We start from the raw sequence: 57,671 nt of genomic DNA, 5'->3' as shown, positions 1-57,671 counted from the left end.
GTCCGGCCATCATCGGGCCGCGTCCCGGGCCGGGAGCGGCCGTGGGTCCCGAGCCGGGTCCGGGGCGGGTCATGCCGGTTCTCCGATCGACAGCTGCGAGTTCGCGATCTCCGCGTACGTCTCACACGAGGTCAGCAGTTCGTCGTGACGACCGAGCCCGACGACGTGACCGCGATCCAGGACAACGATCTGATCGGCGTCGACGATCGTCGAGATACGTTGGGCGACAATGATCACCGCAGCATCCGCGGTGGCCGGACGCAGTGCCGCACGCAGTTTCGCGTCGGTGGTGAGGTCGAGTGCGGAGAACGAGTCGTCGAACAGGTACACCGCCGGCCGGCGGATGAGGGCCCGCGCGATCGCCAACCGCTGCCGCTGCCCGCCGGATACGGTGGTGCCGCCCTGCGCGATCGCGGTGTCGAGCCCGTCGGGCATGGCCGCGACGAACTCCTCGGCCTGCGCGATCCGCAACGCCGCCCAGATCTCCTCCTCGGTCGCGTCGGGTTTGCCGTGCCGCACGTTGGAGGCGACCGTCCCGGAGAAGAGGTACGGCCGCTGCGGCACGAAACCGATGACCGACCGCAACTCGTCGGGGTCGAGGTCGCGGACGTCGGTGCCGCCGACGCGGACCGCGCCGTCGGTGACGTCGATGAGCCGGGGCACGAGTGCCATCAGGGTGGTCTTGCCCGAGCCGGTGGACCCGACGATGGCGGTGGTGGTGCCGGCGGACACGGCGAAACCGATGTCGCTCAACACGTTCTCGTCGGCACCCGGGTAGCGGAACTCGGCGCCGACGAACTCCACCGACGACGGCGCCGCCGCGAAACCGGTCGCCTCGGCGGGTGGGCGGACCGATGTCTCGGTGTCGAGGACCTCGCAGATGCGTTCGGCGCAGACGGCCGCGCGCGGCGCCATCATCGCCAGGAACGACGCCATCATCACCGACATCATGATCTGCATGGCGTAGCTCATCATCGCGGTCAGGGCGCCGATCTCGGTGCCGCCGTCGACGACGGCGTGCCCGCCGAACCAGATGATCGCCACGATCGTCACATTGGTGATCACCATGACCACCGGGAACATCAACGCCATCATCCGGCCGACCCGCAGGGTGGCGTCGCTGAGCGAGTCATTGGCCACGCCGAAGCGCTGCGTCTCATACCGTTCCCGGACGAAGGCGCGGACCACGCGGATACCGGTGATCTGTTCCCGCAGTACGCGATTGACGGTGTCCAGACGTTCCTGCATGGCGCGGAACCCGGGGATCATCCGCGCGATGATCAGCGCCATCGTGACACCCAGGATCGGCACCGCGATGAGCAGCACCCACGAGAGGCCCGGCGCCACATAGACACCCATCACGATGCCGCCGATGCACATGATCGGGGCCATCACCAGGATGGCGGTGCTCATCACGATCAGCAGTTGCACCTGCTGGACGTCGTTGGTGGTGCGGGTGATCAGCGACGGTGCGCCGAAGGTGCCGATCTCGCGTGCGGAGAACGTGTTGACGCGGTGCAGCAGGTCGTGGCGGATGTCGCGACCGGCGCCGAGGGCGGCGCGGGCACCGTAGTACTGGGCGATGAGCGTGCAGATGATCTGCGCGAACGCGACGGCCAGCATCACCCCGCCGATGCGCAGGATGTAGTCGGTGTCGCCGCGTGAGACACCGTTGTCGATGATGTCGGCGTTGAGGGTCGGCAGGAACAGCATCGCTGCGGTCGCGATGAGTTGCAGCACGATCACCGCGACGATGTTGACCGGGTACCGCGCCAGGTATGTCCGGATCAGTCGCGTCAGCATGGGCAGGTCACCTCACGACGCTAGCAACAGGCCCACCATCTCGGCGAATGGTTTGCCGGGCACTCGTCAGAGCACTCGTCAGAGGCCGCTCAGAGCAACCCGAGTTCACGCGCCGACTTGGTGAGCTGATCGCGGTGTTCGGGGGCGGCGATGGCGATCAGGGCCGCGGCGCGCTGCCGCAGTGACCGGCCGCGCAACTCCGCGATCCCGTACTCGGTGACCACGTTGTCGATGGTGTTCTTGTGGGTGGTCACCACGCTGCCGGGACTCAACTGCGCCGAGATCCGGCTCTTACCCTTCGACGTGGTGGCCCGGGTGACGAGGAATCCCTGTCCGCCCTCGGAGTACTGCGCGCCGCGGGCGAAGTCCACCTGACCGCCCGACCCCGACCAGTAGCGGCCGCCGATCGTCTCGCTGGCCGCCTGCCCCATCAGATCCACCTCGGTGGTCGCGTTGATGGAGACCACATTGGGTTCGTCGCCGATGAGCCGCGGATCGTTGGTCTGATCCACCGGCAGCAGCGCGATGCCGGGGTTGTGGTCGATCCAGTCGTAGAGCTCCCGGGTGCCGAGACAGAAGGTGGCCACATGCTTGGCCCGGTGGTGTCGCTTGCGGGCTCCGGTGACCGCGCCGGACTGCACCAGACGCATCACGCCGTCGGTCAGCACCTCGGTGTGAATGCCCAGATCGCGGTGGCCCGACAACAGCTCGGCGATCTTCTCGGGCACGTTGCCGATACCGAACTGCATGCACGCGCCGTCCGGGATCCGGTCCACGATGTTCTCGGCGATGGCATGATCGCGCGGGTCGTCGCCGGCCGAATGTGCCTCGAAGAGAGGGCGATCCACCGCCGTCCACCCCACGATCTGGCTGATGTGGATGTGGTTCTCGCCGTAGGTGTGCGGCATCTGCTCGTTGGCCTCGAGGAAGAACGGCATCTCACCGATCAGCGCCGCGCAGTACTCGGCGTTGGTGCCCAACGAGAAGTAGCCGTGCTCGTCGGGCATGCTCGCGCTGGTGATCACCAGCTTGGGGCCGGTGAGCGCGCGCATCAGTGTCGGGGTTTCGGAGAAGTGGCTGGCCACCAGGTCGCAGGTGCCGTTCCAGAACGCCTGCCGGGTGGCCGGCGCCAGAAAGTAGTCGACGTGGCGCAGTCGATCGCCGAACTCGCCGCGGATGTAGGCGCGTTCCTCGATCGCACTCATCCGGTGCACCCGGACCCCGGTGAGTTGCTCGTTCCCCGCCTCGATCGCATCGAGCAGGGCGGTCGGTTCGGCCGCGTAGAGCGGGGCGATGAGGTTGGCGCCCGGCGGGATGTGTTCGAGAACCCGCTCGGGCTCCACCGGCATGGCCACGGCTGAGGTGGGGGACATGCGTCGAGTGTGACTCAGGCGTTCGTGAGTGCGACGGCGGCCTCGCCGGTGTAGGTGAGGTAGGTGAACGACTCCTGGAAGTACAGGTTGACGGTGTCGGCGTCGTGCGAGTCGTATCCGATGGACACGTCCTGGCCGATCGTCAGCTCGAAGTCGCCGCCCCGGGTGGACACCACGAAGGCGCCGGAAATGGCCGGGGCCCAGACGATTTCGCCGTCGATTAGCCGTTTGATGTGCTGGCTGATCGGGTAGCCGTGATTGGAGGTCTCGTTGATCAGGTTGTAGACGTCGGCCGACACCGCGATCGAGTAGGGGCCGTCGATCGACGCGAGCTTCAGTGTGGAGAGTGCCTGGCTGAACGCCTCCGGGTAGTCCCGCACATCCTCGGGCAGTGCGATCGGGGTGGCGGTGGCCGACCGGATGCCGCTGATCCCGGCGGCGTCGTACCCCTCGAAGATGGCGCGGTCCTCGGCGAGGGCGAGCTGCCGGGCCGCCTCGACCACCGGATCCCAATCGGAATCCTCGGCACCGCGGTCGACGTCGTCGATGGCCTCGCGGGTCACCGTGAACGGCACCTTGAGTTCCACCAGCGGCTGCACGTGGCGCTGGAACGCCAGGATGCCGTCGGCGGGCGAATCGATCTTGGAGCGGTGGCCGCGCGTCACCGACGACGCCTCGAGTCCCAGGGGGCCCTTCACGTCGACGATTCGCCGTCCGGCGATGTTGCGCTTGAACGACCGCGTCGCCTCCTCTTCGATGGCCGCCCACGCCGAATCGGAGATGGGGGCGAGTTCGCGATGCAGGTTGTTCATGGTGACTCTCCTGGTTGTCGGATCGGGATGTGGTGGATGTGCCGGTTCAGCGCAACGTGATTCAGCGCAGGGAGCCGATGCCGAGCGAACCGTCGGCTGGGCGGGAGGCGCTCGGCGGGGTGGGTTCAGGGGTTCCGGCGGTGTCGGCGGGGTGGTCGTCCTCGTCGGCGGTCTCGGCCAGTGGCGCGGCGGGCAGGTCGTCGAGGAAATCGGTTGTCGGAGTGAAGAATTGCGATCCGGTGACCGCGGTGGTGAAGTCCAGCAGGCGGTCGTAGTTGCCCGGCGGATCACCGATGAACATCTTGCGCAGCATCTCCTCGGTCACGTCGGGGCCCGCGGAGTAGGCGATGTAGTAGGTGCCCGCCTCGCCCGCACCCGACACGTCCCCGTACGGCATGTTGTCGCGGACGATGTCGATCTCCTCGCCGTCGGCGTTCTCCACGACGTTGAGCGCGATGTGCGAGTTGCTCGGCTTGACGTCGTCCGACATCTCGATGTTGTCCGACTTGGTGCGGCCGATCGCGTCTTCCTGATCGGCCACCGAAAGCGCATTCCACGCGGCGAAGTCGGTGACATACCGCTGGATGGCCACATAACTGCCGCCGGCGAAACCGGGGTCCTCGTCGCCGACGGTGATCGCGTCGATCGCGGCCTGCCCGACGGGATTCTCTGTACCGTCGACGAATCCGATGAGATCGCGCAGATCGAAGTACCGGAAGCCGTGCACCTCGTCGACGACTGTCACCGCGTCACCGAGCGCCGTCATCGCCAGCCGGCCCAACTCGTAACACAGGTCCATCTGATCGGCCTTGATGTGCAGCAGCAGGTCCGCGGGTGTCGCCGGTGCGGTGTGCACCTCGCCCTCGTAGACGACGAAGGGGCGCAGTGAGCGTGGCCGCGGGCCGGCGAAGAGTCGGTCCCACGCGTCGGACCCGATCGAGACGATCCCGGCGAGTGCCTGTTCGGGCGCCCGCGACGACACCGAGTTGATCCGCGAGCCGAGTTCGCCGAGGAAATCCCGGACCGTGCTCTCGCCGCCCTCGTTGATCGTCATGACGAGGAACAAGGCTTGTTTGGTCTTGCGGGTCAGGATCGTCTGCGGCACAGGCACGTAATTCAGCCTATCGGAGTGGTACGGGTCGCGTGGTCACTCAGGGCACCCTGTGAAAGTTGAGGCCAGGCAATCCTTTTCGGGGCGTACATCGGTGGTTCATCCCCGGGCCACCGCGCGTCCGGCGGCCCGGCCGGAGAAGATGCAGCCACCGAGGAAGGTTCCCTCCAGTGCGTTGTAGCCGTGCACCCCGCCGCCACCGAAACCGGCGACCTCACCGGCCGCATAGAGGCCCTCGAAGACGGTGCCGTCCGGGCGCATCACCGCCGAATCGAGATTGGTCTCCAGTCCGCCGAGGGTCTTGCGGGTGAGGATGTTCAGGCGCACCGCGATCAGCGGGCCGTGATCCGGGTCGAGCAACTTGTGCGGCTTGGCCACGCGGGCGACCTTGTCACCGAGATATTGACGGGCGTTGGTGATGGCCATCAGCTGTGCGTCCTTGGAGAACTTGTTGTCGACGTCGGCGTCGCGGGCGGAGATGATGCGCTCGATCTTCTGCAGATCGAGATCCGGACCGCGTGTGATCGTGTTCATCTTCGCGACCAGCGCGGCGAGGTTGTCGGCCACCACGAAGTCCTCGCCGTGCTCGACGAACGCCGCCACCGGAGCGGGTGCGCCCCTGGCGAGGCGGCTCTTGGCGGCGAACTTCAGGTCCTTGTTGGTCAGATCCGGATTCTGCTCCGATCCCGAGAGCATGAACTCCTTCTCGATGATCGACTGCGTGAGGATGAACCAGGAGTAGTCGTATCCGGTCGACAGGATGGCCTTCATCGTCGAATTGGTGTCGAAACCGGGGAAGTTGGGCGGCGCCAGGCGATCACCGTTGGCGTCGAGCCACAACGACGAGGGGCCGGGGATGATGCGGATCGCGTGATCGGGCCAGATCGGGTCCCAGTTGATGATGCCCTCGGTGTAATGCCACATGCGATCGCGGTTGACCAGGCTGGCACCGGCCGACTCGCTGATCGCCAGCATCCGGCCGTCGACGTGCGCGGGCACCCCCGAGATCATGAACCGCGGGGCCGGACCGAGCCGCTCGACGGGCCAGTTCTCGCGGATCAGGTCGTGGTTGTGGCCGATGCCGCCGGAGGTGACGATGACGGCGTCGCCGCGCACCTCGAAATCGCCGATCACCTCGCGGCTCGACGCCTTCCCGCGTTCGAGGTCGGTCGGCTCCAGGACGGCCCCGCGCACGCCGACCGCCACGCCGTCGTCGACGACGATCTCGTCGACGCGGTGCCGGAAACGGAATTCGACGAGCCCACGACGTTCGGCCTGGAGCACCGGTTCGGCAAAGATGCGGACGACCTCCGGGCCGGTACCCCAGGTGAGGTGGAAACGCGGTACGGAATTGCCGTGACCGTCGGCAAAGCCACCGCCTCGCTCGGCCCAGCCCACCACCGGTGCCCGCAGTCCGAGGTCGTGTAGGTACTGGCGCTTCTCGGTGGCCGCGAACTCCACGTAGGCGCGCGCCCACTGCCGCGGCCAGTAGTCCTCGTCGTCGCGGTCGAAACCGGCCGATCCCATCCAGTCCTGCAGCGCCAACTCCGCCGAGTCGTGGACACCGAGGCGTCGTTGTTCCGGGGTGTCGACCAGGAACAACCCGCCCAGTGACCAAAACGCCTGGCCACCGAGGTTGTTGCGGTTCTCCTGATCGATGAGGATCACCCGGCGCCCGGCCTGGGTGAGTTCATAGGTGGCGACGAGTCCGGCCAATCCGGCCCCCACGACGACTGCATCGGCCTGCTGCTCGGTCACTGGATCTCCTTTGGAAGGGTCGATCATGACCTTATCGGGGTGCCCGGAACCGGTGTGACCAAGTCGACGCGAAACCGTGATAGCTGCAGGTGACGCCGGTCACCCGGGTGCGGCAGGATCGGAGAAAGCACGCGGAGTTCACTTTCCTGCCTTTGCCGCTGTGTTATCGAGCCGTTACTATCGGCCGCGACGGGGTTCGTCCCGGGCGGCACGCCGCCGTACCCCCGCACCATGCCCATATGAACGCGCCCGCTCGGGTCACGATCGTAAGGAAAATCGAATCTCATGCTGACTCGCGCCCGTAAGCGCCTGGTGGCCGCAATGGTGGCGGTCGCCGCCATCGGCGGTGTCACCACGGTCGCCGCGCCGGCCGCACACGCAGCCAACGGCTGCAGTGTCGAGCGGGTGTACTCCCCGGCCATGCACCGCAGTGTGCCGGTGTGCATCGTCTCTGCCGGCGGTAGCAACAAGCCCACCCTGTACCTGCTCGACGGTCTGCGCGCCCCGAACAACAACAGCGGCTGGCTGATCAACACCAACGTCGCCAGCTGGATGGCCGGCAAGGGCACCAACGTCGCCATCCCGTTCGGCGGCGGCGGCAGCTTCTACACCGACTGGCAGTCCCCGGACCCCAAGCTGGGCGTCAACAAGTGGGAGACCTTCCTCACCCGTGAGCTGCCCGCCTACATGGCCAAGAACCACGGCAGTGACAACCGTCGCAACGGCATCGCCGGCCTGTCGATGTCGGGCACCTCGGCGCTGAACCTCGCGTCGCGGCACCCCGGCTTCTACGACGCGGTCGCGTCCTACTCGGGCTACCCGACCGTCACGATGCCCGGCTTCACCCAGGGCATCCAGGCCTCGGTCGCCGACATGGGCGGCAACCCGAACAACATGTGGGGCATCTACCCGGCCGGTGAATGGTTCCAGAACGATCCGTTCCTGTCGGCGGGCAACCTGTCCGGCAAGCACGTCTACGTCTCCGCCGGAACCGGCATGGGCAGCAAGTACGACTCGTCCATCACCCCGGGCAGCGCCAACTTCAACCCGGTGCACTTCGCCCAGATGGTGCCGCTCGAGGTCGCCGCGTCGACCAGCAGCCAGCTCTACATCGCCCGGCTGCGCACCCTGCCGATCCACCTGACCACCCGGATCACCCCGGATGGCGACCACTGGTGGACCTACTGGGACGACACCTTCAAGCAGTCCTGGGCCACCACGTTCGCTCCCGCGTTCTTCTGATCCGCGGATAGGAACCTGGGACCCAAACCAGTTCAACCACAAGGGCCGGTGATCATCACGATCACCGGCCCTTGTTGTTGTGTGTGGTTGTCGTGTGTGGGTTGGTTCCGCTTTCGGTGGGTACCGGCGTCACCTCTGTCGGTGAGGCTGGAGCGCTCGCAACGGCTCCCAGCGGATCGTGCGGGGGTCTCGACTCGGCTCGTCGCTAGCGCTCCTCACCGGCTTGACCGGCGGAAGTGGGGTCGGCTTGAGCGGCGGCGGCCGGGTCTGCACCCAAGCCCGGTGGTCGAGCCGACGCGAGCCCCCCAGGGCGAGCGGCGTGTCGAGACCTCTGTCGGTGAGGCTGGAGCGCTCGCAATGGCTCCCAGCGGATCGTGCGGGGGGTCTCGACTCGGCTCGTCGCTAGCGCTCCTCACCGGCTCGACCGCCGGGGGAGTCCCCGTCCACCGGCCGGAAGTCCTCGTCACCGTCGATCTTGGGGGCCGGGCCCTCCACGCGCGGGATCCGTTGCGTCGGACTGTCCCACAGGTAGGCATTGGCCTCGTCCTCGTCGGACCATTCGTCCACCGGCGAGGCCGGGCTGCGGTGCCGCGCCCGCTGTGAGGCGATGACGGCGGTCGGCGCCGCCGCTGCTGCCGCGGCATGCGATCCGTGCGGCCGGTCGACGACCGTGGGTTCCTCGGAGCCGGTGTACTCGGGGGCATCCGCGGTGGTGTCGGGTCGCTCGACGATCTCGGTGTCGGAGTCGGTGTTCTCCAGGTCATCATCGAGGTCGTCGCCACCATCGCGGCGGCGCGCCCGCCGACCACGCAGGAACAGCAACACCGCGGCGAGCAGCAGTACGGCACCGACGATGCCGAGGATCAGCGGCAGCCAGAAACCGCCCAGCCGGATCTCGTCCTTGTAGCCGGAGGCCTTGCCGGCCTGTTCGGAGACCGTCGCATCGGTGAACTCGAACGTGGTCTTCAGCGCGTCGAGCCGGAACTCGCGGACCGCGGCCGGCGTCGACTCGTCATCCTGGTACGGCGAACGGAAGTACTGGTGCTGGTCTTCGCGGCCGTCGACGATCGTGCCGGTCTGCGGCTCCACCCACAGATCCCGGGTCACCGTGGCATAGCGGTGCATGGAGACCTGCTGCGTCGGGCGGACCCCGCGTCCGCTGATGCCCCACCACCGGGCGGGCATCGTCAGCATCGTGCCCAGGGCCGCCTCGTTCTGCGGGTTGGGCAGTGAGGACAGATCCTTCTCGGGGACCTTCGTCTGGAAGTGGTAGGTCTCGACGCCGTCGATGGTCTCCACCCCGACGAACGTGGCCTCGGTGTCCTGCCTGCTGTTCAGGTCGTAGTACAGGTAGGAGCGCTTCTTGGTGTTGAACGGGAACTTGTACTGGAAGCCCTGCCGGTTGGTCAGCTGCACCGACACATCCTTGGGGTCGACGCCTTCCGGTGCCGCCTCGACCTGCACGGAGCTCACGGTTCCGTTGGGTACCGAGGTCTTACGGTTCACCGAGACCTTGTCGATGCTGGCCGTCAGCAGGCCGTCGTCGCATTCGAGTTCACCACCGGACACCGGGGCCGGTGGCACGCTCTCGTCGCCGTTCGCGTCACGGGTGCGGTCGATGCGCACGGTCTGGGCGGCCTGAACGGTGGCCTGACGGCGGTCCGACGGGTCGACGATGACCGACCGGCGTTGCTGGGTGAGGTGCGCCTGCAGGGTCCGCGCCCGCGACTCGTTGACCGAACAACGGTCGAAGATCACCGCGGGGAAGCGGTCACCGGGGGAGCCGTCGGCGCTCACCGAGGTGGCGTTGGTGGTGATGTCGAGGTCGAGCGGGACGACCTTCAGTTGCGGCACCAACCACAGCGGAACGGCGATCGCCGCCGTGATGCAGGCCACGCCGAGGAATGCCAGCACGGCCGGCAACACTCGCTTCATCAATCGACTCCCTGGGTCGGCGCCGTCGAGCGGGATCGGGATTCGCTCGGGTTTCGTGTCACCACCCTAATGGCGCAGGCCGGTGGACCCACCCAGGACGGGTCAGCGAGTGTGCGCGCGGTCGGCGCGCCGGTCCCGTTCGGCCTCCTTCATGATCCCGGCCATGTACCCGTAGATCTCGCGGTCGCTCATCGCCTTCCACCGCGGTGCGAGCAGCTTCATGTACTTCTCCACATACAGCAGTTGCTTGCCGACGAGGACCAGTTCGCGAGGCAGCCGCGCGTCGTGGGCCCGGGCGATCGCGGCGAGTTGCCGGCCCAGATCGGTGTAACTCATCGCCCCCAGATCGGTCCCCGACAGGGGTGCGGCGACCTTCTCGATGTCGACGCCGCCCTGGGCGGTGGACCCGGGATTGCGGACCGCGCCGAGCAGGAAGATCGCACGCCCCGCGGATTCGTAGTCACCCCTGACGATGAGATCGACGACGAGCTGACGCAGGATGCGGCGGGTCCGCGGGGTGAACCGGCCGACGATGCCGAAATCGAGCAGCACGAGGCGGCCCGCGTCGTCGACGAGCACATTGCCGGCGTGCAGGTCGCCGTGGAACAACCCGCCGTGAAAGGCCGATTCCAGCAGGGACAGCAGCAGGGTGCGGCACAGTGCGACGCCGTCGTGACCGGCCTCGCGGACCGCTTTCGCGTCGTCGATCCGGATCGCGTAGATGCGCTCCATGGTGAGCACCCGGGCCGTGGTGAACTCGTCGTGGACGTGGGGGACGCGGACCCGATCGCCGAACGGTCCCGGTTTCAGGCACTCGTACCACTCCCGCATGGTGGTGGCCTCGTTGCGGAAGTCCAGCTCGGCGGCGAGGCCGTCGGCGAAGTCCTCGACGACGTGGCGGGCGCTGAGCATGCGTCCGTACTCGGAGAGTTCGGCCAGGCCGGCGAGCCGGTCGAGGATCGCCACGTCGGGGGCGAGGCGATCGCCGATCCCGGGCCGCTGGATCTTCACCACGACCTCGGTGCCGTCGGCCAGGGTGGCGGTGTGGACCTGGGCGATCGACGCCGACGCGATAGGCACGGGATCGAAGGTGGCGAAGACCTCCTCCGGCGCGCGGCCGAACTCCTCGACGAAGAGGCGACGGATGTCGTCGGGGTCGGCAGGGGGGACGCGGTCCAGAAGTGACTCGAACTCGGTTGCCAGGGTCTCGGTGAAGACGCCGGGGCTCGATGCGATGAGCTGGCCCAGCTTCACATAGGTGGGCCCGAGATGTTCGAACGTCGTCCGCACCTCGTGTGCGGCGCGGGCGGCGTTGGGTGGGCGCAGGTGCAGTGCATCGACGGCGGTGCCGACGGCGAAGCGGATGACGCCCGCGGCCCCGTGCGCCGCCGTGGTTCCGAATCGGTAGGCCTCGGTCAGTGGTGACACCGGTCGAAGGCCGGTGACGTCCGGGCTGGTGATCTGAGAAGTGTTCATATCGGTGAGGTGCCGCCGTCGTCATCGGGGGGTATCCCGCGTGGGCCGCGGGCTTGAGCGGTCACCGCGGGCCAGTGTACCGAGAGACCCCGGTCACCTCGGGGACGCGTAGAGTGCGTGGCAGAGGTTTTCGACTGGGAATCGAAAACGCCCCCGGATGGTTGAGTCCGGCAGACGCCCGACGATCGGGCACCCGAGAAAGGCGAGTCCGATGGCCGCTGCACTTGCGCCCGTGCCCGCGCACGCCGACCTGGTGATCGTCGGCGCCGGCATCGCGGGGATCACCGCCGCACTGACCGCGCACGCCGCCGGACTGCGGGTGACGATGCTGCACAAGGGGCAGGCATGGAACCCCGATCGCGCCGAACAGGCGACCTCGACCTTCTACGCCCAGGGCGGGATCGCCGTGGTGATGCCCACCAACCCCGACGATTCGGTGGACCTCCACGTTGCCGACACCATCGCCGCGGGGGCGGGCCTCGGTGATCCGGCGGCGACCCGACCCATCGTCGATGCCGGCTGGGCCGCGGTGACCGAACTGATGGCGTGGGGCACCCGATTCGACCGCGACCCGCGTGGCGCCCTGGCCCGCACCCGCGAGGGCGGGCACAGCGTGCGCCGCATCCTGCACGCCGGCGGTGACGCCACCGGGGCCGCGATCCAACGCGCGCTCGGTGCCGCGCTCACCGGCGCGGCACATGACGGCACGATCGAGATCATCGACGATGCCGTCGTCACGCGGGTGCTCACCGACGGCGAGGGGCGGGTCTCCGGTGTCACCTATCTGCGGCACGGGGCATCACACGCGGTGGCGGCCCCGACGGTGCTGCTCGCCACCGGCGGCGCCGGCCACCTGTATCCGGCGACGACCAATCCGGCCGGCGCGACCGGCGACGGGGTCGCGCTGGCGTTGCGGGCGGGTGCGCACGTCGCCGACCTCGAGTTCATCCAGTTCCACCCGACGATGCTCTACACCCCCGGCGAACGTGGCCGTCGAACGCTGATCACCGAGGCCATCCGTGGCGAGGGCGGTCGGCTCGTCGACGTCGACGGCCGGTCGGTCACCGCGGGCGTGCATCCGCAGGGCGACCTCGCGCCGCGTGACGTCGTCGCGAACGCCGCGATCGCCGCGATCGATCGGACCGGACACCCCTGCGTCTACCTCGACATCAGCGGGATCGCCGACGTCGAGCGCCGATTCCCGACGGTGACCGCGGGGGTCGCGGCGGCCGGGTTGTCGGTGCGTTCGGGTCGCATCCCGGTGGTCCCGGGTGCGCATTACCAGTGCGGCGGCGTGGTCACCGACATCCACACCCGCACCGCGGTCCCCGGACTGCTCGCCGCCGGTGAGGTGGCCCGCACCGGCCTGCACGGCGCCAACCGTCTCGCGTCGAACAGCCTGCTCGAGGGCGTCGTGATGGGCATCCGCGCCGCCGGGGTGGCGACGACGGCACGCGGGGAGCGCCGATCGCCGACCGTCGACGCCGCTGCCGCGCCCGACAGCGCCGTCATGAGCGCACCGGTGCTCGATCGCGCCGTGCTGCAGGATGCGATGGGTCGGCATGTGGCGCTCCAACGCGACGCGTCTGGGCTCACCGAGGTCGCCACGCTGCTCGCGGGCGCCCGTCCGGTGCCGCTCGACTCCGTGCGGGCGGCCGAGGACGCCGCGTTGACGATGACCGCGCGGGCCGTGGTCGCCGCTGCCGCCGCCCGCACCGAATCGCGCGGCTGCCACGTGCGGTCGGATCATCCAGGGGCCGCGGCCACCGCGCGATCGCGAGTCTTCGGGCTCGTCGGCGATCAGGTGACCGAGGTGGGCGTGCTGACATCGAGCCCCGCTGAGATGAGCCCCGCTGAGATGAGCCCCGGGGAGGCTGTCCCCCTTTCGGGGTAGCCGCATCGAGGGACCTTTCGTACACTGACCCGCGGGGGTTGTGTGTGACGCTGTCATGGGCGGGAACTCCATCGTTGGACTGCGCGGCACGGCCGGGCGAATGGAGGCTCGATGGACAGCGAAGGTTGCTGGTCGACGGTGGTGAGCTCGACCGCGGAACGGCGCGCGTTGGGACTCCCCGATTCGGCGGGCTGGATGTTGCAGTGCCGCTTGGGGATCGGGCACCGAGGCAACCACGCCACCGATGGTGGCCAGTACCCGCGAGCCGACCGCCGGTACTGGCTGGAGTGGAATGACTTCGATCCGCACGCGCAATCGCTCATCGAACGCAATCCGTGCCCGGTGACCTCCCCGGAGAACGTGCCGTGCCTCTACTTCCACGGCCATCCCGGACCCCACGGATTCGCCCGGTCCAACGGGCACGCCCCCACGGCGCTGACGGGGATCGCGGCCGCCGGGGCCCACGGTCCGTCCGGCGGGCATCACCATGCGTCGCCCGGCTTCCCGCCGCCGCCTGCCGAGCCGGTGCACAGTGGTCCGTCCACCGGTGACCTGCCGGTCATGGCCGCCGGGCACAGTGGTGCACACCGGATGCCCGATCACCTGGTGACCGACCCGGCCGAGATGCCCGAGCCGATGGTGTCTGAGCCGATGGTTTCTGGGCCGATGGGCCCATCGGAGGTCGACGGCCCGGGGTTCTACCGCGGCGGCCGCCGATCCACCGACTCCGCCCCACCCGACGGTCTGCCGCCCTATCAGGGACGTCGTCACGGATTCGACGAGGATACGGTCGAGGCGAGCGCCGGTGCGGCATCGCCGTTCGGTGCGCCCGACGTCCCGAGCACCGACATCCCGAACGCCGGCGTCCCGAGCACCGACATCCCGGGCGCCGAGACTCCGGGCGCCGACTCGGCCAGCCCATCGCTGGATGCCGTCAGTGACGCGCTGAGCGATGTCGCCGCCGCGCTGTCCCGCCTGGCCGACGCGCTGCGCCGGGACTGAACCACGCCCGCTCGATCCTCAGTCGATCCGGCAGGGCTGCCCACTGTCGCATGACCTACCCTAGGGGGGTACCGTTTCGGGTCCGCGTGAGGTATACCTGTAGGGGGTATAGAACGGAGTCGTCATGGATCACGCCGAACACGGCTACATCGAGCGCAAGGACGATTACCTGCGTCGCCTGCGCCGGATCGAAGGCCAGGCGCGCGGATTGCAGCGGATGGTCGAGGAAGAGCAGTACTGCATCGACATCCTCACGCAGGTCTCGGCGATGACAAAGGCCCTGCAGGCGGTCAGTCTCGGCCTGCTCGAAGAGCACATGAACCACTGTGTGCTGCAGGCCGCACACGAGGGCGACGACCAGGGCAAGGCCAAGATCGACGAGGCCGTCCAGGCGATCAGCCGACTCGTCCGGTCCTGACACATCCACGTCCCGACACACTTTCACCACTCGACCAAGGAGAGTTCGATGACGAATGAGACCTACACCGTGACCGGTATGACCTGCGGACACTGCGCGGCATCGGTGCGCGAGGAACTCGAGGAGATCGCCGGCGTCACCGGCGTCGAGGTGACGGTCGACTCCGGAACCGTCGAGGTGACCAGCGAGGCGCCGCTCGATCGTGCCGACGTCGAGCGGGCCGTCACCGAGGCCGGCTACCAACTGGTGTGAACGGCTGGGCCGCGAACACGGCCGCGCGCATCACCGCCTTCGCGGTGGCGCTCGCGGTGGTCTTCTCCATCGCCTTCGCGGTGGGACACGCCTGGGCACCCACCGCCGGCGCCGATCACCACACCGACATGCAGCACTGAAGAGAACACGGATCAGCACGGAGGTCACTGATGGCCGCGATCGAACGGGAGCGCGTCGACTTCGACATCTCGGGTATGACGTGTGCGTCGTGTGCCAACCGCATCGAGCGCAAGCTCAACAAGCTCGACGGCGTGCAGGCCAGCGTGAACTTCGCGACCGAACGCGCACACGTCGACCATCCGGCCGATATCGCGTCCGACGAGCTGATCGACGTCATCCGGGCGGCGGGTTACGACGCCGCGCCGGTGATGGATCGGCCGGCCACCGATGAGCCGGATTCGTCCCGGGACTCCCACGACTCCCGAGATGCCGAGTTCGCCGCGCTGCGTTCGCGGGTGATCATCTGTGCGGCACTGTCGATTCCGGTGGTGACACTCGCGATGGTGCCGGCCTGGCAATTCACCTACTGGCAGTGGCTGTCGCTGACCTTGGCCGCGCCGGTCGTCGTCTGGGGTGCGTGGCCCTTTCACCGGGCCGCGTGGCGCAACCTGCGTCACGGCACCACCACGATGGACACGCTGGTGTCGATGGGCACCCTCGCCGCATTTGGATGGTCGCTCTACGCCCTGTTCTTCGGCACCGCGGGCGAGCCGGGGATGACGCACGGCTTCGATCTCATCCCGCAACGCTCCGATGGGGCGTCGAACATCTATCTCGAGGCCGCCGCCGGTGTCACCACTTTCCTGCTACTCGGGCGATACCTGGAGAACCGCGCCAAGCGCACCGCCGGTGACGCCCTGCGGGCCCTGATGGAGTTGGGGGCGAAGGACGCCGTGGTGCTCCGCGACGGCGTCGAGACGCGGGTTCCGATCGAACAGCTCGCCGTCGGTGACGAGTTCGTCGTGCGCCCCGGGGAGAAGATCGCCACCGATGGTGTTGTGGTCGAAGGGGTGTCGGCGGTCGATGCCTCGATGGTGACCGGCGAGTCGGTGCCGGTGGAGGTGGCGCCTGGCGACGAGGTGACCGGCGCCACCCTCAACGCCGGTGGGCGACTTCGGGTGCGTGCCACACGCGTCGGTGCCGACACCGCGCTGGCGCAGATCACCACCATGGTCGCCGACGCGCAGGCCGGCAAGGCGGCGGCGCAACGGCTGGCCGATCGTATCTCCGCCTGGTTCGTCCCCGTCGTCATCACCATTGCCGTTGCCGCCCTGGGATTCTGGATGGGATCGGCGATCGCCACCGGAACGTCGATCACCTTTGCCGTCACAGCGGCGGTCTCGGTGCTCATCATCGCCTGTCCCTGTGCGCTCGGCCTGGCCACGCCGACCGCGCTGATGGTGGGCACCGGCCGGGGCGCTCAACTGGGCATCCTGCTGAAGGGCCCGGAGGTGCTGGAGAACACCCGCCGCGTCGACACCATCGTCCTGGACAAGACCGGCACGGTCACCACCGGCGTGATGCGATTCGACTCGATCGCGGTATCCGACGGCGCCGACGCCGACCACCTCCTGGCGGTCGCCGCGGCCGTGGAAGCCGCATCGGAACATCCGATCGCCGCAGCCATCGTCGATGCTGCGCACGAGCTTTCGGTGAACGGCCGACCGGTCGACGCGGTCGTCGATTTCGTCGCCGTCAAGGGTGCCGGCGTCACCGGCATCGTCGGTGACGAGAAGGTGCGGGTGTGCAGCCCACGTGAATTCGGTGCCGCACTACCGGCGCCGCTGGCCGCCGCCGTCGACTCGGCCCACGAGCGCGGCTCGACCGCGGTGATCGTCACGATCGACGGCGGCGGTGAGTCCGGACTCGGCGTGATCGTGGTCGCAGATGAAGTGAAAGCGACCTCCGCGCAAGCCATCTCGGAGTTGACGGCGATGGGTCTCACCCCCATCCTGTTGACCGGCGACAATCCGGGGGCGGCCCGACATGTGGCCGCGCAGGTCGGTATCGATGAGGTGCACGCCGAGGTTCGCCCCGAGGAGAAGGTCTCGGTCATCGGAGAGCTTCAGCGGCAAGGACATTCGGTCGCCATGGCCGGTGACGGGATCAACGATGCCGCCGCGCTTGCCCGGGCCGACCTCGGGCTCTCGATGGGCACGGGTACCGACGTGGCGATCGCCGCCGCCGACCTCACCATCGTCGACGGTGATCTGCGCAAGGTCGTCGACGCCATCCGGCTGTCGCGTCGGACCCTTCGCATGATCCACGAAAATCTCTTCTGGGCCTTCGGCTACAACGTGGCCGCCATCCCGGTCGCCGCGGCCGGGTTGCTGAATCCGATGATCGCCGGCGCGGCGATGGCGTTCTCGTCGGTGTTCGTCGTCGCCAACAGCCTGCGGTTGCGGGGGTTTCGTTCGGCGGTGAGGTGACTCAGTCGCGCGCCGCCGCGTGCCGTCCGGCGCGTCGGCCGAAGTACGACCCCTCGCCGAGCTGCGTACCGCTGGCGTATCCCTTGCTGTCCTGCGCGATGTTCGCCGCGCACGCGCCCGCCGCGTACAGGCCGGCGATCGGTGCGCCGTCGGCGTCGAGCACCTCACCGTCGACCGACGTCGCCATGCCGCCCATGGTGAACCCGGCGTACATGGCCTTGCCCAGACTCATGTCGAAGACCGCCCACGGTCCCTTGTCCTGTGCGGCAAGGAATTCCGGTGACTTGTGGAAGTCGGGGTCCTCGCCGCGTGCGGCGTGGGTGTTGTAACGCTCGAGGGTGGCGGCGAGCTTCCCGGTCGGGATGCCGAGCGCCGCCTCCATCTCCTCGACGGTCTCGTAGCCGTCGAGCAGTGGTACCAGCGGCATCCGCGGCCGCTTCATGTGTGCCTCGTCGACGATGAGGTAGGCCGTCGAATCCGGTTGTTCCAGAACGAAAGCCGATGTCCGGGAGTGATAGGAGTCCTCGGCGACGAAGCGGTCGCCGTTCTTGTTCACCGCGATACCGGTGAGCAGGATCGACGGCGGGTACACCGGTGCGGTGCAGAAGGCCTGATCCATGTGTTTGAGCACCGCACCGGCGGAGACACCCATGCGCAGGCCGAGGCCGTCGTCGTAGGTGTTGCCCAACACGAAGGGCTTCTCGGCCAGCCACGGCACGTTCTCCGCGACCATCTCGGAGTTCATCACGAACCCACCCGCCGCGAGGACGACGTTGCGCGCCCGGATGAACCCGTCTTCTCCGTCGAGGCCGCGCCAGCGTACGCCGGCCACCTGCCCGTCGGCGTCGACGACCAGGGCGCGCGCCCCGACCTCGTAGCGCACCTCGACGCCGAGTTCGGCGAGGCGCTTGACCAGCAACTCCACCACCATCGCCGCGCCGCCGGTGTCGCCGGGGACCGGTACCTTGTGTCCGCGCGGAGCGGGCTTGGCGATCGTGTTGAACGGCCACACCTTCTCGTTGCCGGTGTACATCAGGCCCTGCGTCTCGGGCTGGACGACCGCCTTCTCCGGGTAATAGCTGCGTTCGAAGGTGAAGCCGAGATCCTCGAGCCAGGTGAAATGGTCGACGCTGTCGACGCAGTACGCGTGGATCTTGTCCGGCTCCGGATCCCGGGAGACCGCGGTGATGTATTTCTCCATCTCCTCGGCCGAGTCCTCATGCCCGGTGGCCTGCTGGACCGCGGTGCCGCCGCCGAGATAGAAGTGCCCACCGGCCAGCGCCGTCGTCCCGCCGGCCTGCGCGGCCCGTTCCAGCACGAGGACCCGCGCCCCATGTGCCGCGGCCTCGGCGGCGGCACACCCGCCGGCGATGCCGAGACCGATCACCACCACGTCGACGTCGTCGCTGAACTCGTCGATCGACCCCACCGCGATGGTGTCGGGGATCGCTGTGTCACCTGCCATGCGCACCAGGTTAACCCACAAACTAGAACACGTTCTAGTGCTTCCGGGATTTGCGTACCCCGCCGGCCGTCACGGGATCGGCAGGTTGCTCGGCACCTGTATCCAGCTCGGATGCGCCTGGTCGAGCACGATGTGCTCGGGGCGCAGGCCGCTGTCGTAGCTGATCGGTCCGAAGCTCACCGCCCGCGGCGCATTGAGCGCGTAGATGCTGACGCGCAGACGATGTCCCGGCGCGAGTCGCGCGTCGGTACCCAACTCGCCGATGTCGAGATCCTGGACCGACCCGGGTGTCACCAGGTCACGCTGGAAGGCGTCGAGCGCATATACCGGGTCGACGACGTCGCCGTTCGGCGCGAACTGCGAGGCGCCGCGATCGAGCTGATTGCGGATCGACACCGTCATCGACCCGGTGCTGATCACCCGGGAGGCGCCGTCGGGGGCGACATCGCTGACGGTCGCGACGTAGAAGCCGTCCGTCGCATCGACCTTGGTCCGTACGTGCACGCTCAACGGTCCGTTGATCGACGTCGCCTGCCGCACCGGCGCCGAGGTGAAGGTGAGTGCGCCACGTTCGGCGATCCGATTGTCGTTGCTGCAGAAGTCGAATGAGCTCAGGAATCCGATCTGGTCACGATTGGTGTCCGCCGAGCACAGCGTGGTGATCCCCGGTGCGACGGTCCAGGTCGCGGCGGGCGTGGTGTTCGCGGGTGTCAGCGACCCGTCCCGCAGGGACGTCGGGGAGGTGCCGCTGCCGACCGCGGAGAGATACAGCCGCCGATGTTGCTGACCCGCCCGGGGCATGGTGTCCGACTGTATCCATCCGCCGCCGAGTTGATGACTGGTGGCCGGCGAGTACCGGTCGATCCCGTTGTCGATGCCCTTGAGCCACTTGTCGAACCAGGCGCGCTGGAAGATCGCCATCGACGGCGGCTGACCGGGTCGGCCGAGCATGTCCCAGCCGTTGGTGACGTGCTGCCCGGTACTCATCACGAGCTTCTTCTGATCGGCCGGCACTCCGCTGAGTTGTTGCAGCGCACGCCATTCCATATTGGTGAACAGGTCGTTCCACCCGCCGGTCACGAACGTCGGGATGGTGATGTTGGCGGCGTCGGTGGTCAGTGCCCGGCGGTAGGCGGAGTTGAGTTCGACGATCTCGCGGGTACGCCCGGACAGTGCGCTGGTGGTCGGGGCGGTGAGTCCCTCGAGGAACTCCTTGGCGAAGACCGCGGGATTGTTCAGACGATCACGCAACCACACCGGGTCGAATTGCCCCCGCAACAGGCCCGGTACGTCGGGGATTGTCTTGGTGGCGTTGACGGCGAACAGCCACAGCGCGAGAAAGCCTGCGCCGTAACCCGATCCGGGCGCGACCACGTCGGCGACGATGTCGGTCATCGGGGCGGCCGGGAAGATCGCCTTGAGTCCGGCCGGCCGCTTCGCCGCGGCCTGCATCTGATTGATCGCCGAGTACGAGTAGCCGGTCATACCCAGCGTGCCGTTCGAATACGATTGCCGGCGAGCCCAATCGAGCACCTCGACGGTGTCCTGCTGCTCGCGGGGTCCGAAGACGTCCCAGACGCCCTGTGAGGTGCCGGTGCCGCGGACGTCGACGACGACCTGGGTGTATCCGGCCCGGATCAACTGCGGATCCACGGCGAACACGCTGGGCAACCCGCCCTTGGCGACCTTCAACAGGCGTTCGGTGCCCGAAATCGGCGTACCCGACAGGTTCAGGCCCGCCAGCAGATCGAAGGCGGGCTCCGACAGCCCCGGAACGTTGCTCGCCGCGGCCGCGATCATGCTGATCAGCTTGTTGTACGGCGTCATGTTCACGATGACGGGATTCTTGTCGCGGGTGGCCTGGCCGTTCGCGCCCGCCGGGCGATAGATGTCGGCGCGCAGCACCGTGCCGTCCGACATCCGGATCGGCACGCTCGCGGTGACGGCGACGCCCGCGTACGGCTGGGTGGCCGAGTCGTGGGTGCGCGTCCACTGGAGGGGATTGAGGCCGAGCGGAGCCGCATCGGCGGCCGGCAGCACCCCCAGGACCTGCACCGTCGCGAGAAGGACCAGTATCAGCGAACCTCGACGCCAGGACATTTCCGTTCCCCCCGATCTGACGACGGTGACCCCGCCGCCGGTGTGATCTATGCCAGACCGTGATCACGCTGTGATATGCGGTACATGTGTACTACCGGCGGGTAACCACTGTCAATGCCTGCGCGCACGGCGGCCCGCATCGACCGTCCGACCGACCTGACATGCGCCGGGACGCACGCCGCGGCCGGTATTCGAGGTATCAAGGAGTGTGGCCAGTCCAACCCCCACCGATCTCGACGACGACGCGAATGCGCCGGCACCCACCCACCCGGGACTGACCCCGCCGCTGGGTGCGCTCTCCGGCGTCATCGCCGTCGCCGCGGCGCTCGGCGTCGGCGAACTCGTCGCCGCCCTCGTCTCGCCGGACTCCTCCCCGTACTTCGCGGTCGGCTCCTGGGTCGTCGACCACACGCCGCAGGCCGTGCGCGAATGGGCGATCACCACCTTCGGCACCTCCGACAAACTCGTGTTGTTCGTCGTGATGGGGGCGGTCATCGCGATCATCGCCGCCGGCTGCGGCGCCGCCGAACGTCGACGCCCGCCGATCGGTTCGGTGATCATCATCGTCTTCGCGGTTCTCGGAGCCGTCGCGGCGCTCGGTCGGGCCGGGGCCACCGGCTCGTACATGCTGCCGTCGATTCTCGGTGGCGCCGTCGGGGTGGTGGTGCTCCGCGTGCTGATCGGAATGCTCGACAGTGATTCCGACGCAACAGATTCCGGCACGGCGGATTCCGTTGCAGCGGAGCCTGATTCGGCTCGGCGCGCGCCGGTGTCGCGGCGTTTCCTGCTGACCGCCGGGGGCATCGCGGCCGCCGCCGTCGCCGTCGGAGCACTCGGCCGCACCATGCTCGCGGGCGCATCGCGCACCATCGCCGACCGCAAGGCGATTCTGCTCCCCACACCGGCCGACCCGGCCCCGCCGGTGCCGCCCGACGCCGATCTCGGGGTGCCGGGCGCCAACCGTTTCGTCACCGACAACGTCGACTTCTACCGCATCGACACCGCGCTGCAGGTGCCCCATCTGACCACGGCCGACTGGCAATTGCGGGTGCACGGGATGGTCGACGAGGAGATCACCCTGTCCTGGGACGAGTTGCTGGCGATGCCGATGACCGAACGGCTGGTCACCCTGACCTGTGTGTCCAACGAGGTGGGCGGCGACCTGATCGGCAATGCACGCTGGCTCGGCGTCCGGATGACCGACATCCTCGACCGCGTCGGGGTCCAACCGGGCTCGAACATGTTGCTGTCCACCAGTTCCGACGGCTGGACCTGCGGAACCCCGGTGTCGGCGATCACCGACAACCGGGATGCGTTGCTGGCCATCGGCATGAACGGTGAGCCGCTGCCGGTCGAGCACGGTTTCCCGGTGCGACAGGTGATCCCCGGTCTCTACGGTTACGTTTCGGCCACCAAGTGGGTGGTGGACTGGGAGTTCACCACATTCTCGAGGGCACAGGCATATTGGACGACGCGCGGGTGGTCGGCCACCGGTCCGATCAAGATCGCCTCCCGCATCGACCGCCCGTCCGCGGCGGAGGTGTCGCCCGGCGACGTCGTCATCGCCGGGACGGCGTGGGCGCAGCATGTGGGCATCGCGCAGGTCCAGGTCCGCGTCGACGACGGTCCCTGGCAGGAGGCGACCCTCGCCGCCGACTACAGCGACGACACGTGGCGGCTCTGGAAGTACACCTGGCCGGCAACGTCGGGAACCCACCAGATCTCCTGCCGCGCGATCGGCAAAGACGGCAAGGTGCAGACCTCGGAGAACGCCGACCCGATTCCCGACGGCGCCACCGGCCTGGACAGCCGCACCTACACGGTCACCTGATCGTCTCTCGCTTGCCGCTGCGTCGTCGTACACTGTGTGCCGGTCGGGTTGGCGCAGAGGAGATTGGCGCAGAGGAGATTTGGTGGGGTTTCGACGTCTGGTGGTCCTGATTGCCGTTGCCACCACCATGTTCTGGGCCCCGAACGTGGATCCCGGTGTGGCACGGGCGCTCCAGATCGGACCGATCGTCTTTCCCGACGTCAACCCGCCCGCGACCATCGATCAGGCCCGCCCCACGGTGATCGCGACGCCGTCCTGGGCGCCGGCACTGTCGGCCGGCGACGCGGTGGTCCTGATCCCGGGAACCACCGACTACGACGGAACCGATCAGACCGAACGGACCCTGGGCATCGGACTGTTCGGCGGGGTTGTCGGCACCGGCAACGACGTCCGCGTCGATGAGACCCAGACCCCGGCCATCTCGGTCGTCTCCTATCCGGCGGCCTTCGGGATCGATCCGTGGGGCATCCCGATCTACCTCGCGGGCAGCGACACCTTCACCCATTCGGTGCAGGTCGGCACGGTCAACGGTGTCGCCGCGGCCGAGGCGGTCCACGCGGACAATCCGGACGCGACCATTGTCATCAACGGCTACTCGCAGAGCGCCCCGATCGCCATGAACGTCGCATATCTGTTGCATCGCAAGAACATCGAGGGTTCTGGCAGCATCCCCGACGATCAGATCGTCGTCATCGTCGGCGCCGATTCCCGCTTCCCGCACACCGGGGTCGAGAACATCGTGCCCAGCTTCCTGCCCGGGATGTACACCAACGGTGACCGCGATGTGGACGCCACCGGTGACATCTTGGTCTACTCCTACTGCGTGCGTGGCGACGCGACCTGCGGAGTCGGCAACCCATTGGTCAACCCGATCTCTACGTTCTTCTACCTGATTCCGGGGTTCTACGTCCACGCCTTCCTCGAGTACCGCATCAACGAGTACTCGATCGCCCGCGAGTGGGAGGACGGCAACACCCATTACATCGTCTACGACGGCGGCAACCCCTGGGGAATGATGTTGCGGGACCTGGGCATTGCCGTGCCCACCGAATTCGACGATGTTCTCGGCGCGCTCATTCCGGTGCCGATGCCGGGCCAGCAGTCGACCCTCGCGGATCTTCGGCTGCCGTTGCCGGACGACGTCCGGCAACGCCTGTCGGCCTACAACGTCCCGACGCCGCGTGAGCTGCAACAACTCGTCGCCGATCGGCTCGGCATCGACGTTCCCGTCCACGACCCGGACACCTGCGACATCAGCCCGTCGGCCTGCCGGGCGGACTACGCGCCGAATCCGCAAGCAACCGCGGACGCGGTCGGCATCATCGAGAGTGGTCCGCCCACCACATCATCGACCGCCACGGTCGCCACAACCGAAGTGGCGCAGAGCGATTCCGCCGCATCCCGGATCGCCGCCACCGCATCGGCTCCGGCCACCGGCGCCATCACCGCACCGACCACCGTCGCCGCACCGACCACCGCTGCCGCGCCGACCACTGCCGCCGCGCCGACCACTGCCGCCGCGCCGACTACTGCCGCCGCACCGACCACCGCCCCGGACGCGGACGACCCGGTTCCGGATTCCGGCACGCAGGTGGCGAGCGCGACCGCGGCCGGTTAGCATCGCACCGCCGGGACACTCCACCCGGAAGGCCCGCGCACCACGTGTCGCGGACGGCATCTCATCGGTAGGGGAGTCCGAGTGCGTCGACTGACCATGACTGCGGTCACCGCCTGCGCGGCCGCCCTGGTTCTGACATCGGCACCCGACACGGGCGCGGCCGCCGCGGCCCCACTCGGAGCCGGGTTGTTTCCGACGTCCTGGTACGAGGCGCCCGTCATCCGGGAGCGGCCGTCCTGGTTGCCCGCCGACCTGAGTCGGGATGCGACGGTCATCCTGGTACCCGGAACCTCCGACTTCACCGAGGTCACCGGCGACGACATCGTCGGCGGGAGCTCCGCGGTCGGTGGCGATCAGTACGAACGCACGGTGAGCATCGGGTTCTACGACCCGAACGATCCGCAGGTCCGCTTCGTCGACTACCCGCAGGCCTTCGGCTTCGTCGTCGGCGATACCACGCTCAACCTGGTCGGCACCGGCACCTACAACGACTCCGTGGATGCGGGCACCGTCGCCGGTCTCGCCGCCGCCGAAGCCGCCTGGGCGGCGCAGGGGAAGACCGGGACGATCATCCTCAACGGTTACTCGCAGAGCGTGCCCGTCGCGATGAACGTCGCCTACCTCCTGCATCAGAAGTCACTCGCCGGCGACCCGGACGCCATCCCCGACGCCGACGTCGTCGTCATCAACGGCGCCGACACCCGATTCCCCAACACCGGCATCGAAAGCGTTTTCCCGAGCATCATCGACGGCGTCTACACCAACGGTCCCCGCGACGAGTCGGCCACCGGGGACATCCGGGTGATCTCCTATTGCGTTCGCGGGGATGCGGTGTGCGGCTTGGGAAATCCGCTCGCGCATCCCTTCGCCACGCTCTTCTACCTGGGGCCGGGCGCCACCATCCACGGCCAGAAGGGCGATCTGGTCAACCAGTACGACGTCATCTCGCAGACCCAGGTCGGTGCCACCACCTATGTCGTCCTCGACGGCGGGAACCCGTGGGGGATCTTCTTGCGCAGCATGGGCATACCGGTGCCGACCGCCTTCGACGACGCCCTCGACGAGCTGGTCCCGGTGCCGATGCCGGGGGAGAGGTCCACCGTCAACGGTGTCGACATCCCCACGCCGCGTGAACTGCAGGTACAGATCGCTGCGAAACTCGGCCTGCCGGTCCCGGTGACCGATCCGGACGCGATGGCCGCCGCAGGGCAGACGTGGAAGGCGCCCCCGCTCACCACCACACCGCGCACCACCACACCGATCACCACCTCGGCGAACACCACCGGCCGGGCCGCAACAACCACCACCACGCCGGTCACCACAACCGACCGTCAGAGTCTGGGCGATGTGCTCTCGGGACTCGCGACCACCGCGGTCGGTTCGACGACGGTCACCGGGTCATCCGGTCCGGCGCCCGCTCCGCGCAGCACCGGTGACGACGCCCCCACGTCGGCATCCACCACATCCGCTGTGACCTCCGCCACTCCGGCATCGTGACCTGCTTCATGTGACCAGCTCGGCCCGCGTCAAGAAAAAGTGACCAACCCAACGTGGTGAACCCCATCGACGGAGGTCATGTTATGTTCGTCGCACGTTTTTTCCCGATGCGGTGATGCGATCCGTCGCCGCACACGATAAGCATCACCGCGGCACGGCCGATCCGCGAACCGACCGGGCCGAGTCGTCGTCGCCGGTGTGAAACCGACTGATTGGTGCGCCGCCCCGTGCGGCGGCACCGACGAGGCGAAAGACAGCAAAACAATGAGTGTGGGTGTCGTGCGCGAAACGGCCCCGGGAGAGCGTCGGGTGGCGCTTGTCCCGAAGGTGGTCGCGTCACTGGTGGGCAAGAAGGTCCCCGTCATCGTCGAGGAGGGCGCCGGGCTGGGCGCCTTGATTCCCGATGCAGCATACGTCGAAGCCGGCGCGACGATCGGCGATCCGTATTCCGCCGACGTCGTGTTGCGGGTGTCGCCGCCCTCGGATGAGGAGATCGGCAAACTGCGCAGCGGACAGAAGCTGATCGGCTTCCTCGCCCCGCGCAATGCCGACAACAAGATCGGTGCGCTCAAGGACGCCGGGATCGAGGCGTACGCCGTCGAGGCCATCCCGCGTATCTCGCGTGCCCAGGTGATGGACGCGCTGAGCTCGCAGGCCAACGTCTCCGGCTACAAGTCGGTCGTCGTGGCCGCCGACCTGTCGACGCGATTCTTCCCGATGCTGACCACGGCCGCCGGCACGGTGAAGCCGGCGACGGTGCTGGTGCTCGGTGTCGGCGTGGCCGGCCTGCAGGCGCTGGCCACCGCCAAGCGTCTCGGCGGGCGCACCACCGGATACGACGTGCGACCCGAGGTCGCCGAGCAGGTCCGCTCCGTCGGTGCGCAGTGGCTCGACCTCGGCATCGACGCCGCCGGTGAGGGCGGATACGCCCGCGAACTCACCGACGAGGAACGTGCCAAGCAGCAGCAGGCGCTCGAGGACGCGATCAAGGGTTTCGACGTGGTCATCACCACCGCGCTGGTGCCCGGTCGTCCCGCACCGCGTCTGGTGACCGCCGCCGCGGTGGAGGGGATGAAGCCGGGCAGCGTGGTCGTCGACCTCGCCGGCGAGACCGGTGGCAACTGCGAGTTGACCGAGCCGGGTCAGACCGTCGTCAAACACGACGTCACGATCACCTCGCCGCTGAACCTGCCGGCCACCATGCCCGAGCACGCCAGCGAGTTGTATGCCAAGAACCTGTTCGCCCTCATCGATCTGATGCTCGATGAGAACGGCGCGCTCACACCCGATTTCACCGACGAGGTCATCTCCGCGTCGTGTGTCACCAAGGAGGCGGCGGCCTGATGTACACCGAACTTCTGGCGAACATCGCCATTCTGGTCCTGGCCGGCTTCGTCGGCTTCGCGGTCATCTCGAAGGTCCCCAACACCCTGCACACCCCACTCATGTCGGGTACCAACGCGATTCACGGCATCGTCGTGCTCGGCGCGCTGGTGGTGCTGGGCTCGCTGCCCGCCGACGCCAACTGGGGTGTGCGCATCATCGCCTTCGTCGCGTTGGTCTTCGGAACCCTCAACGTGGTCGGCGGCTTCGCCGTGACCGACCGCATGCTGGGAATGTTCAAGGGTAAGAAGGAGTCCGCCAAGTGAGCGCCGCAATTCTCGCCGCCGAGTCCGGACAGGTCTCCGAGGCACTCGGCTACGGCGTCACCGCCCTCTACATCGTCGCCTTCTCGCTGTTCATCTACGGCCTGATGGGACTGACCGGACCCAAGACCGCGGTGCGCGGTAACTGGATCGCCGCGGTCGGCATGGGGATCGCCATCGTCGCGACGCTGATCGGCGTCTACAACAACGCCGGTGACGCGGGCGTCCCGTCGATCAACTGGATTCTCATCGTCGTCGGCCTGGCTGTCGGTGTGGCGCTGGGCATTCCGCCGGCGCTGAAGACCAAGATGACGGCCATGCCGCAGCTGGTCGCACTGTTCAACGGTGTCGGTGGTGGCACCGTCGCGTTGATCGCGTGGGCCGAGTACATCGAGTCCGACGGCTTCACCGCCCTGCACGAGACCCCCGATGTGCATGTCATCGTCGGTTCGCTGTTCGCCGCGATCATCGGTTCGGTGTCGTTCTGGGGTTCGCTCGTCGCCTTCGCGAAGCTGCAGGAACTGCTCAACAAGAATCTCGAGAAGAAACTCGTCGCCGCCGCGAAGGGTTTCCAGTTCGCCAACATCATCCTGGCCATCGCGGCGATCGCGATCGCGATCTACATCGGGGTGTCGGCGGACTCCACCTCGGCGACCCCGTGGTTCTGGATCGTCGCGCTGCTCGTCGTGGCCGGTGTGATGGGGCTGTTCGTGGTGTTCCCGATCGGTGGCGCCGACATGCCGGTGGTCATCTCGCTGCTCAACGCGCTCACCGGATTGTCGGCTGCGGCAGCCGGTCTGGCGCTGAACAACCAGGCGATGATCGTCGCGGGCATGATCGTGGGTGCCTCCGGGTCGATCCTGACCAACCTGATGGCCAAGGCGATGAACAGGTCCATCCCGGCGATCGTGTTCGGCTCGTTCGGTGGCGGCGACGAAGGTGGCGCCGGAGTTGCCGGCGCGGCCGGCGGCACCGTCAAGGCCACCTCGGCCGCCGACGCCGCGATCCAGATGTCCTATGCCAACCAGGTGGTCGTGGTGCCCGGATACGGCCTGGCCGTCGCCCAGGCGCAGCACACGGTCAAGGAGATGGCGTCGCTGCTCGAGGCCAAGGGCGTCGAGGTCAAGTACGCCATCCATCCGGTCGCCGGTCGTATGCCCGGACACATGAATGTGCTTCTCGCCGAAGCGGATGTGCCGTACGACGCGATGAAGGAGATGGACGACATCAACGGCGAGTTCAGCCGCACCGACGTCGCCATCGTCATCGGCGCCAACGACGTCACCAACCCGGCCGCCCGCAACGATCCGGGGTCGCCCATCCACGGCATGCCGATCCTCAACGTCGATCAGGCGCGGTCGGTGATCGTCCTCAAGCGCGGAATGTCCTCCGGCTACGCCGGTATCGAGAATCCGCTGTTCTACCTCGACCAGACGTCGATGCTCTTCGGCGACGCGAAGAAGTCCGTCGAGTCGATCATCGAGGAACTCAAGGCGCTCTGACACGTTCGTCCTGACAGGCGGCAGGGGAAGTGATCTTCCCCTGCCGCCTGTCTGTGTGTGCTGGAGAGCTTTGTTATCGAGCCGAAACGTCGCTGAGGTGGTGGGACGCGACGGCCACACCTACTGTTACTGAAGTGACTGGTGTGACTCAGGTGAGACGGCGGTATCGGCGGCTGGCGATCGGTGCCGTCGCCGTCGCATCGCTGGGTGGCGTCGTCGTGGCCACGCAGCCGACCGATGACGGTGGCCTGCGACCGGTCGCGGTCAGCGTCGACCCGTCGTCGCTGTACAACTCCGCGCAACAACGATTCGCCGCGGGAGATGTCGCCGGCGGCCTGACGGAGTTGCGGCAGGTACTCACCCTCTCGCCCGGCGACGGCCAATCCCTGGCGCTGCAGGCCATCTGGGCCGACCAGATCGACGACGCGGACACCGGACGCACCGCCCTGGACCGGCTGACCGTGGTCAACCCGCTGCTGGTGGCGACGGCGCGGCGGGTCATCGCCGGGGTCACCGATGCCGCGGCGATCGTCCCGAGCACCGAACCCACTGCCACGTCCGGGAATCCGGCGATCGTGATCCTCGGTTTCGGGCTCAGTCCGCAAGGGACGATGGCGCCGGAGTTGATCAAACGACTCGCCGCCGGAAAGTTGCAGGCGCAAGCCGATCCGACGGCTCCGATCGTGGTCACCGGCGGCAAGCCGCAGAACGGTGTCACCGAGGCCGCCGCCATGCGTACCTGGTTGGTGGACAACGGGATCGACGCCTCCCGGATCGTCACCGAGGATCGGTCGGTCTCGACGATGTCCAATGCGCAGAACAGTGCCACCATCCTGGCCGCCCGTGGCATCAGCTCGGTTGTCCTCGTGACGTCACCGAATCACATCCGTCGTGCCGCAGCGGATTTCGCCGCAGCAGGGCTGGCCGTCGCCGGTGCCGTCACCACCCCGACGGACCTGACGAAGTATGCGGCGCCGCTGAGCAAGGACAAGCAAACCGGTATCCGGGTGGAGGCCACCCGCACCGCCGGGCTGCCGGCATCGCGGCAACCCCTGCTGCCCTCGGATCAACTGCCCGACGTCGGGCCGGGCCTGATCGGTGACATCGGCGGCAAGATCCTTGAGCAACTGGGAGTCTCGGGTTCGGCCGGGTGAGCTGAGGCCGAGTGAGCTGACTGCGGTGACGCCGGTGTCGTGACGCGGCCCACGTCACCACCGGCCGCGCGGCGATTCTCACCCCGCGGACTTCGGCGCCGAAACCTCGATGTCACGAGAAATCGGTACCTTCGGGCATATGGGATCAACTGGGGGAATCCGACAACAACATTCGCATACGACCATACGAGACGTGGTCCGCTACGACTTACCGGCATCGCTGGTGGTTTTCCTTGTGGCACTGCCACTTTCGATAGGCATCGCCATCGCTTCCGGTGCGCCGGTGATGGGCGGATTGATCGCCGCGGTCATCGGCGGCATCGTCGCGGGACTGATCGGCGGAAGTCCCCTGCAGGTATCGGGTCCGGCGGCCGGACTCACGGTGGTGGTCGCCGAACTCGTCGCCAACTTCGGCTGGAAGGTCACCTGCGCGATCACGGTGTGCGCGGGCATCCTGCAGATCATCTTCGGGCTCAGCAGGATTGCCGGCGCCGCGCTGGCGATCGCGCCGGTCGTCGTGCACGCCATGCTGGCCGGCATCGGCATCACCATTGCGTTGCAACAGATTCACGTACTGTTCGGCGGTTCGTCATCGAGTTCGGCCGTCACCAACCTGACCGAACTACCCGATCGGATCACGCACGCACAGTGGTCGGCGGCCTTCATCGGCTTCCTCGTCATCGCCCTGCTGGTCGGATGGAAGTACCTGCCGGCGCCGATACGGAAGGTGCCCGGGCCGCTCGGCGCGATCGTGATCGCCACCGTCGTCGCCGCTGTCGCAGGCCTGGACATCCAGCGGATCACGTTGGACGGCAACTTCTTCGAATCCATCAGCCTGCCGGAACTGCCCACTGACAACTGGTCGGGGTTCGTGCTCGGAGCACTGACCGTCGCCTTGATCGCCAGCGTCGAATCGTTGCTGTCGGCGGTCGCCGTCGACAAGATGCATGACGGGGTGCGCAGCGACTTCAACCGCGAACTCCTCGGGCAGGGCAGCGCGAACATGCTCTCCGGCGCACTCGGCGGCCTGCCGGTGACCGGGGTGATCGTGCGCAGCACGACCAACGTCAACACCGGTGCCCGAACCCGGTGGTCCGCTGTGCTGCACGGTGTCTGGGTGTTCGTGTTCGCGGTCTTCCTCACCGTGTTGGTGGAGCAGATCCCCACCGCAGCGCTTGCCGGCCTACTCGTCGTCATCGGCATGCAGCTGGTGAAGCTCGCGCACATGAAGACCGCACTGCGCACCGGTGATTTGTGGGTGTACGGCGTCACCGTGGTGTCGGTCGTGTTCCTGAACCTGCTCGAGGGTGTCGCCATCGGGCTCGCACTCGCGGTGGCACTGGTGTTGTGGCGGGTGATCCGCGCCGACATTTACGTCGACGAGATGCCCGACGACACCCACGTCATCCGGATTCGAGGCTCGCTGAGTTTCCTGTCGTTGCCGCGGGTCAACAGTGTGCTGCGCCGCATCCCCGACGATGTGCCGGTGACCGTCGAACTCGACACCGACTTCCTCGATCACGCGGCGTCGGAGATGCTGGAGGACTGGATTCGGGTGCGCCGCAGTGGAGGTGCGACGGTACAGATCATCGAACGCGGACGGGCGCGACTGGCCGACGCGGCGCAGGCGCCACCGAAGCGGCACACCGGTGGCGTGATGGGGTTGACCCCGTGGCGGAGTCGGCGCACGTGGTCCGACCCACAGGTGGCCGACGTCCCGCCGGCATTGCGATCGATCATGGCCGGGGTCACCGAGTACCACCGCGACCACGCCGAGGTGATGCGTGCGCACCTGGCCGACGTCGTCGACTACCAACGACCCGATGCCTTCTTCCTGACCTGTGCCGACTCACGGATCATGCCGAACATCATCACCTCGAGTGGCCCCGGCGATCTCTTCACCGTCCGCAACGTCGGCAACCTCGTGCCGTCGTGCGGCTCCGATGAATCCACCGAGGCGGCACTGCAATTCGCGGTCTCCGAGGTCGGTGTGACGTCGGTGGTGGTGTGTGGTCATTCCTCCTGCGGGGCGATGCGAGCCCTCGCGGCGTCGGAGACCGGCAGCAACCCGGACTCCGCGCTGCACCGCTGGTTGGGGCGTGCGTTCCCGAGTCTCGCCGCGCAACGACTCGGGCATCCGGCCGGCCGGGCGGCTGCCGCCCTCGGATTCGACGACGTCGACCAACTCGCGGTGGTCAACGTCGCCAAGCAGGTCGAGACCCTGACGAGGCACCCGGTCGTCGGGCGTGCAGCGGCCGAGTCGACCCTGCGAATCGTCGGTCTCTACTACGACATTCGCACCGCACGGGTCTACGAGGTCACCCAGACCGGCATCCACCTCGCCGGGGTGGGACATCACGTGAAGCCGATGGCCGACGAAACTCAACCCGCGTTGGGATAGCCGGCGGATACGGCTCGGCCGGCGGTGGACAACCCCGCCGGCCGAGCCCTTCCCTTACCGGTCAAGCCGGTCCGCTCCTTCCGCCGGTCGAGCCGTCCCACCCGCTGGCCGAGCCCGCCCCTTTCCGTTGGCCGACCGGCACTCTACCCCCGTCTCGAGCGGGACCCTTCCCCCGTTGGTCGAGCCGGCCCCTTTCTGTTGGTCGAGCCGGTCCGGAGCGATAGCGGAGGACCGTGTCGAGACCTCCGCAACTCGACAGCGAAACCGGTCCACTGCCAACCGAACCCAAGCGTGACAGAACTGACAGCATTCACCCCCAACCGATTCCGCTTCGGAGAAAGTTGTCGGTGGTCGCCGATACACTTGACTCACTTCAGTTGATCCGACCGAGCCGAGGAGGTGAACATCATGGCCGACACAATGATTCAGACCAAGCAGGTTCCAGAACTGTCGATGACCCCCGACGACGCCGCCATGATCGATCACCTCCCCGGCGAAGCCGCCACCGTCCTGGCCCGCTCCCTGCAACGCCAGGAACGACAGGTCATCGCTCGGAAAGTCCTGTCCGCGGCGCGGATCGGGCAGAGCGTCTTCCTCGACATGCTGACCTCGGGCCACGAGATCAACTGCCACACCGACGACGGCGCCGACAAAGCCGCCACCAGCAAGATATCGACAGGCCTTGGAGTCTCAGTCCCCAAAGCCAAAGCCTGGATGGCATTGAGCTCTGTGCTGTCGACGCTCCCGACGGTGACCGCAGCGTTCCTCGACGGTGACCACTCGTTGGAACGCATCCGCATCATCGCCGACGAGATCGTCGTCCTCTCCGACGACGACGTCCGCGCCTTCGCCGAAACCCGCGCATTGGAGATCGCCGAACGTAATCAGGCCGATCCGACCCTGCGGGATCAGGTCGCCGAGATGGTGATCGCGCTGGACCCCGATGGTGCCGCAGACCGGCGAGAAGACGCGGCCGAACGTGACCAGAATGTGCGGGTGCGGCGAGACACCAACGGGCACTGCAACATCTCCGTCTACGCGCCCGGGGAGATGGGCGCGCACCTCGCGGCACGCATCGCGAAGATGATCAACGTCCGCATCTGCACTCGTGATCCGCGTCGCCGCGGTCAGCAGCGGGTCGCGGCGTTCGCCGAGATCCAAGGACTGCCCGGCGCGCATCTGTCGTGTGAGTGCGGACTCGACGACTGCCCGCGCGCGGTGCCGTTGCCGGAGGAACCTGCCGATCTCGACCCGGCCGGCGATCTACCGCATGATGTTGATGCTGATCGCGCTGCGCAACTGGACTTCTCCGAGAGCGACACCATTGACAACGCCGATGCAGGCGCCGAGGGCGAGGATGAATCGGCAGACTCGGACGACGACACCGACGCGCAGCTGCTTCTGGATCTGGCCATCGATCCGGTCGGGCAGCGCGAAGCCCGGCTGGCGGGCTTCGGGGTGATCGATGATTCCCATGCCGCTCACCTGATTCGGTTGGGGCTGGTCGAGGTCTTGGAGTTCCCCGGGCTGGAGATCCCGCGCACCGCCGGCATCGTGACCTCGTTGGATCGGGTACCCGCAGCCTGGCGCCGCCCCGACATCCCGTTCCCCGCAACGCCGATTGACCCGAGCGGGCACGGCGGCTACCTCACCCCACCGAAGGGTGCGTTGACGTATCGGATACCGGCGTGGTTGCGGGAGAAGATCATCGAGTTGGATGGCACCTGCCGGTACCCCCATTGCGGTCGGCCGGCCAGTGAATGCCAGATCGATCACGTGGTGAAGTTTGTGCACCGCGATCCGAAGACCGGTGGTTGGACCGTGGAGTTCAACCTGATGCCGTTGTGCATCGCGTGCCATCAGCGAAAACATATGGGGTTGTTGATCCCCACCATGCTCACCGATCGGGCTGTGGTGTGGCGAGACCCGGTCACCGGGGAGACTATCACCACGTATCCGCGGTAAGAGGCCGGCTTCGGCCTGCCTCCGGGTGGTGCTGCGCTGCAACCGCTTTCCAGCTCCATGTTGCGAGGTCTCGAGGCCCGTCGCCCAGGGGCTCCTCGCTCCTCGACCGGCGGATGGGTGGCGTGACCTCGTGTCCGGGGAAACCATCACCACGAATCCGCGGTAAGAGGCTGGCTTCGGCCTGCTGTCGGGTGGTGCTGTGCTGTGATCGGGTTCCAGCGTCGTGTTGCGTGGTCTCGAGGCTCGTCGCCCAGGGGCTCCTCGCTCCTCGACCGGCGGATGGGTGGCGTGACCTCGTGTCCGGGGAAACCATCACCACGAATCCGCGGTAGGCGGCTGGCTTCGGCCTGCTGTCGGGTGGTGCTGTGCTGTGATCGGGTTCCAGCGTCGTGTTGCGTGGTCTCGAGGCTCGTCGCCCAGGGGCTCCTCGCTCCTCGACCGGCGAATGGGCGGCGGCGGCTCGACCGGGGGTGGGCGGCTCGACCGGCGGGATGCGGCGGCTCCGACGGCGCGCCGACAGCTCGGTGGGTTCATTCGGGTGAACGGACGCCGATCGGGCGTCGGTGCGGCCACCCCCTAGGATGGCCCGCATGACCATTCGGGGTGGCTATGACGTGGACCTGCGCTCCCTGATCGATGTGTTGGGGACCAATCTCTACTCGAATCCAGGCGTTTACGTCCGCGAACTACTGCAGAACGCGATCGACGCACAGACCGTGGCCGGAAAGTCGACCAGCGCCATCGACATCGACGTCGATGGCGACACCTTCACACTGACGGACCGGGGAACGGGGATGTCGCCGGACGTCATCGGCGACCTGCTCGGCACCATCGGTCGCAGCTCCAAACGCGACGAACTCGGATTCTCCACCCAGGACACGATCGGCCAATTCGGTGTCGGCATGCTCAGCGCGTTCCTCGTCGCCGACGAGGTGACGGTCGACTCGCTGGCGACGGGTCACCCGCCGGTGCGATGGACGGGCTCGATGACCGGGTCGTTCGAGGTCGATGCCGGACACCGGACCGAACCGGGGACCACCATCACCCTTCGGGTCCGGCGAGGTTCGGAGAAGTGGGTGAGTGCCGATGCCGTGCGATCCCTCGCCACCGAATACGCGGGTCTGCACCCGACACCCATCCGGGTCACCGGTGAGCCACTCGCAATGCCGGCCAACCCCTTTGACCCCGGCACGAACGCCGGTGACCTCGCTGCCCGTCGAATCGGGTTCTGCCAGGACGAATTCGGCTTCACGCCGCTGGAAGCGTTCGAGGTGGAGGTCGGGCAGGCCGGACTGCGCGGCGTGGCGTTCGTGCGGCCGGGATCATCCGGCATGTCCCATCGCGCCGGCCATCGATGTTATGTGAAGGGCCTGGCCGTCGGTGATGTCCCGGACCTGCTGCCCGACTGGGCCTACTTCGTCCGACTGGTCGTCGACGCGTCGGCACTCTCGCTCACCGCATCTCGTGAAGGCCTGGTCAAGGACGAGCTGTTCGCCGAGGTGCAGGACAGTCTGGCCGCCCAGGTCCAGGACTGGTTGATCGGCCTGGGCACCAACACCTCGGTGCGGGAACGCTTCCTGTCGGTACACGAGATGGGCATCAAGGCGATCGCCACCGGCACACCGGAACTCCTGCGGTTCGTCGACCGGCACTGCCTGTTCGAGACCAACTTCGGTGCGATGGCTCCGTCGGCCTTCCGGGCCAGGTTCACCACGATGCGGTACACGGCGAGCGTTGACGACTTCCGGGTGCTCGGCGACATCCTCGCCCACCGCGGCGTCGGACTCATCAACGCCGGACACGCATTCGAGTCGGGTGTTCTCCGAGAGTTGGTGCGTGCCAACCCGGATCTGTCCTGCGAGGTGATCGGCCAGGAGTATCTGCTCGATACGATCGCCACCCCGACGCCCGACGTCCGCGACGAGTATGCCCGCCTCCTCGACGCCGCCCGCACCGCCCTCCTCCGCTTCGGCTGCCGCGTGGAACTGGGCTCCTTCGAGCCGGAAACCCTTGCGTCGCTGCTCATCACCGACGACTCGGCGCAACTGGCGAACGATCGCGCGCAGATGCTCGCCGAGGTCGACGGCGAACCCGACGCCTGGCTCTCGGCGTTGTCCTCCCTCGCGGACGACGCGCCCGCCGTCGACACCCGGCCGGCGTTGGTGCTCAACACCGGTAACCCACTGATCAAGCGCCTCAACCACATTGCGGACATCACGGTGCAGGGTGCGGTCCTGCGAACCCTGTACGGGCAGGCCGCCATCCGCACCCGACGACCGGTTCGCGGTTCGGTGGCCGCCGAGGTTGACGATGCCCTGACCACCCTCGCCGAACTCGCCACCCGAACGGAGAAGTCATGACCCTCGACGCCGCCGACGATCTGAACCAGTTCCGCAACGACCTCTGGTACGCCCGCTACGGCGACCCCCGGTTCGGGTACGAGGACTTCACCCCCTTTCCCTCACTGATCGCCCGCGCCGACGCGATCGGCGATCCGTACTGGAAGTTCTACGCACGCCTGGAGGCGGTTGCCTCGGCGCAGTGGTCGGGCCGGCTGACCGATGTCCTCACCCTGTCCGCCTGGCTACTTCGTGAGATAGACACGAAAGGACCTGCACTGGAACTGGATTCCGACGACATCGCCACCTTGCACATCCGCCTGACCGGACTCGTCGAGCAGATCGACGAACTGCCGCAGATGAGTGTGGAGCAGATCCACGCGCTCACCGACGACTGGGCCCGGCGCGCCACCGCCGACGGGCACGAGGCGGCATCGGTGGTGCGTCTGGCGCAGGCGAGAATAGCCATGTACCAAGGAGATCCGGATCGCGCCGTCGAGATGCTGGCCGATGCACAGTATCTCGCCGGACCGGAGAACACCTGCGAGGCAGGGAGCCGGGCGGAGATCGCCGAACTGTACGCCCGGATGGGTCGCGACGAGTGGGCCATCGCCCTCGTCGAGGCCGATCTCGTCGACGACGGTGATCGTTGCAACTTCTTTCCCGCCGAGACCTACGCACCGCTCATCCTTCCCTACGCTCGGCAGGGCCGCCGGGACGACGTGATCCGGGCGGCCCGCGCGATCGACGAGGTCTACGGTCGCCTGCCGCATCCGCCCGCCACCGTCGCCGACGCGATCGTCGGGTTGCTGATCGTCGACGAACTGGCCGCGGCTCACGAGATGGCGGTGCGCCGCATCGACGACCTGGTGAATCCGTACAGCCCGATGGAGGAACTGCGCAAGGCGGCAGCGCTCGCGGCCACCTTCGCCTCGGTCGCCGCAGTCGACCCGGATACCGCGGTGCCGCAACGATTATCGCTGTCAGAGCCGCCGCAGATGCGGCCCGTGGCCGAACTCGCCGACGACCTCGCCGGACGGGCCCGCGCAGTGGCCGCCCGGTTCGACGTCCGCAACCACAGCACCGTCGTCTCCGAGCAGACCGAGGAGGTGCTGGCGATCCGGGCGACGGGACATCCCGCGGCCGATGTCGTCCCGGTCTCGCGGCGCGACGCGCGCGGCCTGTTGTCGGGGATGTTCGCGTTCCGCAACTCCTCCATGCGCCGCGCCGAGGAATGCACCCGGCGGTTGCGGGACCGTCTCGACGAACTCGATCCCGCCGATGCGGTGCGGGCGGAGAACCACTTTGCCTGGGAGGAGCGAGGGAATCCCGAGACGGCGATCACCGCACTGCATGCCGCCGCCGATCGCGCTGTCGCGGTGGGCCGACCCCATTGGGCGGTGCAGTCCCGACTCCTCGCCGATGCGTTGGCCATCGATTCGGGGTCGGCGCCGCGCGATGCCCTCGACGACTTCGGTGGCCCCGATCCGAGTTGGGAACCGCAACGGCAGGCCAACATCTGGAATGTGGCCGCCATGGTCTACGCGAATCTCGGGGATGCCGACCGGGCGATGGACGCCGTCGACCGTGCGCTGAACGTGCTCGGGGACCCGGATGTGGCGAAGGCGCTGGCCGACGATGACGACTCGCCGGCCAGCGATGCGTGGATGATGCGGTCGGGCTTGCTGCGGGCACGCGCGAATCTGCGCAACGCCGCCGGGCAGGACGCCGGTGCCGACAGCGATGCCGCGGTCGTCGCCGCGCGTCGCGCGCTGGCCACGGCCGTCACGCCGGATCAACGACTCGAAGCCGGCACCGACCTCGTCGAGGTGCTTCGGTCGGCCACGGCCGGACAGCAGCAGACCGATCTCCAGGGTGCGTTGCCGTTGCTCGACGAGGCGTTGGAACACTCGCGCTATGTGCAGCGCGCCGAAGTGCTGATGTACCGGTTTCAGATCCGCACGGCGGTCGGCGATCTCGACGGCGCCATCGACGACGCCGAGCACGCGCGCGCCGTACTCACCGTGGAAGGCCTCGCCCACCCGGCCGACACGGTGGCCGTCGATCTCGCGGGCACCATGCTCGACCGCGGCGACGATCCGCGGTCGGTGCTCGACATCGCGCTGCCGGCCACCGAACGGCTGCTCTCACATGATGACCTGGACTCTGCGGACCGCGGGCGTCGTGTCATCGCCACGGCCCAAGCGCGCGCCGGACTGCACACCGACGCGGTCGCCACGATCTCCGCGGTCATCGACGCGCTGGCCGACGACACCCCCGCCGCGATCCGGGCCTCCATGCTGCGATTCCGCGCCGACGAGAACAACCTCGCCGACCTCGACGACGCGGCGGGAGCCGATTACACCGCCGCGGCAGCGCTTTTCGAGGAGGCCGAGGAACCACTCGACGCCGTCGACGCCCTGCGCGGTGCGGGGGCCGCCGCCTTCTACACCGGTGATCACGCCACCGCCGAAGCGCGATTGGCCCAGGCCGGACACCTGCTGGCCACACTGCCCGAAGACGTCGACACCGTCGCCCTGCGCGTGCGGGTCGACCTGGTGATCGCTGATGTTCGCAAGTTCTCCGACCCCGAGGGTGCGCGCATCCTCCTCGACGGGGCGAAGGACATCGCGCGGGCCAACGACTGGGTTCCGGTCCTGGTCACCGCGGCCCGGATCGGGGCGCGACTCGAACACGAACTGGGCAACACCGCGCAGGCCCTGGCACACCTCGACGATGCCCTCGTGCATGCGCCCGACGATGAGAACCTACTCGGGTTCCGCGAGTACATCGTGGAGTCCCAGAACGGCGAGTAGCGCCGAACGGGTCAGAACATCACCGCACGGAAGTGGGTGATCAGCCGATCGCCGTCGATCATGTGGAACGCGATTCCCGGCGGCTGACCGCGGTTGATGATCTCGGTGCCCTCGAACGGCAGATTCAGCGTGGAGGCCACCCCCGGAGCGATGCACAGTGGGCGTCCGGCGAATTGGGTCACGCACGCCGAATGGGCGTGACCGCAGACGAATCCGACGATGTTCGGGTACCGCACCACCAGTTCGGCGAGACGTTCCTCGCCGGTCTGGCGGATGGTGTCCATGAACGTCATGCCGATCGTCACCGGCGGGTGATGAAACGCCACCAGGACCCGGGTGTCGGCGGGTGCCGCCTCGATCTGTACCGACATCCAGGCGAGGGTGTCGTCGTCGAGGTAGCCGTCATTGCGGCCAGGGATGGAACTGTCGACCGACAACAGCAGGACGTCGTCGATGAGCAGCGAGGAGTTGATGGCGCTGGTGGTCCGTTCTCCGACGAGTTCGGCGCTGAAGTTGCTGCGCTCGTCGTGATTGCCCGCGGTGATGAGCATCGGCAGCGGAGAGTCCAGGACCCGGTAGGCCTCGACGTACTCGCTGGGACTGCCCTCGTCGGCGACGTCGCCGGTCACCAGCAGGGCATCGAGTCCGTCGGTGCGTGCGTTGATGTACCTCAGGGCCGACTCGATACGGGCGCGGTTGAACCGCGTCCCATTGAAGTGAAGGTCGCTGATGTGGGCGACAACGAACACACGAGCTCCTTGGTCCTCGACTCACATGAGGCTAACGGTATGACCTGGTGGGGGCACGCCGAGGGTCGGACGACACCAGCGGTGTGATACGGACAACCAGTCAACATTGACAGTGGTGTGGCTCACTGTCAGAGTTGGCCGATGGTCCGACGACGACGCGCGAGCGACACCTTCGCCGGCCGGACCGCGATCGTCACCGGCGGCGGGTCCGGGATCGGTGCGGCCTTCACGACGGCCCTCGCGACCGCCGGCGTCGACGTCGCGTGCACCGACGTCGACCTCGCCGCCGCGCAGCGGGTCGCCGAGGCGTGCGCCGCGCTACCCGGCACCGTCGGCGCCGCACACCTCGACGTGACCGATGCGGCGGCCGTCCGCGGGATCGTCGACTCGGTGGTCGAGAGCCATGGGCACCTCGATCTGATGTTCAACAACGCCGGAATCGCCCTCGGCGGCAACACCGAGATGCTGACGCCGCAGCAGTGGGACACCGTCGTCGACGTCAACATCCGAGGGGTCATCCACGGCGTCGCGGCGGCCTATCCGCACATGATCCGGCAGGGATCGGGGCATATCGTCAACACCGCGTCGATGGCCGGGCTGACCGCAGCCGGGCTGTTGACCAGCTATGTGATGAGCAAGCATGCGGTGGTGGGGCTGTCGCTGGCGCTGCGCACGGAGGCGGCCGCGCACGGCGTCGGGGTGCTGGCCGTGTGTCCGGCTGCGGTGGAGACACCGATGCTCGACGCCGACGGTGTCGGCGGCTTCGATGGACGCACGTATTACCTGTCCGGACAGGGGATCTCGACGCCGTACCCGGCGGCACGGCTGGCTGCGGAGACACTCGATGCCATCGCCCGCAATCGCCCACTGCTGGTGGTGCCCGTCCAGGCGCGGATGGCGTGGCGGTTCTCCCGGCTCGCACCGGGGCTGATGCAGACGATGGCCGCGAGGTTCGTTGCCGGACAACGGAAACGGCAGGGTTTGTAGGGATCGCGACGGTTCGACCGCCGCAGTGGCGGGTATGATGGCGACACTTGAGCCGGTCACCTACGAGACGCTGCAATGGATTCCTCGGCTCGACGAGGGGTACCGGCGCAGCTCGCGCAGGGCCGGCCCCTACTCGGCTGCCGTTGTCCCGGACATCGCCGACCTGGACATCGCCGTGCCCGCCGATGTTCGCGCCGACATGGAGCATGCCGGGCATGAGGTCGCGCGATTCGATGCCGAACTCGGCGGTGAGATCGCGCCGTTCGCCGCGGTGTTGTTGCGATCGGAGTCGGCCGCCAGTTTGCGCATCGAGAATCTGACGGCGTCGGCTCGATCGATTGCCGAGGCCGAGTTGCCCGGCGGGCGGGGCAAGGCGAACGCCGAGTCCATCGTGGCGAACACCGCAGCACTGATGGCAGCGGTCGCGTTGTCGGATTCCCTTGATGCCGAAGCGATTCTGTCGATGCACGCCGCGCTGATGCGCAACGAGCCGCGCCATACACCGGGGAGGTGGCGGACCGAGCAGGTCTGGATCGGCGGTGGGAACAGTCCGATGTCGGCGACGTTCGTACCGCCCGACCATTCGCGGGTGCCGGCGGCCATCGACGACCTTCTCGCATTCATCCGGCGCGATGATCCGCCGGTTCTCGCCCACATTGCGGTCGCGCATGCGCACTTCGAGACCATCCATCCCTTCACCGACGGAAACGGCCGGACCGGACGCGCCCTGGTACAGGCGATGCTGCGTCACAGGGACCTCACTCGTCGGGTCACCGTGCCGGTGTCCGCCGGGCTGCTCGCCGACACCGATGCGTACTTCGCCGCCCTGACCGCATTTCGGCATGGTGACCTCGTGCCGATCGTGCAACGGTTCACCGACGCGAGTATCCGCGCCGTCGGCAACGGTCGGCAGTTGGTGACGGAGTTACGCGACATCCGTGAGCGCTGGGGTGAGAGCATCACGGCACGCAAGGATGCGGCCGTGTGGCGGGTTGCCGACCTGCTGGTTCGTCGTCCCGTCGTCAATGGTGTCGTGCTGCGCGATGAACTCGGTATCTCGACGGACCATCCGCGACGTCACGTGGGACCGCTGCTCGATGCCGGGATCGTCGTCGAGTTCACCGACCGGTCCAGGAATCGCGCGTGGCGCGCGCCGGAGGTCCTCGATGCCCTGGACGCCTTCGCCGAGCGGGCCGGCCGGCGCGGCTGAACCGATCACCCCAGCGTGCGTTCCAGGAGTTTCTCCAGCTCGGCGAAGTGATGCTCGGCCGCATCGTGGTTGTACATCGGGGTGTCGGCCATCGTGTATCCGTGCGGCGCACCGGGATACACGGAGGTGTGGTGGGTGACCCCCACGGACGAGAGTGCATGCTCCAGCTTCGCGATCGCCTCCGGATCCATCGACCGGTCGTGGTCGGCGTGGATCGCCAGGATCTCGGCGGTGACGGTGTCCAGATGCAGATGCGGGCTGTCCGGATCGTCGGTGACCAGCCGCCCGGTGTGGAACATGCCGACCGCGGCCACGTCGTCGGGCCGGGTCGCCGCGGCCAGCAGGGCCAGGCGTCCGCCCATGCAATAGCCCGTCACCGCGACGGGTCCCGCCGCCACGTCCGGAAGTGCGTGCAGCGCATCCAGATACGTCTCGATGTCGCGTGCGGCGAGATCCGGTGTCAGGCCGTGCACCCGCGGCATCGCCTCGGCCATGAACGCCGCACGCGCGTCGGCATCCGACAGTGGTTCCGACGGGGAGGTCTGCGCGGCGGTGCCGCTGCGGTAGAAGACGTTGGGTACCAACACGATATATCCCCAGGAGGCGATGCGGTCGGCCATGGCCCGGGTCTGCGGGCGCAACCCGATGGCGTCGATGAAGAACAACACGCCCGGCCGGGTGGACTCGTCCGGCGCGGATTCCGGGCGTGCCACATGGGCTTCGGCGGTGCCGTCGGGCATGGTCAGGGTGATCATCTCGCCGGTGTTCGCGGACATCGTTGTCTCCTTCGAAAGGTGATGTGGCCCGAGGATGTTCACAGGTCACCGGGAAGTTTGTCGCGCCGGATGCCGCGCCAGCTGGGATGGCGGAGGTGGCCGGTGCTGGTCCAGTCCATGAACCGCACCTCGCCGACGATCTTCGGGAGCACCCACACGGCGTTCGCCGCGACCGGACGGTCGATCTTGTCCAGAAATGGTGAGCGACTGATCGTCAGCGGCTCGAGTTCCTCGGCAAGAGAGGTCAATTGGGCTTCGGTGAACCCGGTGCCGACCCGACCGACGTACCGTAGACCGGTCTCCTCGGGCAGGCCCAGGAGCAGGGAGCCGATCGTGTGTGAACGGTTGCCACGCCCCGGTCGCCAGCCGCCGATGACGACCTCGATGTCACTCCAGTTCTTGTGCTTGAGCCACGACGACGATCGCTTCCCCTGCTGGTACACCGACGAACGGCGTTTGGCCACAACGCCTTCCATCTGATGTTCGCGACTGTACTCGGCGGCCACCGCGCCCGGACCCGGCAACAGTGGTGGCACCTCGACGTAGCGCGAATGGCGGAAGGCGGGTGCGAGTTCCTCGAGGAGCTCACGCCGCTGCGACCACGGCTTGCGCAGCAGCGACGTCCCGTTGAGATACAGCACGTCGAACAGATACAGCTTGAGGGTGTAGTCCTCGTCGGTGGCGTTGCGGCCGGCGAGGAGGGTGAAGTTGGTGCGGCCCGACGAGTCCAGCGCCACCACCTCGCCGTCGAGAACCGCGTCGATGAGGCCGAGATCATCGGCGATGGAGGCGAGTTCGGGAAAGTCCTTGGTCATGTCGAGGCCCGAACGCGAGGTCAGCCGGAACTCGCCACCGATCGAACGGACCAGCAGCCGGTAGCCGTCCCACTTGCCTTCGAAGGCCCACTTCTCGTCGTCGAGACCGTCGATCGGTTCGTCGGTGGCCAGCATCGGCCGCGGATCACGCAGGCTGTCGGGGAGGATCGGGCGCGGTTCGTCGCTCATCAGGTGGGCGAGCCAGTTCTTGTCGCCGGTCCGGATCAGCGCGTAGCGGCCCTGGATGCGATCGCCCTTGAGCCTCACGATGATCTCGTCGGCGCGCCACTTCTCGGTCTCGAAGGTGCCCCGATCCCAGATCTCGACATGCCCGCCGCCGTACTCGCCGGTCGGGATGTCACCGGCGAAATCGGCGTAATCCAACGGGTGATCCTCGGTCTGCACGGCGAGCCGATTCTGGTCGGAATCGGTCGGCAGATTCTTCGGCACCGCCCAACTGACCAGCACCCCATCGTGTTCGAGGCGGAAGTCGTAGTGCAGCCGACGGGCGTGATGCTCCTGGATCACGAAGATCGGCTCCGTCGCGGCGGTGTCGGCCGACTGGGCACGACGCCGGGCCGTGTTCTCGTCGCCGAACGGTTCGGGGGTGGCCGACGAGTCACGCTTGCGCCGGTAATCGCGCAGGTTGATGACCTGGCCGGAACGCGGCGTGCCGCCGCCCGTGCCAGCATCCTTCGTGCCGTCGTCATGCGCCTCGTCCTCGTCGTCGTCGTTGCGGCCGGCGACGGTGCTGTCGGCATCGTCGTACGGGTCGTCGAGTCCGTCGAGCAGGTCGCCGTCCGCCTCGACGCGTTCGAGGACATCGGTGTAGAGCAACTGCGTGATGTCGCGGTCGGCGAGTTCGGCCCAGGAGCGGGGCGCGGCCACCCACGGTTGTTCGCGGCCGCGCAACGAGTACGGCGAGAGCGTGGTCTTGGATGCGCTGTTCTGGCTCCAGTCGATGAAGATCTTGTTGTCGCGCTTGGCCTTCGACATCGACGCGGTGATCGCGTCGGGATGCTCCCATTCCAGCGTCGACGCGACCCGGTGGGCGACCTTGCGCGCCGAATCCGGCGACACCGGCGTGTTGAACCGGCCGTACACGTGAATTCCCTTGCCGCCGCTGGTCACCGGATAGCAGGCGATCCCGACGTCGTCGAGCATCTCACGGACGGCGCCGGCCACCTCGGCGACCTCGCGCAGCGGTACACCGGGTCCGGGGTCGAGATCGAAGACGACCCGATTGGCCTTGCACGCATCCGGGGCGTCGGCGGGTCCGTGCTCGGGAAGCCGCCACTGCGGTGTGTGCAGTTCGAGGGCGGCCATCTGGGCCAGCCACACCAGGGTGGCGGGGGAGTCGGCGATGACGTATTCGATGATCCGGCTGCTGTGTTCGACGCCGTGCCGACTCACCCAGTCGGGCACCCCCTCGGGCACGGTCTTCTCGAAGAAAGGTGTCGAATCCACGCCGTTGGGCCAGCGTTTCCGGGTGATCAGACGTCGTGCGAGATGCGGCAGCATGACGTGCGCGATGCGTGCGTAATAGTCGATGACATCGAACTTGCGGGTCCCGGTCTGCGGGTAGAGGACCTTGGACAGATTGGTCACCGTGATCGTGCGACCGTCCACCTCGAGGCTCTGTCCACCCACCATGAATCAAGCGTGCCACGTCGATCTGTTACGCGCGGCAGGCCGCGGATGCCGTCGGGGGATGGCACAATGGCGACCATGCGCTCGATATGGAAGGGCGATCTGAGCTTTGGCCTGGTGAACGTGCCCGTCAAGGTGTACTCCGCCACGGAGAGTCACGACCGCAAGTCCTATCAGGTCGACTCGTCCGACGGCACCCGCATCCGCTATCGGCGGGTGCGTGAGGGCACCGACACCGAGGTGGAGTTCTCCGACATCGCCAACGCCTACGAGTCGTCGGCGGGGGACACGGTGATTCTCACCAAGGACGACCTGTCGTCGCTGCCGGTGCAGAAGAGCCCGGAGATCTCGATCCTGGAGTTCGTCCCTGTCGATCAGGTCGATCCGATCTACTTCGACAAGCCCTATTACCTCGAGCCGTCCTCGAAATCCCCGAAGGCGTATGTGCTGCTCGCGAAGGCGCTGGCCGAGACCGAGCGCCTGGCGATCGCGTCGTTCACGTTGCGCAACCGGACGCGGATGGCGGCGCTGCGCGTGATCGAGCCCGGTGTGATGACCCTGCAGACGCTGCTGTGGCCCGACGAGGTCCGCACTCCCGACTTCGGTTTCCTCGGCGAGGACATCGAGATCCGGGATCAGGAACTGCAGATGGCGTCGTCGCTGATCGACTCGATGGCCCAGGACTACGACCCGAGCGAGTTCTCCGACACCTACCAGGAGGAGTTGAGCAAGCTCATCGACGCCAAGGCCGGCGGTGAGCAGGCCTTCCCCGAGTCCGACGACGACTCCGAGACCGACGAGGACTCCGAGGTCGCCGACCTTCTCGCGGCGCTGCGGGCGTCGGTGAAGGACCGGTCGGCCGATACCGACGGGGACGAGGCGCCCGCGAAGAAGGCCCCGGCCAAGAAGGCCGCCGCGAAGAAGGCGCCCGCCAAGAAAACCCCGGCGAAGAAGACCGCGGCCAAGAAGGCGCCCGCCAAGAAGGCCTCCCGGCGGGCGAGCTGACCGGCGCGAGGGTGTGCCGCGGTGGTGGTGCCGCGGAGGTTGCGCCGGCCCGGCGCCCGGAAATCGACTGTCCTGATCCGAACGTGTGAGGCAAGCTCGTGAGGTGAGTTCCTCGGTGTCCACCTCGTCGCTGCCCCGGGTGCTGCGCCCGTTCTCCGGTGCCCAGTACCGGCGGCTGGTGTTCGGGTTGATGCTGGCGTTGTTCTCCGACGGCGTGTGGACCGTGACGGTGGTGTGGCAGGTCATCGAGATCGGCGGCGGCCCCGGGCAGGTGTCGTTGGCGTCGGGCCTGGCGGCCACCGGCATGGTGATCTCGACGCTGTTCGGAGGCGTACTCGCCGACCGCGTCTCCCAGCGGTCGATCATCGTCGGCCTCGAGATCGTCAAGATGATCGCGTTCGGCATGGTGGCGATCTGCGCACTCACCGGGGTGCTGACGTTGCCGATCGTGGTGATCGCCGCGATTCTCGGTGGCATCACCACCGGCATGTACTACCCGGCGTACTCGGCGCTGTTGCCGGCGATCGTCGAACCCGCACAGCTGCAGGCGGCCAACGGAATCGAGGGAATCGCGCGGCCGGTGCTGTTTCAGGCGGTGGGCCCGATGGTCGCCGGTGCGGTGATCTCGGTGGCCGCCCCGGCGCAGGCGTCCATCATCGCCGCGATCGCGAGTGTCGGTGCGGCACTGTGCTATCTGCTGATGCGGCCGGTCGCCGTCCGTCGCGACCCGGCCACCCTGCGTGGTCCGGTGGTCCGTTCGGTGCTCACCGACCTGGCCGAGGGATTCGTGTACATGTGGCGCACGCCGTGGCTGTGGGCGACGCTGTTCTTCGCGACCGTGCTGGTGCTGGCCACGATGGGACCGATCGAGGTGCTCATCCCGTTTGCCTTGCGCGAGCGGGTGAATGGTGGGGCCGGCGATCACTCGCTGGTGCTCGCGGCATTCGGTGTCGGGGCCGCTGTGAGTTCGTTCGTGTTCGCGTCGATTCCGATGCCGCGCCGATATCTCACTCTGATGTTCGGCATCTGGAGTCTGTCGTCGGTGCCGCTGGTGCTGATGGGTGTGGCCGAACACACCTGGGTGTTCATCGTCGCCGGATTCCTCACCGGCATCCTGTACGACGGCCCGATGGTGTTGTGGGGCACGCTGTTACAACGTCGGGTGCCGCCGGCGCTGCTGGGCCGGGTGGCCAGCCTCGACTTCTTCGTCTCGGTGGTGCTGATGCCGGTGTCGATGGCGCTGGTCGCTCCGGTCAGTCACGCGATCGGCGTGACCACCACCTTCGTGCTGTGCGGACTCATCCCGGTCCCCGTCGCCGTCGGGTTCTATCTGGCCGCCCGGCTCTGGCGTGACGAGGTGGCTCATCCGCTCACCGACGAGGCGCAGGCGGTTGCGGCGGCGGTGGTGCACGACGAGATGACCGGTGCGGCGTTCGTCGAGCCGAAGACCGTCGAGCCCGATACTGTTGTGTCACAGGCGGATCGGGACGACCCGCCCGCCGCGCCCTGAATTTCTGCGGCACCCCGGTCAGTCGTCGGTGAGGTGCTCGGCGGCCGACCGGGTGATCTCGTCGGTCAGCGCCGACAGCAACGGCGAGGCGAGTTTCCAGTACTGCCAGAAGAGCGGGACCTCGACGCGCCGGTCGGTGATGGTCACCAGCCTGCCGTGATCGAGGGCGTCGGCGATCTGGACGCGCGGTGTCAGGCCCCATCCCATCCCGAATTCGATGGCGCGGTGGTACTCGGTGGATGCCGGGATGTAGATCGCGGGCGGATCGCTCGGTATCCGGGTGAGCAGACGCAACGCCTCGCGTTGCAGGTTGTCGCGTCGGTCGTAGTGCACCATCGGGGCCCGCGCCAACGCGGCATCGGTGGGGCCCTGCGGCATCCAGCGGGCGAGGAAATCGGGTGTGGCGACCGGGATGTAGCGCATCGAGCCGAGCGGTTGGGTGTGGCAGCCGCGGATGCGATCGGGGAGTGAGGTGATGGCGCCGAGCACCTCACCGCTGCGCAGGTAGTCGGAGTTGCGGCTCTCGTCGTCGCGGATCACCTCCACCGCACCCGGATTCGAGTGATGAAAACGCGCCAGCGCCGGCAGCAGCCAGGTGGCCAGCGAATCGGCATTGGCCGCGATCGGCAGATGGATCAACTGCGGTGCGGCGGCCGGATCGTCGGGCGGGTGGTCGCCGGAGGTCGAACCGACCAGCTCCAGCTCCGCCTCGGTGCGCAGCAACTCCCACTGTCGGGCCAGCCGGATCACGACCTCGCCGTCGCGGGTGGCCTGCACCGGCTTCGTCCGTCTCAGCAGGACACGTCCGACGCCGTGCTCCATCGCCTTGATGCGCTGACTGACCGCCGACGGTGTGATGTGCAGAGACCGGGCGGCGGCCTCGAAGGTTCCCTCACGCAGCACCGCCGACAGCGTCTCCAGTCCGTCCGGATCCAACTCCACATAAGTGATTCTAATGATTCCTGAAAAAGATTCGCTGTACGTGGGTTCGGCGCGCTCGTAGCGTCGAGGACATGAGCGGATTCTGGATGCCGGCCCTGGCCGGATTGCTGACCGGAGCGGGTCTGATCATCGCGATCGGCCCGCAGAACGTCTTCGTGTTGCGGCAGGGGGTGCGCCGGGCCCACGTGGCCCAGGTGGTGGCGGTGTGCGCGGTGTCCGACGTCGTGCTGATCACCGCGGGCGTCGCCGGACTGGGTGCCCTGGTCAGCGCGCATCCGGCGCTGATCACCGTGGCCACACTGCTCGGCGGCGCCTACGTGATCGTGCTCGGACTGATGGCCGCCAAGCGCAGCCTGCGCAGCGGCACCGGGATGGCCACCGATACCGGCGAGGCGGCGACCACGTCGCGCTGGATGGCCATCGGCACCGCCCTGGCGCTCACCTGGCTCAACCCGCACGTCTACCTCGACACCGTGCTGACCATGGGCGCGATCGCCAACGGACATGGAAACGGCAAGTGGGCCTTTGCGATCGGCGCCTGCGTGGCGAGCATCCTGTGGTTCACCATCCTCGGTGGGGGAAGCCGGCGGATGGCTCCCCTGTTCGCGAAACCGCGCGCGTGGCGCATCCTCGACGCCGTCGTCGCCGTCATCATGATCGGTATGGGTGCCGCGTTGATCGCGTCGGTGTGACACGTGGCCTGATGCCCTCATATCTGTCGATCCCGTGGTGTGATCGGTGCACACACCACACCGAGGCAGGAGGTCGACGATGACCGTAGGCGCCGGACGCGAACGTCAGAACGAGATCTACACCGCGGGCATCCACAACCGCCGGCCGGCGGTGCCGACGGACTTCGCCGAACTCGAACGCCGGGCGCGCAAGGTCATGTCGGAACGGGCGTGGGCGTATATCGCGGGCGGTGCCGGCGAGGGTCGGACGATGACCGCCAACCGCAGTGCCCTCGATCGGTGGGCGATCGTGCCGCGGGTGCTGCGTGATGTGTCGCAGCGCAGCCTGGAGGTCGACCTCTTCGGCGCCCGGTTGCCGGCGCCGATCCTGTTCGCGCCGGTGGGTGCGGGTGGGCTCGCGCTGCGGGATGCCGACGTCCACATCGGGCATGCCGCCGCCGAACTCGGTGTGCCCTATATCTTCTCGAACCAGGGCAGCGCCCCGATGGAGACGGTGGCCGCGGAGATGGACCGGGTGCGGCCCGGGGCGCCCCGGTGGTTCCAGTTGTATTGGTCGACCGACGACGACCTCGTCGACTCGCTGCTCGCACGTGCGCAGCGGTGCGGTGCGCAGGCGGTGGCCGTCACTCTCGACACCACGATGCTCGGGTGGCGGCCTCAGGATCTCAATCTCGGTTCGCTGCCCTTCGCCCGGGCCGAGGGGATCGCGCAGTACACCTCCGATCCGCGCTTCGCCGAGATCGTCGCCGACCGCGCGGCCGGGCCGTCGGAGAAACCCGAGATCTCCCTCGGTGCTCTCAAGACCCTGTTCTCCATCGCGCGGAACACGCCGGGATCGTTGCTGCGCAACATCATCGCGCCGGAGCCCCGCGTCGGGGTGCAGACCTTCCTGGACATCTACTCGCGGCCGTCGCTGAGCTGGACCGAGATCGCATCGCTGCGGGAGCGGACGTCGCTGCCGATCGTCCTCAAGGGCGTCCTGCATCCCGACGACGCGCGGATGGCCGTCGACGCCGGCATCGACGGCATCATCGTCTCCAATCACGGAGGTCGTCAGATCGACGGTGAGATCAGTTCCATCGATGCGCTCGCCGACATCGCACCCGCCGTCGACGGGCGGTGCACTGTTCTCGTCGATTCCGGGATCTACACCGGCGCAGACGTTTTCAAGGCACTAGCGCTCGGTGCCGACGCCGTCTGCATCGGACGCCCGCACATGTACGGACTGGCGATCGCCGGTGCCGCCGGAGCGCGGGACGCGGTGGCCAACATCATCGCCGAACTCGACCTCACCCTCGGACTGTCCGGACACACCAGCGTCGCGGAGCTCGATTCCGGTGTGCTGAAACGACTGTGAGGCCCGCCGGTCGGGTGACCGGGGGGCCTCACAGTGCTGAGGTGGCTTGGGTGATGCTCAGACCAGCGGCCGCTTGGTGCGGATGCGCCATTTGACGTCGGTGAGCAGCAGATTGAACGGGAAGGCGCGCAACCACTTCGGGAAGTGCGCGATCATCGCCCGGGCGATCTTGTTGTGAACGTCGAAGAAACGCTGCTGCCACGGCTTGAACTCGACACCCATCGCCCGGCGGAATCCCTCGTCGAGGAAGCCGATGGCGAAGATCTCCGAATGCCATCCGAACAGCCGCGACATCGTCGAACCGGCGAAGCCCATCCGGGCGATCTGCATCAGGTGTTCGCGGATCACCGGGTCGATCTCGAGCGAGTCGATCATCCCGTTCCAGTAGACGTCGAAGTCCGCACGGGTGGCCGGCCACATCTCGCGGGGCATCTGCAGGGTGGTGCCCATGACGGCACCGGCCTGGTAGGCCTCCTCGGTGATGGCCGCGGGATCGCCGAAGATGCGCTGGACGTCCTCCCACCCCTTGTACAGGCAGGCCGCCACCCACAGCTGCAGATTCGGGTCGAACGCGTTGTATTTGACCGGGCTCTCCGGGGTGGACCGGACCTTGGCGTGCGCCCGGCCGACCGCGCGACGGTAGGCCTTGCGGATCTTCGGGTCGCCACTGGCGGCGACGGCGAGATAGCTCAGCGTGGTCCGGGTGCGCTTGACCGGGTGTTTGAACAGATTTCCGGAATCGACGCGGCTCTCGTAGACGCCGTAACCGACCGCGGGCAGCGCGAGCTGCATGATGACGTTCGCCGGTCCGGCCAGCGTCGCGATGCCCAGCATCTCCATGTTCGAGGCGGGCAGGGCGTCGAGCTCGGCGCGCGACATCCGTGCGACTCGGGGCAGGAATTCGGTGTCGGGCTGTTCGGCCGCCAGGTTGGCGCTCAGCGAATCGTCCGGCGATTCCTGCCGCGCGGCGGCAGAGTTCTGCACTGTCATGTCCCGACCTCCGGTTGTGCGATCGATCCGTCGGCACCCCTCAGGCCGTCGGATTATCTGGAAACGAACGTTTCCTGATGGCCATGATTGAACCTTGCCGATGCCGGAGGTGTCAAGATGGGACGCGTGAATGACCCGTCTGTTGGTGACCGGCCGGCGACCGATCCTCGTGGAACCACCCAGGGCGAGCGGTCCTCGGTCCTGCGGTCCTACGGGGGCGTCGACGGCGACGAGCGGGTCTCTCGTCGGCGGGAGGCCCTGATCGATTCCGCTCTGGGGCTCCTCGACACCGAGGGGGCGGTGACCGTGCGCGGCGTCTGCCGGGCCTCGGGCCTCAATCCGCGGTACTTCTACGAGAGTTTCGAATCCGCCGACGCGCTGGTCGAGGCGACCTTCGACCAGGTGATCGAGGAGATCTCGGATTCGGCGCTGACCGCCTTCGCCGCGGGCATCGGCATCGAGGACAAGGTCTCCGGGGCCGTCGGGGCCATCGTCGACGTGATCGACGACGACCGACGCAAGGGATCGCTGCTGTTCTCGCCGTCGCTGTTGTCGCCGGTGCTCGCGGCCAAACGCAGCGAGTCGAGTTCGCTGTTCGCCATGCTGACCCTGCATGCGGCCAGCGACGCCCTCGACGCCGAGGCGGGGCCGCGGGCCATCGCCGCGGCCCAGTTTCAGGTCGGTGGCCTGGGCCGACTGCTGTCGACGTGGCTCGACGGCGAGATCCCACTGGATCGGGATGAGGTGGTCGAGCTCAGTGTCGGCCTGATGATGTCGCTGGTGCAGGTGGTCACCAGGAGTGTGGCCACTGAGCCCGGTGAGGATATGTTGGACTCATGACTGACGGAGTCGAGGCCGGCGGAGCTGCGCGCACGACGACGTCGTGGCGTGACTTCGGCGAGCCCGAACTGCCGGTTCCGCTGGCCGCGGCGTTGGCGGCATTCGCCGAGCACGGCTATCACGGCACGTCCGTCCGGGAGATCGCCGCGCGCGCCAACCTGTCGGTGCCCGGGCTCTACCATCACTACCCGTCCAAGCAGTCCCTGCTGCAGGGGTTGCTCGAACGCACCATGACCGATCTGCTCGCGCGCTCGGCGCAGGCCATCGTCGAGGCCGGTGACGAACCCGTCGATCAATTCGACGCGGTGGTCGAATCGTTGTTGCGGTTCCACATGTATCGCCGGGAGCAGGCGTTTGTCGGTTCCACCGAGATCCGGAGCCTCGACGACTCGTACAAGTCGACCTACATCGGGCACCGGGATCGTCAGCAGCGGATGGTCGACGAGATCGTCTTCGCCGGGGTCGCCGCCGGCGACTTCGCCACCGAGTATCCCAAGGACACCAGCCGTGCGGTGGCCACCATGTGCGTCGGGGTGTCCACCTGGTTCAAACTCGACGGGGAGCTCGACGCCGACGAGTTGATCAAACGCAATCTGAAGATCGCGCGTGACATCGTGGGTTACGGTCGGGGCTGACGCTCTCGTCGACGGTCGTCGACGAGGTACTTGACCGCCGTGGGCCGGGATGGCAGTGTGTCTGCTCGACGGAGCGAACGCTCGGTCGGCGAGCGCGAGTCCAGCGCGGTGGTCGGCCGGGCTCCAGTGAGGAGACCCCATGCCCATCGACCTGAGCTACGGCCCCGACGTCGTCGACCTCGTCGAGAAGACGTCGCAGTTCATCCGCGAGGAGGTGCCGCCGATCGAGGAGAAGTTCGGCGGCGACATCGAGGCGGCCGGTGGTGACGACGTACGCCGGGAGATGAACGCCAAGGCCAAGGAGGCCGGCGTCTTCGCACCGCACGCGCCGGTGGAGTTCGGTGGACTCGGACTCGACATGTCCGACCGCGCACCGGTCTTCGAGTCCGCCGGTTACTCGACCTTCGGCCCGGTGGCCCTGCACATCGGCGCGCCGGACGAGGGCAATGTGCACATGCTCGCCCACATCGCGAGCGAGGAGCAGCGGCATCGGTATCTCGCGCCGCTCGCCACCGGTGACGTGCGGTCGGCGTTCGCGATGACAGAGCCGTCACCCGGTGCCGGCAGTGATCCCAATGCCCTGCGGACCGCGGCCGTCAAGGTCGACGGCGGCTGGAAGATCAACGGCGAGAAGCGATTCATCACCGGTGCCGACGGTGCGGGCTTCTTCATCATCATGGCCCGCACCGCGGGTTCGCCCGGTGATCGGGGTGGTGCCACCATGTTCCTGGCCCCGGCCGATCGCGAAGGCATCGTTGTCGGACGACACATCCACACCATCGACCGGTCGATGGTGGGTGGGCACTGCGAGGTCACCTTCACCGACGTCTTCGTCCCCGACGAGGACGTCCTCGGCGAGGTCGACGAGGGCTACCGGTATGCGCAGGTGCGTCTCGGCCCCGCCCGGATGACGCACGTGATGCGGTGGATGGGTTCGGCCGTGCGCTGTCACGACATCGCCGTCGACTACGTCTCTCGCCGTGAGGGTTTCGGTGGCACCCTCGGTGATCTCGGCATGATCCAGCAGATGGTGGCCGACAACGAGATCGACCTGGCCGCCGCACGTGCCCTGCTGGTGAAGGCCTGCGCAGAACTCGATCTCGGCAAGCATGCGTCCAACGAGACGTCGATCGCCAAAACCTTTGCCGCCGAGGCATTCAACCGCATCGTCGACCGCAGTATCCAGATGTGTGGCGGGATGGGGGTTTCCGACGACCTGCCGCTCGCACGCCTGCAGCGCGAGCTGCGCCCGTTCCGGATCTACGACGGCCCCTCCGAGGTGCATCGCTGGGCCATCGCCCGGCGGGCGATCGGCCGCGCCCGCAAGGCCGCTGCCGCCGCCGAGGCAAAGCGATGAGCGCGACGTCGGTGGATCCGCGGCAGGTTCTCGACGCCGTGGTTCTGCGGAAGTTCCTGGAGGACAACGGTGTCGATGTTGTCGGCGACCTGAGCATCGATCTGATCAGTGGCGGCAAGTCCAACCTGACGTTCTCGGTGACCGACGGGGTGACCCGGTGGATCGCGCGCCGTCCCCCGACCGGTGGGCTGACACCGTCGGCGCACGACATGGCTCGTGAGTGGACGGTGACACGGGCACTGGGGCAGACCGACGTGCCGGTGGCGCCCACGGTGGTCTTCGACGCCGATGGTGACATCCTCGGCGCACCGTGCACCGTCGTGGAGTTCATCGACGGGTCGGTGATCCGGACCGCCGACGAACTCGACCAACTCTCCGATGATGACGTCGCACGCAACCTCGACGGCCTGGTCACGACGCTGGCGCGGTTGCACGCCGTCGACTACGAAGCGGTCGGGCTCGGCGAATTCGGCCGTCCCGCAGGCTTTGCCGCGCGACAGGTGAAACTGTGGTCGCGTCAGTGGGGGATCGTCAAGACCCGGGAACTGCCCGACGTCGAGAAGCTGGTGACCCTGCTGTCCGAGCGCGTGCCCGACGATGCGCGGGCCACCATCGTGCACGGCGACTACCGCGTCGACAACACCATCCTCGATCCGAATGATCCGGGAAAGGTTGCCGCCGTGGTGGACTGGGAGATGTCAACCCTCGGCGACCCCATCACCGATGTGGCGTTGATGTGCGTGTACCGGGAGCCGGTGTTCGACGTCGTCCTCGGTTTCGATGCCGCGTGGACCTCGCCCCGGTATCCATCGGCCGACGAGATCGCCCAGCGATACGTCACCGCGACCGGAAACGACCTGGGCGACTGGGAATTCTACCTCGGACTGGCGAGCCTCAAGCTCGGCGTCATCGCCGAGGGGATCAGTCATCGCGCCCGCGTCGGCGCGTCGGCCGAGGCCGGTGCCGAGAAGGCGTCGGAGGCCACCGCCGAGTTCATCGCCAACGGGCTGCGCTACCTCGGGTAACCCGAGCACGTTGACAGCGCTCTGAATCTCGTTGACAGCGCTCGGTCTGGCGTTGACAGCGCTCTGAGTTTCTTTGAGGGAAACCATTTTTCGCCGGTCGAGCCCGACGAGGCGCTAGCCGAGGAGGTGTCGAGACCTCCGGTGGTAGCGCTGGTTCCGTCCTGAGGCAATGGCATCGGAACAGGGCGCTGTCAACGAACTCAGGGCGCTGTCAACGAAATCAAGGGCGCTGTCAACGAACTCAGGGCGCTGTCAACGGAATTCAGAGCGCCGTCAACGGAATTCAGAGCGCTGTCAACGCGGAACAGAGCGCCGTCAACGGAATCGGGGTTCTCCTACCGAAAGGTGGCGACCCCGCCGTCGCGGTCGTCGAGGTGCGCGTGTTCGTTGAACGACACCACCGACACCCCGCGTCGACCGACGATCAGCTTGGTCACCGACGCGTTGACCATCGCCCGTGACACCGTCGGCCACTTCTCCGGGGGTACACCCCACAGGTCGGCGATCCACTGGCTGATCACACCCGCCGACGACACCACCAACACCGTCTGACCGCTACCGGCCAGCGCGGCGGCGTCGCGTCCGGCAGCGTCGACGCGGGCGCGGAAGTGCGCGTAGGTCTCCCCGGTGCCATCAGAGGTCGCGTCGGGATGTCCCGTCTGATCGATCCAATGCGCCAGCGACGCGTCGAGGCGTTGCTGATAACCACGGCCGTCGGCGTACTCCGCCGCACTCGCCTCGCCGACGAGGGCAGGCATCTCGTATTCGTTCCAGCGCGGATCGACAGCCGGTGGCGGCGTCGAGTCGAAGGCACTCGTCACGCCGGCGAGGGTGTCGCGTTGCCGGGGGAGGTCACCGCTGACGGCGGCGGTGAACTCTGCGGTCCGCCCGGCCAGCAGGGCCCCGGTCAGTCGGGCCTGCACCTGCCCGGCCTCGGTCAATCCGCCGACCTCACCGGATGCGCTCGTCGATTCCGTGCCCACCACCCCATACGCCTTCGGATCGGCCTGCCCGTGACGCACCAGATAGATGACACCCATGCGGTGAAGCCTATTGGGCCCGCAGCGATGAATTTGAGGCGCCCCTCAGGTCTGTACCCGGTGAGAGGTCGGAAGGAGGTCGTGTGGAACCGATGCTGTTCGTCAACCTGAATCCCCCCGGGTTTCGTGCCGCTTCCTTTTGAGTCAGGAAGGATGAGCGGTATGCCCAAGAAGATTGATCCGGAGGTCAAGGCGCGTGCGTTGCGGATGTTGGCCGAGCATGGCGGGGAG

Annotated in this window: 44 protein-coding genes (1 of these 44 running past the window's edge); 28 read left to right on the top strand and 16 right to left on the bottom strand. The window is 67.6% G+C overall.

From position 1 onward, the window contains the following. The 6 genes from ABLE94_RS20355 to ABLE94_RS20330 form a co-directional block, all read right to left on the bottom strand. On the bottom strand, window positions 1–73 hold the 5' portion of the coding sequence (locus ABLE94_RS20355; RefSeq protein ID WP_425476255.1) for an ABC transporter ATP-binding protein. 1,886 nt of this gene lie to the left of the window's left edge; only the first 73 of its 1,959 coding nucleotides appear in the window; the start codon lies at window positions 71–73; the stop codon falls past the left edge of the window. Further along, the gene (locus tag ABLE94_RS20350) at window positions 70–1,803 is read right to left on the bottom strand and encodes an ABC transporter ATP-binding protein (RefSeq protein ID WP_348806539.1); all 1,734 of its coding nucleotides are present in this window, start codon (window positions 1,801–1,803) and stop codon (window positions 70–72) included. Before ABLE94_RS20350 ends, ABLE94_RS20355 begins: the two co-directional genes overlap by 4 nt. A gap of 89 nt (window positions 1,804–1,892) precedes the next feature. Beyond that, window positions 1,893–3,176 (bottom strand): acetyl-CoA hydrolase/transferase family protein, encoded by a 1,284-nt coding sequence (locus ABLE94_RS20345; protein ID WP_348806538.1) that lies wholly within the window; start codon window positions 3,174–3,176, stop codon window positions 1,893–1,895. A gap of 14 nt (window positions 3,177–3,190) precedes the next feature. Beyond that, the gene (locus ABLE94_RS20340) at window positions 3,191–3,988 is read right to left on the bottom strand and encodes a family 1 encapsulin nanocompartment shell protein (RefSeq protein WP_348809688.1); all 798 of its coding nucleotides are present in this window, start codon (window positions 3,986–3,988) and stop codon (window positions 3,191–3,193) included. Window positions 3,989–4,049: 61 nt separating this feature from the next. Further along, window positions 4,050–5,099, bottom strand: a complete 1,050-nt coding sequence (locus ABLE94_RS20335; protein ID WP_348806536.1) for a Dyp-type peroxidase — start codon at window positions 5,097–5,099, stop codon at window positions 4,050–4,052. A 99-nt stretch (window positions 5,100–5,198) separates the two neighbouring features. Further along, window positions 5,199–6,857: an FAD-binding dehydrogenase gene (locus tag ABLE94_RS20330; protein WP_348806535.1), complete on the bottom strand. Its 1,659-nt coding sequence runs from the start codon at window positions 6,855–6,857 to the stop codon at window positions 5,199–5,201. Between the two features lie 285 nt (window positions 6,858–7,142). Here ABLE94_RS20330 and ABLE94_RS20325 point away from each other — a divergent pair, with 285 nt between their 5' ends. After that, window positions 7,143–8,099: an alpha/beta hydrolase gene (locus ABLE94_RS20325; RefSeq protein ID WP_348809687.1), complete on the top strand. Its 957-nt coding sequence runs from the start codon at window positions 7,143–7,145 to the stop codon at window positions 8,097–8,099. Between the two features lie 402 nt (window positions 8,100–8,501). Here the strand turns inward: ABLE94_RS20325 and pgfA are convergent, their stop codons facing one another. After that, the gene (gene pgfA / locus ABLE94_RS20320; RefSeq protein WP_348809686.1) at window positions 8,502–10,034 is read right to left on the bottom strand and encodes a cell envelope lipid trafficking protein PgfA; all 1,533 of its coding nucleotides are present in this window, start codon (window positions 10,032–10,034) and stop codon (window positions 8,502–8,504) included. A 102-nt stretch (window positions 10,035–10,136) separates the two neighbouring features. Further along, window positions 10,137–11,510, bottom strand: a complete 1,374-nt coding sequence (locus ABLE94_RS20315) for an ABC1 kinase family protein (protein ID WP_348809685.1) — start codon at window positions 11,508–11,510, stop codon at window positions 10,137–10,139. 211 nt (window positions 11,511–11,721) lie between these two features. Here ABLE94_RS20315 and nadB point away from each other — a divergent pair, with 211 nt between their 5' ends. The 6 genes from nadB (at window position 11,722) to ABLE94_RS20285 (ending at window position 17,526) form a co-directional block, all read left to right on the top strand. Next, complete coding sequence (gene nadB, locus ABLE94_RS20310; protein WP_348809684.1) at window positions 11,722–13,404, top strand: L-aspartate oxidase; 1,683 nt, start codon at window positions 11,722–11,724, stop codon at window positions 13,402–13,404. Window positions 13,405–13,515: 111 nt separating this feature from the next. Further along, on the top strand, window positions 13,516–14,406 hold the full coding sequence (locus tag ABLE94_RS20305) for a hypothetical protein (RefSeq protein WP_348809683.1): 891 nt from the start codon (window positions 13,516–13,518) through the stop codon (window positions 14,404–14,406). Between the two features lie 124 nt (window positions 14,407–14,530). Beyond that, a complete protein-coding gene (locus ABLE94_RS20300) occupies window positions 14,531–14,824 on the top strand; it encodes a metal-sensitive transcriptional regulator (protein ID WP_348809682.1) in 294 nt (97 codons plus the stop codon). Window positions 14,825–14,872: 48 nt separating this feature from the next. After that, the gene (locus ABLE94_RS20295) at window positions 14,873–15,076 is read left to right on the top strand and encodes a heavy-metal-associated domain-containing protein (protein WP_348809681.1); all 204 of its coding nucleotides are present in this window, start codon (window positions 14,873–14,875) and stop codon (window positions 15,074–15,076) included. Next, complete coding sequence (locus tag ABLE94_RS20290; protein WP_348806527.1) at window positions 15,073–15,216, top strand: hypothetical protein; 144 nt, start codon at window positions 15,073–15,075, stop codon at window positions 15,214–15,216. The genes ABLE94_RS20295 and ABLE94_RS20290 overlap by 4 nt, the downstream gene beginning before the upstream one ends. A 30-nt stretch (window positions 15,217–15,246) precedes the next feature. Next, entirely contained in the window at window positions 15,247–17,526 is a 2,280-nt protein-coding gene (locus ABLE94_RS20285) for a heavy metal translocating P-type ATPase (protein ID WP_348809680.1), read from the top strand. Between the two features lies 1 nt (window position 17,527). Here the strand turns inward: ABLE94_RS20285 and ABLE94_RS20280 are convergent, their stop codons facing one another. Beyond that, on the bottom strand, window positions 17,528–18,991 hold the full coding sequence (locus tag ABLE94_RS20280; protein WP_348809679.1) for an FAD-binding protein: 1,464 nt from the start codon (window positions 18,989–18,991) through the stop codon (window positions 17,528–17,530). Between the two features lie 69 nt (window positions 18,992–19,060). After that, window positions 19,061–21,091: a CocE/NonD family hydrolase gene (locus ABLE94_RS20275; RefSeq protein ID WP_348809678.1), complete on the bottom strand. Its 2,031-nt coding sequence runs from the start codon at window positions 21,089–21,091 to the stop codon at window positions 19,061–19,063. Between the two features lie 208 nt (window positions 21,092–21,299). On the opposite strand from ABLE94_RS20275, the gene ABLE94_RS20270 reads away from it, so the two are divergent. The 11 genes from ABLE94_RS20270 (at window position 21,300) to ABLE94_RS20220 (ending at window position 39,860) form a co-directional block, all read left to right on the top strand. Continuing rightward, window positions 21,300–22,922: a molybdopterin-dependent oxidoreductase gene (locus ABLE94_RS20270; RefSeq protein ID WP_425476254.1), complete on the top strand. Its 1,623-nt coding sequence runs from the start codon at window positions 21,300–21,302 to the stop codon at window positions 22,920–22,922. A gap of 82 nt (window positions 22,923–23,004) precedes the next feature. Beyond that, entirely contained in the window at window positions 23,005–24,540 is a 1,536-nt protein-coding gene (locus ABLE94_RS20265; protein WP_348809677.1) for a cutinase family protein, read from the top strand. 81 nt (window positions 24,541–24,621) lie between these two features. Next, on the top strand, window positions 24,622–26,037 hold the full coding sequence (locus ABLE94_RS20260; protein ID WP_348809676.1) for an alpha/beta hydrolase family protein: 1,416 nt from the start codon (window positions 24,622–24,624) through the stop codon (window positions 26,035–26,037). 264 nt (window positions 26,038–26,301) lie between these two features. After that, window positions 26,302–27,381, top strand: a complete 1,080-nt coding sequence (locus ABLE94_RS20255; RefSeq protein ID WP_348806522.1) for an NAD(P) transhydrogenase subunit alpha — start codon at window positions 26,302–26,304, stop codon at window positions 27,379–27,381. Then, entirely contained in the window at window positions 27,381–27,686 is a 306-nt protein-coding gene (locus ABLE94_RS20250; RefSeq protein ID WP_348806521.1) for an NAD(P) transhydrogenase subunit alpha part 2, read from the top strand. Before ABLE94_RS20255 ends, ABLE94_RS20250 begins: the two co-directional genes overlap by 1 nt. After that, window positions 27,683–29,185, top strand: coding sequence for an NAD(P)(+) transhydrogenase (Re/Si-specific) subunit beta (locus ABLE94_RS20245; protein WP_348809675.1), 1,503 nt, complete (start codon window positions 27,683–27,685; stop codon window positions 29,183–29,185). Before ABLE94_RS20250 ends, ABLE94_RS20245 begins: the two co-directional genes overlap by 4 nt. Window positions 29,186–29,328: 143 nt before the next feature. Next, window positions 29,329–30,339 carry a YdcF family protein gene (locus tag ABLE94_RS20240; RefSeq protein WP_348809719.1) on the top strand — a complete coding sequence of 337 codons (1,011 nt, stop codon included), beginning with the start codon at window positions 29,329–29,331 and terminating at the stop codon, window positions 30,337–30,339. 139 nt (window positions 30,340–30,478) lie between these two features. Continuing rightward, a complete protein-coding gene (locus tag ABLE94_RS20235) occupies window positions 30,479–32,740 on the top strand; it encodes a SulP family inorganic anion transporter (RefSeq protein WP_348809674.1) in 2,262 nt (753 codons plus the stop codon). A 408-nt stretch (window positions 32,741–33,148) separates the two neighbouring features. Continuing rightward, window positions 33,149–34,705: an HNH endonuclease signature motif containing protein gene (locus ABLE94_RS20230; protein WP_348809673.1), complete on the top strand. Its 1,557-nt coding sequence runs from the start codon at window positions 33,149–33,151 to the stop codon at window positions 34,703–34,705. A gap of 590 nt (window positions 34,706–35,295) precedes the next feature. Then, window positions 35,296–37,065, top strand: coding sequence for an HSP90 family protein (locus ABLE94_RS20225; RefSeq protein WP_348809672.1), 1,770 nt, complete (start codon window positions 35,296–35,298; stop codon window positions 37,063–37,065). Then, window positions 37,062–39,860 carry a hypothetical protein gene (locus ABLE94_RS20220; protein ID WP_348809671.1) on the top strand — a complete coding sequence of 933 codons (2,799 nt, stop codon included), beginning with the start codon at window positions 37,062–37,064 and terminating at the stop codon, window positions 39,858–39,860. Before ABLE94_RS20225 ends, ABLE94_RS20220 begins: the two co-directional genes overlap by 4 nt. 11 nt (window positions 39,861–39,871) lie before the next feature. Here ABLE94_RS20220 and ABLE94_RS20215 read toward each other — a convergent pair whose 3' ends face one another. Continuing rightward, window positions 39,872–40,609 carry a metallophosphoesterase family protein gene (locus tag ABLE94_RS20215; RefSeq protein ID WP_348809670.1) on the bottom strand — a complete coding sequence of 246 codons (738 nt, stop codon included), beginning with the start codon at window positions 40,607–40,609 and terminating at the stop codon, window positions 39,872–39,874. Between the two features lie 141 nt (window positions 40,610–40,750). Between ABLE94_RS20215 and ABLE94_RS20210 the strand changes: the two genes are divergently transcribed. Further along, on the top strand, window positions 40,751–41,596 hold the full coding sequence (locus tag ABLE94_RS20210) for an SDR family NAD(P)-dependent oxidoreductase (RefSeq protein ID WP_348809669.1): 846 nt from the start codon (window positions 40,751–40,753) through the stop codon (window positions 41,594–41,596). A gap of 37 nt (window positions 41,597–41,633) precedes the next feature. Continuing rightward, window positions 41,634–42,806, top strand: a complete 1,173-nt coding sequence (locus tag ABLE94_RS20205) for a Fic family protein (RefSeq protein ID WP_425476256.1) — start codon at window positions 41,634–41,636, stop codon at window positions 42,804–42,806. A gap of 5 nt (window positions 42,807–42,811) precedes the next feature. On the opposite strand, the gene ABLE94_RS20200 is transcribed toward ABLE94_RS20205, so the two are convergent. Both ABLE94_RS20200 and ABLE94_RS20195 read right to left on the bottom strand, forming a co-directional pair. Further along, window positions 42,812–43,582, bottom strand: a complete 771-nt coding sequence (locus tag ABLE94_RS20200; RefSeq protein WP_348809667.1) for a dienelactone hydrolase family protein — start codon at window positions 43,580–43,582, stop codon at window positions 42,812–42,814. A gap of 38 nt (window positions 43,583–43,620) precedes the next feature. Beyond that, window positions 43,621–46,050, bottom strand: coding sequence for an ATP-dependent DNA ligase (locus tag ABLE94_RS20195; protein ID WP_348809666.1), 2,430 nt, complete (start codon window positions 46,048–46,050; stop codon window positions 43,621–43,623). Between the two features lie 75 nt (window positions 46,051–46,125). Between ABLE94_RS20195 and ku the strand changes: the two genes are divergently transcribed. Together ku and ABLE94_RS20185 are read left to right on the top strand one after the other, a co-directional pair. Then, window positions 46,126–47,052 carry a non-homologous end joining protein Ku gene (ku, locus tag ABLE94_RS20190; protein ID WP_452210221.1) on the top strand — a complete coding sequence of 309 codons (927 nt, stop codon included), beginning with the start codon at window positions 46,126–46,128 and terminating at the stop codon, window positions 47,050–47,052. A gap of 103 nt (window positions 47,053–47,155) precedes the next feature. Then, window positions 47,156–48,562 (top strand): MFS transporter, encoded by a 1,407-nt coding sequence (locus ABLE94_RS20185; protein WP_348809665.1) that lies wholly within the window; start codon window positions 47,156–47,158, stop codon window positions 48,560–48,562. An 18-nt stretch (window positions 48,563–48,580) separates the two neighbouring features. On the opposite strand, the gene ABLE94_RS20180 is transcribed toward ABLE94_RS20185, so the two are convergent. Further along, window positions 48,581–49,504 (bottom strand): LysR family transcriptional regulator ArgP, encoded by a 924-nt coding sequence (locus ABLE94_RS20180; RefSeq protein ID WP_348809664.1) that lies wholly within the window; start codon window positions 49,502–49,504, stop codon window positions 48,581–48,583. Between the two features lie 71 nt (window positions 49,505–49,575). Here ABLE94_RS20180 and ABLE94_RS20175 point away from each other — a divergent pair, with 71 nt between their 5' ends. Beyond that, window positions 49,576–50,196 carry a LysE/ArgO family amino acid transporter gene (locus tag ABLE94_RS20175; protein ID WP_348809663.1) on the top strand — a complete coding sequence of 207 codons (621 nt, stop codon included), beginning with the start codon at window positions 49,576–49,578 and terminating at the stop codon, window positions 50,194–50,196. 79 nt (window positions 50,197–50,275) lie between these two features. Beyond that, window positions 50,276–51,553: an alpha-hydroxy-acid oxidizing protein gene (locus tag ABLE94_RS20170; RefSeq protein WP_348806506.1), complete on the top strand. Its 1,278-nt coding sequence runs from the start codon at window positions 50,276–50,278 to the stop codon at window positions 51,551–51,553. Window positions 51,554–51,610: 57 nt separating this feature from the next. On the opposite strand, the gene ABLE94_RS20165 is transcribed toward ABLE94_RS20170, so the two are convergent. Further along, window positions 51,611–52,543, bottom strand: a complete 933-nt coding sequence (locus tag ABLE94_RS20165; RefSeq protein WP_348806505.1) for an oxygenase MpaB family protein — start codon at window positions 52,541–52,543, stop codon at window positions 51,611–51,613. A 117-nt stretch (window positions 52,544–52,660) separates the two neighbouring features. Between ABLE94_RS20165 and ABLE94_RS20160 the strand changes: the two genes are divergently transcribed. The 4 genes from ABLE94_RS20160 to ABLE94_RS20145 all read left to right on the top strand — a co-directional run bounded on the left by ABLE94_RS20160 (window position 52,661) and on the right by ABLE94_RS20145 (window position 56,400). Next, window positions 52,661–53,383: a TetR/AcrR family transcriptional regulator gene (locus ABLE94_RS20160; RefSeq protein WP_348806504.1), complete on the top strand. Its 723-nt coding sequence runs from the start codon at window positions 52,661–52,663 to the stop codon at window positions 53,381–53,383. Further along, window positions 53,380–54,018, top strand: a complete 639-nt coding sequence (locus ABLE94_RS20155; RefSeq protein WP_348809662.1) for a TetR/AcrR family transcriptional regulator — start codon at window positions 53,380–53,382, stop codon at window positions 54,016–54,018. The genes ABLE94_RS20160 and ABLE94_RS20155 overlap by 4 nt, the downstream gene beginning before the upstream one ends. A gap of 139 nt (window positions 54,019–54,157) precedes the next feature. Further along, window positions 54,158–55,375, top strand: coding sequence for an acyl-CoA dehydrogenase family protein (locus ABLE94_RS20150; RefSeq protein ID WP_348809661.1), 1,218 nt, complete (start codon window positions 54,158–54,160; stop codon window positions 55,373–55,375). Continuing rightward, window positions 55,372–56,400, top strand: coding sequence for a phosphotransferase family protein (locus ABLE94_RS20145; protein WP_348809660.1), 1,029 nt, complete (start codon window positions 55,372–55,374; stop codon window positions 56,398–56,400). The genes ABLE94_RS20150 and ABLE94_RS20145 overlap by 4 nt, the downstream gene beginning before the upstream one ends. Before the next feature lie 335 nt (window positions 56,401–56,735). Here ABLE94_RS20145 and ABLE94_RS20140 read toward each other — a convergent pair whose 3' ends face one another. Next, window positions 56,736–57,440 (bottom strand): histidine phosphatase family protein, encoded by a 705-nt coding sequence (locus tag ABLE94_RS20140; protein WP_348806500.1) that lies wholly within the window; start codon window positions 57,438–57,440, stop codon window positions 56,736–56,738. Window positions 57,441–57,671: the final 231 nt, after the last annotated feature.

This window comes from Gordonia sp. VNK1 (genome assembly GCF_040049135.1).
In the GTDB taxonomy this organism is placed as follows: Bacteria; Actinomycetota; Actinomycetes; order Mycobacteriales; family Mycobacteriaceae; genus Gordonia; species Gordonia oleivorans.
The sequence above is the reverse complement of the archived record's forward strand: the minus strand, read 5'-3'. Positions and strand labels throughout refer to the sequence as shown.

Bases quoted from the DNA above. Each gene is read 5' to 3' on its own strand.
- ABLE94_RS20350 (WP_348806539.1), bottom strand. From the start codon at position 1,803: ATGCTGACGCGACTGATCCGGACATACCTGGCGCGGTACCCGGTCAAC.
- ABLE94_RS20345 (WP_348806538.1), bottom strand. From the start codon at position 3,176: ATGTCCCCCACCTCAGCCGTGGCCATGCCGGTGGAGCCCGAGCGGGTT.
- ABLE94_RS20340 (WP_348809688.1), bottom strand. From the start codon at position 3,988: ATGAACAACCTGCATCGCGAACTCGCCCCCATCTCCGATTCGGCGTGG.
- ABLE94_RS20325 (WP_348809687.1), top strand. From the start codon at position 7,143: ATGCTGACTCGCGCCCGTAAGCGCCTGGTGGCCGCAATGGTGGCGGTC.
- pgfA (WP_348809686.1), bottom strand. From the start codon at position 10,034: ATGAAGCGAGTGTTGCCGGCCGTGCTGGCATTCCTCGGCGTGGCCTGC.
- ABLE94_RS20315 (WP_348809685.1), bottom strand. From the start codon at position 11,510: ATGAACACTTCTCAGATCACCAGCCCGGACGTCACCGGCCTTCGACCG.
- nadB (WP_348809684.1), top strand. From the start codon at position 11,722: ATGGCCGCTGCACTTGCGCCCGTGCCCGCGCACGCCGACCTGGTGATC.
- ABLE94_RS20305 (WP_348809683.1), top strand. From the start codon at position 13,516: ATGGACAGCGAAGGTTGCTGGTCGACGGTGGTGAGCTCGACCGCGGAA.
- ABLE94_RS20300 (WP_348809682.1), top strand. From the start codon at position 14,531: ATGGATCACGCCGAACACGGCTACATCGAGCGCAAGGACGATTACCTG.
- ABLE94_RS20295 (WP_348809681.1), top strand. From the start codon at position 14,873: ATGACGAATGAGACCTACACCGTGACCGGTATGACCTGCGGACACTGC.
- ABLE94_RS20285 (WP_348809680.1), top strand. From the start codon at position 15,247: ATGGCCGCGATCGAACGGGAGCGCGTCGACTTCGACATCTCGGGTATG.
- ABLE94_RS20280 (WP_348809679.1), bottom strand. From the start codon at position 18,991: ATGGCAGGTGACACAGCGATCCCCGACACCATCGCGGTGGGGTCGATC.
- ABLE94_RS20275 (WP_348809678.1), bottom strand. From the start codon at position 21,091: ATGTCCTGGCGTCGAGGTTCGCTGATACTGGTCCTTCTCGCGACGGTG.
- ABLE94_RS20255 (WP_348806522.1), top strand. From the start codon at position 26,302: ATGAGTGTGGGTGTCGTGCGCGAAACGGCCCCGGGAGAGCGTCGGGTG.
- ABLE94_RS20250 (WP_348806521.1), top strand. From the start codon at position 27,381: ATGTACACCGAACTTCTGGCGAACATCGCCATTCTGGTCCTGGCCGGC.
- ABLE94_RS20235 (WP_348809674.1), top strand. From the start codon at position 30,479: ATGGGATCAACTGGGGGAATCCGACAACAACATTCGCATACGACCATA.
- ABLE94_RS20230 (WP_348809673.1), top strand. From the start codon at position 33,149: ATGGCCGACACAATGATTCAGACCAAGCAGGTTCCAGAACTGTCGATG.
- ABLE94_RS20225 (WP_348809672.1), top strand. From the start codon at position 35,296: ATGACCATTCGGGGTGGCTATGACGTGGACCTGCGCTCCCTGATCGAT.
- ABLE94_RS20220 (WP_348809671.1), top strand. From the start codon at position 37,062: ATGACCCTCGACGCCGCCGACGATCTGAACCAGTTCCGCAACGACCTC.
- ABLE94_RS20210 (WP_348809669.1), top strand. From the start codon at position 40,751: ATGGTCCGACGACGACGCGCGAGCGACACCTTCGCCGGCCGGACCGCG.
- ABLE94_RS20205 (WP_425476256.1), top strand. From the start codon at position 41,634: ATGGCGACACTTGAGCCGGTCACCTACGAGACGCTGCAATGGATTCCT.
- ABLE94_RS20200 (WP_348809667.1), bottom strand. From the start codon at position 43,582: ATGTCCGCGAACACCGGCGAGATGATCACCCTGACCATGCCCGACGGC.
- ABLE94_RS20195 (WP_348809666.1), bottom strand. From the start codon at position 46,050: ATGGTGGGTGGACAGAGCCTCGAGGTGGACGGTCGCACGATCACGGTG.
- ku (WP_452210221.1), top strand. From the start codon at position 46,126: ATGCGCTCGATATGGAAGGGCGATCTGAGCTTTGGCCTGGTGAACGTG.
- ABLE94_RS20175 (WP_348809663.1), top strand. From the start codon at position 49,576: ATGAGCGGATTCTGGATGCCGGCCCTGGCCGGATTGCTGACCGGAGCG.
- ABLE94_RS20170 (WP_348806506.1), top strand. From the start codon at position 50,276: ATGACCGTAGGCGCCGGACGCGAACGTCAGAACGAGATCTACACCGCG.
- ABLE94_RS20165 (WP_348806505.1), bottom strand. From the start codon at position 52,543: ATGACAGTGCAGAACTCTGCCGCCGCGCGGCAGGAATCGCCGGACGAT.
- ABLE94_RS20160 (WP_348806504.1), top strand. From the start codon at position 52,661: ATGGGACGCGTGAATGACCCGTCTGTTGGTGACCGGCCGGCGACCGAT.
- ABLE94_RS20155 (WP_348809662.1), top strand. From the start codon at position 53,380: ATGACTGACGGAGTCGAGGCCGGCGGAGCTGCGCGCACGACGACGTCG.
- ABLE94_RS20150 (WP_348809661.1), top strand. From the start codon at position 54,158: ATGCCCATCGACCTGAGCTACGGCCCCGACGTCGTCGACCTCGTCGAG.
- ABLE94_RS20145 (WP_348809660.1), top strand. From the start codon at position 55,372: ATGAGCGCGACGTCGGTGGATCCGCGGCAGGTTCTCGACGCCGTGGTT.
- ABLE94_RS20140 (WP_348806500.1), bottom strand. From the start codon at position 57,440: ATGGGTGTCATCTATCTGGTGCGTCACGGGCAGGCCGATCCGAAGGCG.